At 73.9% G+C, this 55648-nt stretch carries 56 protein-coding genes, 1 pseudogene and 1 riboswitch (1 of these 58 only partly in view); of the genes and pseudogenes, 27 read left to right on the top strand and 30 right to left on the bottom strand.

The genetic code is table 11. The annotated features are described in order from the left end of the window. Positions 1-318 precede the first annotated feature (318 nt). The 3 genes from ACWH4W_RS26045 to ACWH4W_RS26055 all read left to right on the top strand — a co-directional run bounded on the left by ACWH4W_RS26045 (position 319) and on the right by ACWH4W_RS26055 (position 3331). Positions 319-783 (top strand): Crp/Fnr family transcriptional regulator, encoded by a 465-nt coding sequence (locus ACWH4W_RS26045; protein ID WP_106415263.1) that lies wholly within the window; start codon positions 319-321, stop codon positions 781-783. 150 nt (positions 784-933) lie between these two features. Next, positions 934-1947 carry a DUF8017 domain-containing protein gene (locus ACWH4W_RS26050; protein WP_473078283.1) on the top strand — a complete coding sequence of 338 codons (1014 nt, stop codon included), beginning with the start codon at positions 934-936 and terminating at the stop codon, positions 1945-1947. Positions 1948-2020: 73 nt separating this feature from the next. Then, positions 2021-3331, top strand: a complete 1311-nt coding sequence (locus ACWH4W_RS26055; RefSeq protein ID WP_473078284.1) for an MFS transporter — start codon at positions 2021-2023, stop codon at positions 3329-3331. Positions 3332-3679: 348 nt separating this feature from the next. Here the strand turns inward: ACWH4W_RS26055 and ACWH4W_RS26060 are convergent, their stop codons facing one another. From ACWH4W_RS26060 to ACWH4W_RS26070, 3 genes are all read right to left on the bottom strand, one after another. Next, the gene (locus tag ACWH4W_RS26060) at positions 3680-4525 is read right to left on the bottom strand and encodes a spermidine synthase (protein ID WP_473078285.1); all 846 of its coding nucleotides are present in this window, start codon (positions 4523-4525) and stop codon (positions 3680-3682) included. Between the two features lie 85 nt (positions 4526-4610). Beyond that, positions 4611-5780 (bottom strand): elongation factor Tu, encoded by a 1170-nt coding sequence (gene tuf, locus ACWH4W_RS26065; protein ID WP_473078286.1) that lies wholly within the window; start codon positions 5778-5780, stop codon positions 4611-4613. Positions 5781-6127: 347 nt separating this feature from the next. Next, the gene (locus ACWH4W_RS26070; protein ID WP_473078287.1) at positions 6128-6856 is read right to left on the bottom strand and encodes a DNA alkylation repair protein; all 729 of its coding nucleotides are present in this window, start codon (positions 6854-6856) and stop codon (positions 6128-6130) included. Positions 6857-6905: 49 nt separating this feature from the next. Between ACWH4W_RS26070 and ACWH4W_RS26075 the strand changes: the two genes are divergently transcribed. The 3 genes from ACWH4W_RS26075 to ACWH4W_RS26085 all read left to right on the top strand — a co-directional run bounded on the left by ACWH4W_RS26075 (position 6906) and on the right by ACWH4W_RS26085 (position 9392). Then, positions 6906-7694: a TVP38/TMEM64 family protein gene (locus ACWH4W_RS26075; protein WP_473078288.1), complete on the top strand. Its 789-nt coding sequence runs from the start codon at positions 6906-6908 to the stop codon at positions 7692-7694. A 500-nt stretch (positions 7695-8194) separates the two neighbouring features. After that, positions 8195-9070 carry an undecaprenyl-diphosphate phosphatase gene (locus ACWH4W_RS26080; protein ID WP_106415255.1) on the top strand — a complete coding sequence of 292 codons (876 nt, stop codon included), beginning with the start codon at positions 8195-8197 and terminating at the stop codon, positions 9068-9070. A 142-nt stretch (positions 9071-9212) separates the two neighbouring features. After that, complete coding sequence (locus tag ACWH4W_RS26085; RefSeq protein ID WP_063823437.1) at positions 9213-9392, top strand: hypothetical protein; 180 nt, start codon at positions 9213-9215, stop codon at positions 9390-9392. Positions 9393-9417: 25 nt separating this feature from the next. Here ACWH4W_RS26085 and ACWH4W_RS26090 read toward each other — a convergent pair whose 3' ends face one another. After that, positions 9418-10158, bottom strand: coding sequence for an SDR family NAD(P)-dependent oxidoreductase (locus ACWH4W_RS26090; RefSeq protein ID WP_473078289.1), 741 nt, complete (start codon positions 10156-10158; stop codon positions 9418-9420). Between the two features lie 163 nt (positions 10159-10321). On the opposite strand from ACWH4W_RS26090, the gene lnt reads away from it, so the two are divergent. Beyond that, complete coding sequence (lnt, locus tag ACWH4W_RS26095; RefSeq protein ID WP_473078290.1) at positions 10322-11890, top strand: apolipoprotein N-acyltransferase; 1569 nt, start codon at positions 10322-10324, stop codon at positions 11888-11890. On the opposite strand, the gene ACWH4W_RS26100 is transcribed toward lnt, so the two are convergent. Beyond that, the gene (locus tag ACWH4W_RS26100) at positions 11814-12719 is read right to left on the bottom strand and encodes a Gfo/Idh/MocA family protein (protein WP_473078291.1); all 906 of its coding nucleotides are present in this window, start codon (positions 12717-12719) and stop codon (positions 11814-11816) included. The genes lnt and ACWH4W_RS26100 overlap by 77 nt on opposite strands. After that, positions 12716-13999 carry an FAD-dependent monooxygenase gene (locus tag ACWH4W_RS26105; RefSeq protein ID WP_473078292.1) on the bottom strand — a complete coding sequence of 428 codons (1284 nt, stop codon included), beginning with the start codon at positions 13997-13999 and terminating at the stop codon, positions 12716-12718. The genes ACWH4W_RS26100 and ACWH4W_RS26105 overlap by 4 nt, the downstream gene beginning before the upstream one ends. Before the next feature lie 89 nt (positions 14000-14088). On the opposite strand from ACWH4W_RS26105, the gene ACWH4W_RS26110 reads away from it, so the two are divergent. The 4 genes and pseudogenes from ACWH4W_RS26110 to ACWH4W_RS26125 all read left to right on the top strand — a co-directional run bounded on the left by ACWH4W_RS26110 (position 14089) and on the right by ACWH4W_RS26125 (position 16409). Beyond that, positions 14089-14706 (top strand): TetR/AcrR family transcriptional regulator, encoded by a 618-nt coding sequence (locus tag ACWH4W_RS26110; protein WP_473078293.1) that lies wholly within the window; start codon positions 14089-14091, stop codon positions 14704-14706. A 123-nt stretch (positions 14707-14829) separates the two neighbouring features. Continuing rightward, positions 14830-15228, top strand: coding sequence for a VOC family protein (locus ACWH4W_RS26115; RefSeq protein WP_473078294.1), 399 nt, complete (start codon positions 14830-14832; stop codon positions 15226-15228). Then, a pseudogene (locus tag ACWH4W_RS26120) lies at positions 15225-15786 on the top strand (DinB family protein). Before ACWH4W_RS26115 ends, ACWH4W_RS26120 begins: the two are co-directional and overlap by 4 nt. Before the next feature lie 113 nt (positions 15787-15899). After that, a complete protein-coding gene (locus ACWH4W_RS26125) occupies positions 15900-16409 on the top strand; it encodes a hypothetical protein (protein WP_473078295.1) in 510 nt (169 codons plus the stop codon). Positions 16410-16422: 13 nt separating this feature from the next. On the opposite strand, the gene ACWH4W_RS26130 is transcribed toward ACWH4W_RS26125, so the two are convergent. From ACWH4W_RS26130 to fabG, 5 genes are all read right to left on the bottom strand, one after another. Next, positions 16423-16932, bottom strand: coding sequence for a hypothetical protein (locus ACWH4W_RS26130; protein WP_473078296.1), 510 nt, complete (start codon positions 16930-16932; stop codon positions 16423-16425). Positions 16933-17064: 132 nt separating this feature from the next. Beyond that, complete coding sequence (ung, locus tag ACWH4W_RS26135; protein WP_473079265.1) at positions 17065-17748, bottom strand: uracil-DNA glycosylase; 684 nt, start codon at positions 17746-17748, stop codon at positions 17065-17067. Positions 17749-17840: 92 nt separating this feature from the next. Next, positions 17841-19427: an ABC transporter substrate-binding protein gene (locus ACWH4W_RS26140; protein WP_473078297.1), complete on the bottom strand. Its 1587-nt coding sequence runs from the start codon at positions 19425-19427 to the stop codon at positions 17841-17843. A gap of 241 nt (positions 19428-19668) precedes the next feature. Then, the gene (locus ACWH4W_RS26145; RefSeq protein WP_473078298.1) at positions 19669-20427 is read right to left on the bottom strand and encodes an SDR family oxidoreductase; all 759 of its coding nucleotides are present in this window, start codon (positions 20425-20427) and stop codon (positions 19669-19671) included. Between the two features lie 11 nt (positions 20428-20438). Then, complete coding sequence (gene fabG, locus ACWH4W_RS26150) at positions 20439-21200, bottom strand: 3-oxoacyl-ACP reductase FabG (protein ID WP_473078299.1); 762 nt, start codon at positions 21198-21200, stop codon at positions 20439-20441. Between the two features lie 254 nt (positions 21201-21454). On the opposite strand from fabG, the gene ACWH4W_RS26155 reads away from it, so the two are divergent. After that, entirely contained in the window at positions 21455-21997 is a 543-nt protein-coding gene (locus tag ACWH4W_RS26155; RefSeq protein ID WP_473078300.1) for an excalibur calcium-binding protein, read from the top strand. 108 nt (positions 21998-22105) lie between these two features. Here the strand turns inward: ACWH4W_RS26155 and ACWH4W_RS26160 are convergent, their stop codons facing one another. After that, positions 22106-22489 (bottom strand): DUF3037 domain-containing protein, encoded by a 384-nt coding sequence (locus tag ACWH4W_RS26160; RefSeq protein WP_473078301.1) that lies wholly within the window; start codon positions 22487-22489, stop codon positions 22106-22108. Then, positions 22486-23250, bottom strand: a complete 765-nt coding sequence (locus ACWH4W_RS26165) for a HipA family kinase (RefSeq protein ID WP_473078302.1) — start codon at positions 23248-23250, stop codon at positions 22486-22488. The genes ACWH4W_RS26160 and ACWH4W_RS26165 overlap by 4 nt, the downstream gene beginning before the upstream one ends. Before the next feature lie 200 nt (positions 23251-23450). Here ACWH4W_RS26165 and ACWH4W_RS26170 point away from each other — a divergent pair, with 200 nt between their 5' ends. Both ACWH4W_RS26170 and ACWH4W_RS26175 read left to right on the top strand, forming a co-directional pair. Next, complete coding sequence (locus ACWH4W_RS26170; RefSeq protein WP_473078303.1) at positions 23451-23942, top strand: Rieske (2Fe-2S) protein; 492 nt, start codon at positions 23451-23453, stop codon at positions 23940-23942. A 74-nt stretch (positions 23943-24016) separates the two neighbouring features. Next, complete coding sequence (locus ACWH4W_RS26175; RefSeq protein ID WP_473078304.1) at positions 24017-24487, top strand: pyridoxamine 5'-phosphate oxidase family protein; 471 nt, start codon at positions 24017-24019, stop codon at positions 24485-24487. On the opposite strand, the gene ACWH4W_RS26180 is transcribed toward ACWH4W_RS26175, so the two are convergent. Beyond that, a complete protein-coding gene (locus tag ACWH4W_RS26180; RefSeq protein WP_473078305.1) occupies positions 24462-25442 on the bottom strand; it encodes a LysR family transcriptional regulator in 981 nt (326 codons plus the stop codon). The genes ACWH4W_RS26175 and ACWH4W_RS26180 overlap by 26 nt on opposite strands. A 75-nt stretch (positions 25443-25517) precedes the next feature. On the opposite strand from ACWH4W_RS26180, the gene ACWH4W_RS26185 reads away from it, so the two are divergent. Continuing rightward, positions 25518-26468, top strand: a complete 951-nt coding sequence (locus ACWH4W_RS26185) for a DMT family transporter (protein WP_473078306.1) — start codon at positions 25518-25520, stop codon at positions 26466-26468. Between the two features lie 85 nt (positions 26469-26553). On the opposite strand, the gene ACWH4W_RS26190 is transcribed toward ACWH4W_RS26185, so the two are convergent. Continuing rightward, the gene (locus ACWH4W_RS26190) at positions 26554-27891 is read right to left on the bottom strand and encodes an aminotransferase class I/II-fold pyridoxal phosphate-dependent enzyme (protein WP_473078307.1); all 1338 of its coding nucleotides are present in this window, start codon (positions 27889-27891) and stop codon (positions 26554-26556) included. Positions 27892-27926: 35 nt separating this feature from the next. On the opposite strand from ACWH4W_RS26190, the gene ACWH4W_RS26195 reads away from it, so the two are divergent. Beyond that, a complete protein-coding gene (locus ACWH4W_RS26195; protein WP_473078308.1) occupies positions 27927-28613 on the top strand; it encodes a pyridoxamine 5'-phosphate oxidase family protein in 687 nt (228 codons plus the stop codon). A 651-nt stretch (positions 28614-29264) separates the two neighbouring features. On the opposite strand, the gene ACWH4W_RS26200 is transcribed toward ACWH4W_RS26195, so the two are convergent. The 3 genes from ACWH4W_RS26200 to ACWH4W_RS26210 all read right to left on the bottom strand — a co-directional run bounded on the left by ACWH4W_RS26200 (position 29265) and on the right by ACWH4W_RS26210 (position 32135). Then, positions 29265-30224, bottom strand: coding sequence for a DMT family transporter (locus tag ACWH4W_RS26200; protein WP_473078309.1), 960 nt, complete (start codon positions 30222-30224; stop codon positions 29265-29267). A 224-nt stretch (positions 30225-30448) separates the two neighbouring features. After that, positions 30449-31450 (bottom strand): EamA family transporter, encoded by a 1002-nt coding sequence (locus ACWH4W_RS26205; RefSeq protein WP_473078310.1) that lies wholly within the window; start codon positions 31448-31450, stop codon positions 30449-30451. 151 nt (positions 31451-31601) lie between these two features. Then, on the bottom strand, positions 31602-32135 hold the full coding sequence (locus tag ACWH4W_RS26210; RefSeq protein ID WP_473078311.1) for a peptidase: 534 nt from the start codon (positions 32133-32135) through the stop codon (positions 31602-31604). A gap of 190 nt (positions 32136-32325) precedes the next feature. Here ACWH4W_RS26210 and ACWH4W_RS26215 point away from each other — a divergent pair, with 190 nt between their 5' ends. Next, complete coding sequence (locus ACWH4W_RS26215; protein WP_473078312.1) at positions 32326-33543, top strand: IS30 family transposase; 1218 nt, start codon at positions 32326-32328, stop codon at positions 33541-33543. Between the two features lie 86 nt (positions 33544-33629). On the opposite strand, the gene ACWH4W_RS26220 is transcribed toward ACWH4W_RS26215, so the two are convergent. After that, entirely contained in the window at positions 33630-34265 is a 636-nt protein-coding gene (locus ACWH4W_RS26220) for a PadR family transcriptional regulator (RefSeq protein WP_473078313.1), read from the bottom strand. A gap of 107 nt (positions 34266-34372) precedes the next feature. Between ACWH4W_RS26220 and ACWH4W_RS26225 the strand changes: the two genes are divergently transcribed. Then, complete coding sequence (locus ACWH4W_RS26225; RefSeq protein ID WP_473078314.1) at positions 34373-35191, top strand: PhzF family phenazine biosynthesis protein; 819 nt, start codon at positions 34373-34375, stop codon at positions 35189-35191. Positions 35192-35251: 60 nt separating this feature from the next. Here the strand turns inward: ACWH4W_RS26225 and ACWH4W_RS26230 are convergent, their stop codons facing one another. Then, positions 35252-36055 (bottom strand): CPBP family intramembrane glutamic endopeptidase, encoded by an 804-nt coding sequence (locus tag ACWH4W_RS26230; RefSeq protein ID WP_473078315.1) that lies wholly within the window; start codon positions 36053-36055, stop codon positions 35252-35254. 79 nt (positions 36056-36134) lie between these two features. Then, positions 36135-37655 carry a glutamate-cysteine ligase family protein gene (locus ACWH4W_RS26235; RefSeq protein WP_473078316.1) on the bottom strand — a complete coding sequence of 507 codons (1521 nt, stop codon included), beginning with the start codon at positions 37653-37655 and terminating at the stop codon, positions 36135-36137. 562 nt (positions 37656-38217) lie between these two features. Here ACWH4W_RS26235 and ACWH4W_RS26240 point away from each other — a divergent pair. The 7 genes from ACWH4W_RS26240 (at position 38218) to ACWH4W_RS26270 (ending at position 43923) form a co-directional block, all read left to right on the top strand. Continuing rightward, positions 38218-38802 carry a hypothetical protein gene (locus ACWH4W_RS26240; RefSeq protein WP_473078317.1) on the top strand — a complete coding sequence of 195 codons (585 nt, stop codon included), beginning with the start codon at positions 38218-38220 and terminating at the stop codon, positions 38800-38802. A gap of 328 nt (positions 38803-39130) precedes the next feature. Further along, positions 39131-39331, top strand: coding sequence for a DUF5999 family protein (locus ACWH4W_RS26245; protein WP_473078318.1), 201 nt, complete (start codon positions 39131-39133; stop codon positions 39329-39331). Between the two features lie 227 nt (positions 39332-39558). Next, on the top strand, positions 39559-40587 hold the full coding sequence (locus ACWH4W_RS26250) for a LacI family DNA-binding transcriptional regulator (RefSeq protein ID WP_473078319.1): 1029 nt from the start codon (positions 39559-39561) through the stop codon (positions 40585-40587). Between the two features lie 42 nt (positions 40588-40629). Further along, positions 40630-41025 carry a TOBE domain-containing protein gene (locus tag ACWH4W_RS26255; RefSeq protein ID WP_473078320.1) on the top strand — a complete coding sequence of 132 codons (396 nt, stop codon included), beginning with the start codon at positions 40630-40632 and terminating at the stop codon, positions 41023-41025. A gap of 159 nt (positions 41026-41184) precedes the next feature. Beyond that, positions 41185-41964 (top strand): molybdate ABC transporter substrate-binding protein, encoded by a 780-nt coding sequence (gene modA, locus ACWH4W_RS26260; RefSeq protein ID WP_473078321.1) that lies wholly within the window; start codon positions 41185-41187, stop codon positions 41962-41964. Beyond that, entirely contained in the window at positions 41961-42791 is an 831-nt protein-coding gene (modB, locus tag ACWH4W_RS26265; protein ID WP_473078322.1) for a molybdate ABC transporter permease subunit, read from the top strand. Before modA ends, modB begins: the two co-directional genes overlap by 4 nt. Position 42792: 1 nt before the next feature. Next, a complete protein-coding gene (locus ACWH4W_RS26270) occupies positions 42793-43923 on the top strand; it encodes an ABC transporter ATP-binding protein (protein WP_473078323.1) in 1131 nt (376 codons plus the stop codon). A 53-nt stretch (positions 43924-43976) separates the two neighbouring features. Here the strand turns inward: ACWH4W_RS26270 and ACWH4W_RS26275 are convergent, their stop codons facing one another. Continuing rightward, positions 43977-44639 (bottom strand): DUF5701 family protein, encoded by a 663-nt coding sequence (locus tag ACWH4W_RS26275; protein WP_473078324.1) that lies wholly within the window; start codon positions 44637-44639, stop codon positions 43977-43979. 64 nt (positions 44640-44703) lie between these two features. Beyond that, complete coding sequence (locus ACWH4W_RS26280) at positions 44704-45372, bottom strand: CatB-related O-acetyltransferase (protein WP_473078325.1); 669 nt, start codon at positions 45370-45372, stop codon at positions 44704-44706. A 103-nt stretch (positions 45373-45475) separates the two neighbouring features. On the opposite strand from ACWH4W_RS26280, the gene ACWH4W_RS26285 reads away from it, so the two are divergent. Further along, positions 45476-46135 carry a TetR/AcrR family transcriptional regulator gene (locus ACWH4W_RS26285; protein ID WP_473078326.1) on the top strand — a complete coding sequence of 220 codons (660 nt, stop codon included), beginning with the start codon at positions 45476-45478 and terminating at the stop codon, positions 46133-46135. A 147-nt stretch (positions 46136-46282) separates the two neighbouring features. Here ACWH4W_RS26285 and gcvP read toward each other — a convergent pair whose 3' ends face one another. Next, positions 46283-49168, bottom strand: a complete 2886-nt coding sequence (gene gcvP, locus ACWH4W_RS26290) for an aminomethyl-transferring glycine dehydrogenase (protein ID WP_473078327.1) — start codon at positions 49166-49168, stop codon at positions 46283-46285. A 174-nt stretch (positions 49169-49342) separates the two neighbouring features. Next, positions 49343-49438: riboswitch (glycine riboswitch) on the bottom strand. 113 nt (positions 49439-49551) lie between these two features. On the opposite strand from gcvP, the gene ACWH4W_RS26295 reads away from it, so the two are divergent. Next, on the top strand, positions 49552-49926 hold the full coding sequence (locus tag ACWH4W_RS26295; protein ID WP_106415219.1) for a PRC-barrel domain-containing protein: 375 nt from the start codon (positions 49552-49554) through the stop codon (positions 49924-49926). Between the two features lie 802 nt (positions 49927-50728). On the opposite strand, the gene ACWH4W_RS26300 is transcribed toward ACWH4W_RS26295, so the two are convergent. From ACWH4W_RS26300 to ACWH4W_RS26325, 6 genes are all read right to left on the bottom strand, one after another. After that, a complete protein-coding gene (locus tag ACWH4W_RS26300; protein WP_473078328.1) occupies positions 50729-52120 on the bottom strand; it encodes a DNA polymerase IV in 1392 nt (463 codons plus the stop codon). A gap of 64 nt (positions 52121-52184) precedes the next feature. Further along, the gene (locus tag ACWH4W_RS26305; protein WP_473078329.1) at positions 52185-52868 is read right to left on the bottom strand and encodes a MerR family transcriptional regulator; all 684 of its coding nucleotides are present in this window, start codon (positions 52866-52868) and stop codon (positions 52185-52187) included. Positions 52869-53054: 186 nt separating this feature from the next. Beyond that, positions 53055-53528 carry a bifunctional nuclease family protein gene (locus tag ACWH4W_RS26310; protein ID WP_004934251.1) on the bottom strand — a complete coding sequence of 158 codons (474 nt, stop codon included), beginning with the start codon at positions 53526-53528 and terminating at the stop codon, positions 53055-53057. An 83-nt stretch (positions 53529-53611) separates the two neighbouring features. Next, complete coding sequence (ftsR, locus tag ACWH4W_RS26315) at positions 53612-54352, bottom strand: transcriptional regulator FtsR (RefSeq protein ID WP_473078330.1); 741 nt, start codon at positions 54350-54352, stop codon at positions 53612-53614. Positions 54353-54392: 40 nt separating this feature from the next. Then, on the bottom strand, positions 54393-55319 hold the full coding sequence (locus ACWH4W_RS26320; protein WP_473078331.1) for an FHA domain-containing protein: 927 nt from the start codon (positions 55317-55319) through the stop codon (positions 54393-54395). 61 nt (positions 55320-55380) lie between these two features. Beyond that, positions 55381-55648, bottom strand: partial view of a DUF881 domain-containing protein gene (locus ACWH4W_RS26325; RefSeq protein ID WP_473078332.1) — the end only. The gene runs 710 nt beyond the window's last position; 268 of the gene's 978 nt are visible here — the last part of the coding sequence; its start codon lies beyond the right edge, outside the window; its stop codon occupies positions 55381-55383.

The following is a 55648-nucleotide window of genomic DNA, read 5'->3' on the forward strand; positions in this document are numbered from 1 at the left end:
CCCGCGCCCCCTCCCGGGCCGCGTCACAGCCCCTCGTCCGGACGGGTCCCTCCTGGTCCCGGCCCCCGCCGCCCCCACCGGGGCCGTGTCGCCCCCCGGGCCGCCCGGCTCGTCCGAGCCGCCCGGTCCTTGTGAGGACGCGCAGTGGGCCCGGGGCACGGTCGGGAAGCCCCCGGGTGTGGGAGGCCCCGTCCGTTCAGGATCGGTAAGGGCCGTATGCCGTGCCGCTGGGGCCGGTCGGCCCATGGGAGCGGCGCGCGGACCGGAGCGACTCTGGAGGCAGCCAGTGGCCCACACGTCACGTCCGGGAGGCCCGCCATGTTCGCTCCCCCGTCCCCCAGCCTGCCGCGCGCCCTGCCCGCCGAGCACCGGGCACGGCTCATGGCCACCGCGCGCGAGGTGTCCTTCCCGCAGGGGACCCGACTGTTCGAGGAGGGCGCCCGGGCGGACCGGTTCTGGGTGATCCGGACCGGCACCGTGGAGCTGGACATGCGCGTGCCGGGCCGCCGGGCCGCCCTGATCGGACGCCTCGGGCACAACGAGCTGGTCGGCTGGTCGTGGCTGTTCACCCCGCACGTCTGGCACCTGGGCGCCGAGGCGGCCACCCCGGTGCGGGCGTACGAGTTCGACGCCGCGTCCGTCCTCGCCCTGTGCGCGGAGGACCCGGAGCTGGGCCGGGAGGTCACCCGCTGGGTGGGCGAGGTGGTGGCCCACCGGCTGCACTCCGCCCGGGTCCGGCTGCTCGACCTGTTCGGCCCGTACGGCGCCGGTGCGGCTGTGTGAGGGTGGCCGCCCGCGCCGTACGGGGCCCGCCGGTCCGCCCGTGGGACCGGTGGGCTCCCGTTCTTCCGCCCGGGCGCGCCCCGCGGTTGCTACGTCCTCGTCAAAGGGCAGTGACCGAATCGTGTCGGGGCGCGGCTAGGGTGGCTGCCCATGTGGCCAGGACAGCAGCCGCCCGGGGGCGAGCAGAACCCGCAGTCGAACAATCCGTACCAGCAGCCGGGGTACCAGCAGCCGAACCCGTACCAGCAGCCCGGCTACCCGCAGCCGAACCCGTACCAGCAGCAGCCGCAGTGGGGCGAGCCGTCCACGGTGGGCATGCCGCAGCCGGGGGACGGCGGCGGTGGCGGGAACAACCGCACCAAGCTGGTGGCGATCATCGCGGCGACGGCCGTGGTCGTGGCCGCGGGCGTGACGGGCTTCCTGGTGCTCGGCGGCGACAAGGACGACGAGGCCGACGGCGGGAAGAGCGCCAAGCCGAGCGCGACCGCGTCCGAGGACACCTCCGCCGGGCCGACCCCCTCACCCTCGGAGAACAACCCGCGCGGCGGCGAGGAGGAGAAGGCGACCATCCCCGGATGGCAGGTCGTCGTCAACACGCGCTTCGGCACCAAGTTCGACGTGCCGGCCGACTGGGAGATCGAGACGCCGGGCACCTCCGTCGGCTTCGAGTGGGAGGAGGAGGACGGTGAGCTGGGCCGCACCTCCGTCACCGCTCCCGCCTACCTGAAGTCCAAGTGGTGCACCGCCGACGAGAACAGGGACGGCCGCATGGAGGACACCGCCCTGGCCACCGCCGGCACCCGCGGTGAGAACGGCGCCAGGAACACCCAGGAGGCGGCCGAGACCCGTGTGCCATGGTGGATCTTCGGCGGGTACACGCAGCCCGACAAGAAGAGCGTGAAGCAGGACGAGCCGAAGCCCTACACGACGAAGTCCGGGATCACCGGACACGTGGTCACGGCCCACTCGGAGGGCACGCCCCAGAAGGGCAAGTGCGACAGCGAGGGCAAGGCGATCACGTTCGCGTTCAAGAACGGCGCGGGCGACTTCGTCACCTGGAACCTGTACGGCGCGGCGGGCGTGAAGGACGAGATCCCCGAGGCGACCGTCCAGAAGATCCTCAGCACGGTCCGTCTGACCGAGGAGGCGCCGGAGGAGGGGTGACGGTCCGGGCCCGCTCGTGAACGGGCCCGGAACCCGTTTGGCAAGTCGGCCCCCTCCCGGCGATAGTCACCGGGTGCCGACCACCGCCGACCGCCGCCGCCCCGCCTGGGCCGGCCGCAACTACACGCTGCTGACCGCCTCCGCCGTGGTGACCAACCTGGGCAGCCACGGCGCGCTGATCGCCGCCGCGTTCGCCGTGCTGGACGCGGGCGGCGACGGCGGGGACGTGGGTCTGGTGGCCGCCGCCCGCACCCTGCCGCTCGTGCTGTTCCTGCTGATCGGCGGGGCCGTCGCGGACCGGCTGCCGCGACACCGGGTGATGGTCGCGGCCAACGTCCTGAACTGCGTCTCGCAAGCCGCGTTCGCCGCGCTGGTCCTCGCGGGCGAGGCGCGGCTGTGGCAGATGATGCTGCTCAGCGCGCTCGGCGGCGCCGGGCAGGCGTTCTTCAACCCGGCCGCCGAGGGCATGCTGCTCTCCTCCGTCGACGGCGAGCAGGCGGGCCGCGCGTTCGCGATGTTCCGGATGGCGATGCACGGGGCGACGCTGGGCGGCGCCGCGCTCGGCGGGGCGATGGTGGCCGCGATCGGGCCGGGCTGGGTGCTGGCGGTGGACGCGGCGGCCTTCGCGGTCGCGGCGGTGCTGCGGGCGTTCCTCGACGTGCGGCACATCCCGCCGCGCGAGCCGGGCGGCGGGATGCTCGCCGACCTGCGGGACGGCTGGCGGGAGTTCACCGGCCGGCCGTGGCTGTGGGGCATCGTCGTGCAGTTCTCCCTCGCCAACGCGGTCGTCGGCGCGGCCGACGCGGTCTACGGTCCGCTCGTCGCCCGCGACCATCTGGGCGGGGCCGCGCCGTGGGGTGTCGCGCTGGCGTTCTTCGGCGGCGGCACGGTGACGGGAGCGCTGCTGATGACCCGCTGGCAGCCACGCCGTCTGCTGCTGGTGGGCACCCTGTGCGTGTTCCCGCTGGCGCTGCCGTCCGCCGCGCTCGCCGTGCCCGTCCCGGTGGCGGTGCTGTGCGCGGTGATGTTCCTGACCGGACTGTCCGTGGAGGTGTTCGGCGTCTCCTGGATGACCGCGCTGCACCAGGAGATACCCGAGGAGAAGCTGTCCCGGGTGTGCGCCTACGACTGGTTCGGCTCGGTCGCGCTGGTCCCGGCGGCGATGGCCCTCGCGGGCCCGGCGGAGTCGGCGTTCGGCCGCCCGGAGGCCCTCTGGGGCTGCGCCGCCCTGGTCGTGGTGGTCACGGCGGCGGTCCTCACGGTCCCGGACGTCCGGAACCTCCGCCGCCGCACCAAGCAGGTCACGGGCGCCGTGCGGGGCGCCGCCCGGGAGCAGGACGGGGCCGGTACTGCCGCCGGCCGGCTGCGGCCCGGCGGCGACTGATCGCGCAGTTCCCCGCGCCCCTGGAGGGGCCGATCCCGCCGTCGCCCACAGAACCAGGCCGCTGCGGCGCCCACGCGCGCCGGCCGGCTACGGCCCGGTGGGGGCAAGCACGCAGTTCCCCGCGCCCCTGAGAGTGCGGAACCACCGTCATCCTCCGATGGACGGCAATCGACGCGAACGCCCCGACGACGTCCCCAGAGCCGCGGGGACCCGCGCATGCGCCGCCCCTCAGGGGCGCGGGGAACTGCGCGGACAATCCCCACGGCGCCGCAGCCGACCGGCCACCACCACCCCCACAAGGGGCGCGGGGAACTGCGCGGGCAGCCCCCGCAGCGCCGCTCCCGCCCCTCAACCGATCGCGAACGCCCCTGAAGGCGGCAGCGGGGACGGGACCGCCGTGCCGTCGTGGACCGGGTCGGCGTCGCCCACGAAGCCACGCAGGGACGGCCCGTGTTCGACCCGCGCCGGAAAGGGATCCGCCGCGGTCGCCCGCGACAGAGCCGGAATGTCCCACACGCGGTCGGACGCCGCGAGCACCACGTTCCCGAACCGCCGCCCCCGCAGGACCGCCGGTTCGGCGATCAGCGCCGGCTCCGCGAACCGCGTCGCCACCGTCGCCAGTTGTGAGCGCAGGAAGGCGAACGGGGCCGCGTCCGCGAGGTTGGCGAGATAGATCCCGCCGGGCCGCAGCACCCGGGCGACCTCGTCGACGTAGCCGACGGTGGTGAGGTGCGCGGGCACCCGGGAACCGCCGAAGACGTCGGCGACCAGGACGTCCGCGCTGCCCTCGGGGGCCGCCTCCAGCCAGGCGCGGGCGTCCGCGGTGTGCACGATGACGCCGGCGCCGGGCGGGAGCGGCAGGTGTTCGGCGACCAGGCCGGCCAGCGCCCCGTCGGCCTCGACGACGTGCTGGCGGGAGCCGGGCCGGGTGGCGGCGAGGTAGCGGGGCAGGGTCATCGCGCCGCCGCCGAGGTGCACGGCGTCCAGGGGCGCGCCGGGTGCGCCGGCCACGTCGAGGAGGTGCCCGAGCCGCCGGGCGTACTCGAACTCCAGGTGGGTCGGCTCGTCCAGGTCGACGTAGGACTGGGGGGCGCCGTCGACGGTCAGCAGCCAGGCCCGTTCCCGGTCGACGTCGGGCATCAGCTTGGCGGTGCCGTGGTCGACGGCGCGGGACACGGGGAGGGGCTCGCTCACCGTCCCATTGTGCCGCCGCCCCCGCACCCGGCCGCCCGCCCCCCGGTGACGGGGTCGGGCGGCCGGTCACGTGCGCGTCAGGGACTCACGCGACCTCCGTCACCGTCCCGGCGCCGACCGTGCGCCCGCCCTCGCGGACGGCGAAGCCGAGGCCCGGCTCCAGCGGCACGTCGCGCCCCAGCTCCACGGTGACGGTCACCGTGTCCCCGGGCCGCGCCACCGCCGCCTCGCCGAGGTCGACGTTCCCGACGACGTCCGCGGTGCGGATGTAGAACTGCGGCCGGTACCCGGTCGACAGCGGTGTCGTACGGCCGCCCTCGCGGGCGGACAGCACGTACAGCCGCGCCGTGAACCGCCGGCTGGGCGTCACGCTGCCGGGCGCGGCCACCACGTGCCCGCGCCGTACCGCGTCGCGCGGCACCCCGCGCAGCAGCAGCGCCACGTTGTCCCCGGCCTGCGCCTCCTCCATCGGCTTGCCGAAGGTCTCCAGCCCGGTCACCACGGTCTCGGTCTCCGCGCCGAGCACCTGCACCCGGTCGCCGACCCGGACGGTGCCGCGCTCGACCGCGCCGGTGACGACGGTGCCCCGGCCGGTGATGGTGAGCACGTTCTCCACCGGCAGCAGGAACGGCGCGTCCAGATACCGCTCGGGCACGGGCACATAGGTGTCCACCGCGTCGAGCAGCGCCTCGACCGCCGCGGTCCAGCGCGGGTCGCCCTCGAGCGCCTTGAGTCCGGAGACCCGGACGACGGGCGCCGCGTCGCCGCCGTAGCCGTGCGCGGAGAGCAGCTCGCGGACCTCCAGCTCGACCAGGTCGGTCAGCTCCTCGTCCCCCGCGTCGGCCTTGTTGAGCGCGACGACGATGTGGTCGACGCCCACCTGCCGCGCGAGCAGGACGTGTTCGGCGGTCTGCGGCATGATCCCGTCCAGCGCGGAGACGACGAGGATCGCCCCGTCGAGCTGGGCGGCGCCGGTGACCATGTTCTTGACGTAGTCGGCGTGGCCGGGCATGTCGACGTGCGCGTAGTGCCGGGTGTCGGTCTCGTACTCGACGTGCGCGATGTTGATGGTGATGCCGCGGGCGGCCTCCTCGGGGGCGCGGTCGATGCGGTCGAACGGCACGAAGCCGGCGGAGCCGCGCTCGGCGAGGACCTTGGTGATGGCGGCGGTCAGGGTCGTCTTGCCGTGGTCGACATGGCCCATCGTGCCGATGTTGAGGTGCGGTTTGGTGCGGACGTACGCCGTCTTGGACATGGCGGTACCGGAAAGCCTTTCGGGTGATGACGCGTCAGGCCCCGGGCGCGGCGGATCGGCGCGCGGCCGGGGCGGGGACCCCGGGGAACCTGGCCGACCCTCCCCCTGCGGGGTCCGCCGGGTGATCCGGGGAGGGTCAGCTTCGGGCGCCGTCGACTGCGGCGAGGAGAGCGGGGACGGCAGCCTTCGGGGCATCCGCGACGGCGGATGCGGCGAGAAGGAAGGCGTACCGGAACATGCCGTCGATCCTTGCCGACGCGGCGCCCCGCGTCGAACGGTTTTCCGCGAAGCGGAAGTCCGCCCTACGGATCAGGGGTTCCCGGTGACAGGTCGTCACCGGCTCCCGGTCACGCGCCGATGTTCCTCAGGGCCTCCCTCACCGACAGCGGCGCGAACCGGCCGCCCTCGCGGGCCAGGAGGCCGCGCACCGCGTCCGGGTCGGTCCTGGCGTACTCGCGCAGGGCCCAGCCGATGGCCTTGCGGACGAAGAAGCCGGGGTGGCCGGACTGGCGCAGGCAGTACCCGAAGAGCCGCTCGGTGTCGGTGCGTTCCTTGTGGCGGAGCTGGTGGAGCAGCGCGGTGCGCACCAGCCACAGGTCGTCGTCGGCGCTCCACCGGTCCATCGCGGCGGCGAGCGCCGGGTCGGCGGCGACCAGCGCCCCGACGACGTGCGCGGCGAGCGGGTCGACGGTGTCCCACCAGGGCACGGTGGTGACGAGATGCCGGGTCACGGGCAGAAAGTCCGAGGAGCACCGCCGTACGTGCCGGCGCAGGTAGTCCACGGCGAAGTAGTGGTACTCCCGCTCGGGCAGCGCCCAGCAGCGCAGGGCGACGGCCGCGCAGTCGGCCTCGGCCGGGCGGGGCAGTCCCGCCTCGACGGTGCGGGACAGGGCGCGGCGCACCGGGGTCCTCAGGCCGAGGAAGGGCGCGACGTCCTTCATGTACGCCCGCATGGCGTCCGCCTGCCCGGGGTCGGCGGCGGACGGGTAGGCGGCGGTGAGCCGCTCCAGCACCGTGTCGGCGAGCGTGCTGTCCGGCGCCCGCGGCGGCGCCGGACCGTCTTCTGTGACGCCCATGAGACGAACACTACGGCGATCTCGCACAAATGTCGGTTAGTGTCACCGAATGCTCGATGCCACCAACCGCTCTGGGGGCACGGCCACGGCCCGTCCCCGGGCCGGCTCGTCCGACCTCGCGGTCGCCGTCCCCACGGCCGCTCCCGTTCTCGCGCCCTCGCCGGGTCCCGCCGGCCGTTGCGCGAGAGTCCTGCTGTCGCCGTGGTCACGGCTGTCCCTGCTGGTCGTCCTGCTCGCCTCGGCGGCGGCGGTCATGGTGGTGCTGGAGCCGCAGCAGCTGCTGACCGACGGTCTGCCGGTCCGGCTCGGCGGTGCCGCGGCCGTCGTCGCCTACGCGGTGGCGTACGGGGCGTGCACGGTGGCGTTCGTGCCGCGCCCGCTGCTGAACCTCGCCTCGGGGGCGCTGTTCGGCTCCCAGTTCGGGCTGGTCGCGGCGCTGGGCGGCACGGTGCTGGGTGCCGGGCTGGCGTTCTGCCTGGGGCGGGCGCTCGGCCAGAAGGCGCTGCGTCCGCTGTTGCGCGGGCGCTGGCTGAAGGCCGCGGACGACCAGCTCAGCCGGCACGGTTTCCGGTCGATGCTGGCGGCGCGGCTGTTCCCCGGCATCCCGTTCGCCGCCACCAACTACTGCGCCTCGGTCTCCCGGATGGGCCTGCTGCCGTTCCTGCTGGCGACGGCGCTCGGCTCGGTCCCGAACACCGCCGCCTACGTCGTGGCGGGCGCCCGCGCCTCCACCCCGACGTCCCCGGCCTTCCTGATCGCGCTGGCCTGCATCGCCGTGCCGGGCCTCGCGGGCGCGGCCGTGGCGTGGCGCAAGCGGCACCGGCTGCGCGCCCCATAGGACACCGGGCCGCCGCCGGGCCGGCGGAATGCCGGCGCCGCTCGACGGTCACCGCGTCGGCGGGACCGCCGGCCGCGCGCCTGGTCCGCGGGGCGCACCGCGCGCCGCGCTCCCGCAGGGCGCGGACCGGGGTGGCCGTCAGGCGGGCGCCGCTCGCGCCGAGCGGGCTGCCGTGGGCGAAGGCCGTCGCCGTACCCCCCTGCGCGAGGTGTGTCCCGGCGACGGCCGCTCCGGCCGGCTCGTGCGCACCGCCGGCGCGCCGCGCGACCTCCCGGCCACGCGCCCGCGCCGGCCGGCCGGCGCCGGGATCCGCACCCCGCACCCCCGGCCGCCCCGGCGTCACCCGTACGGACGCGGGCTGCCATCGGACCTTCGCCGGGGCTTCATCTCCGGGCGCTACAGTTCGCCGTCGGCGCGCCCGATGATCGACAGCACCGCACCCGGCGGTGGGGGTGTGCCCTTCGACCTTTCCGCGATCGGCACTTGGACTCCGCTGCCCCATGTCTTGGTTTGAATCCCTGATCCTCGGACTCGTCCAGGGTCTGACCGAGTTCCTGCCCGTCTCCTCCAGCGCGCACCTGCGGCTGACCGCGGCCTTCTCCGGCTGGGAGGACCCCGGCGCGGCCTTCACCGCGATCACCCAGATCGGCACGGAGACCGCGGTGCTGATCTACTTCCGCGAGGACATCGGACGCATCCTGTCCGCATGGACGCGCTCGCTGACCGACAAGGAGATGCGCCGGGACCAGGACGCCCGCATGGGCTGGCTGGTCATCGTCGGCTCCCTCCCGATCGGTGTGCTCGGGGTGACGCTCAAGGACCAGATCGAGGGGCCGTTCCGCGACCTGCGGCTAACGGCGGCGATGCTGATCGGCATGGGCATCGTGCTCGGCGTCGCCGACCGGCTGGCGGCGCGCGCGGAGAGCGGCGGCAGGCACCGGGTGGCCGCGCCCCGCAAGGAGCTGGGCGACCTGACCGTCAGGGACGGCCTGATCTACGGCGTGTGCCAGGCGATGGCCCTGATCCCGGGCGTCTCCCGCTCCGGAGCCACCATCAGCGGCGGCCTGTTCATGGGCTACCGGCGGGAGGCCGCGGCCCGCTACTCGTTCCTGCTCGCCATCCCGGCGGTGCTGGCGTCCGGCCTGTTCGAGCTGAAGGACGCGGCGGACGGCGGTCACGTCTCGTGGGGGCCGACGCTCTTCGCCACGGTGATCGCGTTCGTCACCGGGTACGCCGTGATCGCGTGGTTCATGAAGTTCATCTCGACCAAGAGCTTCATGCCGTTCGTCTGGTACCGGATCGCGCTCGGCGTGGTGATCATCGTCCTGGTCGCCGTCGGCGCGCTCAGTCCGCACGCGGCGGAGTCGGCGGGCTGAGCGTCCCGGGGACGCGGCGCGCGGGAGCGGTCCGGCCGCGGACCGTCCGCCCGGGACGTGACCGCGGCACGTGACCGAACCCATACGGGTCCGGTAGCCGTCCGGTAGCGCACCGTCAGTCCATGGCCCTAGGCTGGTCCGCATGTCCCCCGACTTAACGCCCCCTGGTTCCGTGCGGTCCGCCGCCGAGGTGAACGAGCAGATCCGCGCCCTGTGGCTGCGGGCGGGCGGCTCCCTGTCCGCCCAGGAGCGCGAGGAGTACGAGATGCTGGTCGTCGAGTGGGCGGCCGCGATCCGCGGCCGGGTCGTCGAAGCGGCCTGACCTCCCGCCCTCTCCGCGTCCCCGGTCAGCGTCCGCCCGCGACCCGCAGCACCGTCCCCGTGGTGTACGAGGCGTCCGGCGACATCAGCCAGGCGACCGCCGCCGCGATCTCCTCCGCCTGTCCCGCCCGCCGGAGCGGAATGCTCCCGGCCATCTCCCGGACGCGGTCCGGCGCCCCCATCGCCGCGTGCATCTCCGTGTCGATCAGGCCCGGAGCCACCGCGTTGACCCGCACGCCGGCCGGCCCGAGCTCCTTCGACAGTCCCACGGTCAGGGCGTCGACGGCGGCCTTGGTCGCCGCGTAGTGCACGTACTCGCCGGGGCTGCCCAGGGTGGCGGCGCCCGACGAGATGTTCACGATCACGCCCTCGCCGCGCGGCGTCATCAGCTGGGCGGCCCGCCGCGCGCACAGCAGCGTGCCGGTGACGTTGACGTCGACGACCCGCCGCAGGGTGTCCGTGCCGACCTCGGTGAAGGGGCCGAGCGGCCCGGTCACCGCCGCGTTGTTCACCAGCCCCGTCAGCGGCCCGAGTTCGCGCTCCGCCACCGCGAACAGCCGCTCCACGTCGGCCTCGACGGCGGTGTCCGCCCGCACGGTCACCGCCCGCGCCCCGGCGGCCCGTACGTCCTCGGCCACTTTCTCGGCGGCGTCGGCGTCCCGGACGTAGTTCACCGCCACGTCGTGCCCCTCCGCCGCCAGCCGCCGGCAGGTCGCGGCGCCGATGCCCCGGCTTCCGCCGGTGACCACCGTGACCAGACGCTTCATGAGTACCTCCGGGCGTGGAACGCGGGACGAGGATCCCCAGATTCGCATGACGCGCGCCCCGGTGTCGCCCGGGCGGGCGGTGTGATCGACTGAAACCGTCGTGCGGCGCGTCCGGCCGGGTCCGGCACGCACACTGGAGGCACCGCGGGGTAGGGAGGCGCCCATGAAGACCGTCGGCCACCACCTCGCCTCCCCGTGGCGCCGCTCGGCCGCCGCCGCGGCCGTGGGCGCCCTGCCCGTCCTGGCCTTCCCCGCCCCGAACCTGTGGTGGATCGCCTATGTCGCCCTGGTCCCCTGGCTGCTGCTGATCCGCACCGCGCCGACCGGGCGGCGGGCCGCCTTCGACGGCTGGTGGGGCGGGTTCGGGTTCATGCTGGCCATGCACCACTGGCTGCTGCCCAGCCTGCACGTGTTCACGTTCGTCCTCGCCGCGCTGCTGGGCGCGCTGTGGGCGCCGTGGGGGTGGCTGGTGCGCCGGACGCTGGGCGGGGCGCCGTCCGGGGGCCGGGTCGCGGCCGCGCTGCTGGTGGTGCCGTCGGGCTGGCTGACGATCGAACTGATCCGCTCCTGGCAGGGGCTCGGCGGGCCGTGGGGCGTGCTGGGCGCGAGCCAGTGGCGGGTGGAGGCCGCGCTGCGGCTGGCGTCGGTGGGCGGGGTGTGGCTGCCGAGCTTCCTGGTGGTGGCGCTGAACGTCGCCGTGACCGTGCTGGTCGCGGTGCGCCGGGCGCGGGTGCCGGCCGTGGCGGGACTGGTCGCCGTGGCCGCCGCCGGGTCCGCCGCGTGGGTGGGATCGCCGCGCCCTGACCCCACCGGGGAGCGGGCGCGGATCGCGGTCGTCCAGCCGGGGGTGGTGTCCGGACGGGACAGCGCCGACCGCCGCTTCGACCGCGAGGAGCGGCTCACCCGTCAACTCGTCGGTCAGGGCGTCGACCTGGTCGTCTGGGGGGAGAGCAGCGTCGGCTTCGACCTGGGCGACCGCCCCGACCTCGCCCGGCGGCTGGCCGCGCTGTCCCGCGGGACGGACGCGGAGATCCTGGTCAACGTGGACGCCCGGCGCTCGGACCAGCCCGGCATCTACAAGAGCTCGGTGCTGATCGGTCCGGACGGCCCGACCGGCGACCGGTACGACAAGATGCGGCTGGTGCCGTTCGGTGAGTACATCCCGGCCCGCTCGCTGCTGGGCTGGGCGACCTCCGTCGGAAAGGCGGCCGGCGAGGACCGGCGGCGGGGCTCCGAGCAGGTCGTCATGGACGTGGGGGACGGCCTGCGGATCGGCCCGATGGTGTGCTTCGAGTCGGCGTTCCCCGACATGGGCCGCCACCTCGCGCAGGACGGCGCCGGCGTCCTGCTCGCGCAGTCCGCCACGTCGACGTTCCAGCGGAGCTGGGCGCCCGGGCAGCACGCCTCGCTGGCCGCGCTGCGCGCCGCCGAGACCGGCCGCCCGATGGTGCACGCCACCCTGACCGGGGTGTCCGCCGTGTACGGCGCGGACGGCGGGCGCATCGGCCCGCGGCTCGGCACGGACGCCTCCGCCGCGCAGGTGTACGACGTGTCGCCGGCGCGGGGCACCACGCCGTACGTCCGCTTCGGCGACTGGCCCCCGCAGGCGGCGCTGCTCGTCCTCGCGGTCTACGGCGTGGTGGAGTCGGCGCGGTCTAGGCGAGCCGCTCGTCGACCGCTCGTACCACCCGTTCGCACAGCTCATGGGTCGCCAGTGCGTCACGGGCGCTGAGCACCTCGCCGGCGCGCACCGCGTCCAGGAAGGCGAGCGCCGCCTGCTCGATGCCGCGCTGCCGGGACACCGGCACCCAGTCGCCGCGCCGCCGTACGGTCGGTTGCCCCTTGTGGTCGATCACCTCGGCGAGGTTGACCACCTGGCGCTTGGAGTCCTGGCCGGAGACCTCGAGGATCTCCTCGGAGGAGCCGCTGAGCCGGTTCATCACGCCGAGGGCGGTGAAGCCGTCGCCGGCGAGCTGGAGCACCACGTGGTGCAGCAGCCCGTCCTCGGTGCGGGCGCGGACCGTCACGTCGTCGACCTGCCCGGGCACCAGGAAGCGCAGGGTGTCCACGACGTGGATGAAGTCGTCGAGGATCGTCCGGCGGGGCTCCTCCGGCAGCCCGGCCCGGTTCTTCTGCATGAGGATCAGCTCGCGCGGGTGGTCCGCGCACTGCGCGTAGCCGGGGGCGTGACGCCGGTTGAAGCCGACCGCGAGGCTGGTGCCGCGCTCCTCGGCGAGCGTCACCAGCCGCTCGGAGTGGGCGAGTTCGTAGGCGAGCGGCTTGTCGACGTACGTCGGCACGCCCGCCTCGAGCAGCCGGGTCACGATCCGCGGGTGGACGTCGGTCGGGGCGTGCACGAAGGCCGCGTCGAGGCCCGCGCCGATCAGCGCGTCGAGGTCGGCGTGGCGGTGCCCGGCCGGCAGGTGGAGGGCGTCGCCGACCCGTTCCAGCGTGGCCGGGGTGCGGGTCTGCAGGTGCAGCTCCACCCCGGGCTGGACGGCGAGCACCGGGAGGTACGCCTTCTGCGCGATGTCGCCGAGCCCGATGCAGCCGACCTTCACGGTGTGTTCTCCTCTGGTCCTTGCCTGACCTGGTCCGCTGCGAGCATACGGGGTGCCTTGGAGCCGTCCCCGTCCGCACCGGACGGCCCTCCCGGCGGCCGCCAGTCGGCGACGCCGTCGAACCCGCGCAGGAACAGCGACGGCGCCGCCCTGGACAGCGCGGCCAGCGCGGTGTCCCGTGCGGCCGTGCCGATGCGGCCGGTCGTCAGCACGTTGAGCCGGGCCACCCGCACCGCCCGGCGTGAGACGGCCGTGGTGCGCGGGAGGCGGGCGGCGGTGTAGCCGGGGAGGCCGTCGGCGACGGGGGCGTGCGCGGACCCGGGCATGCCCGGGCGGGGGAAGGCGAGGGTGACCGCGTCCTCGACGGCCTGGTTGCCGCCCTGGCCGAGGGTGGGCGGCATGGCGTGCGCGGCGTCGCCGACGAGCGCCACGCGGCCCCGGTGGAAGGCGGGCAGCGGCTCGGCGATGTGGTGGACGTCGTGCCGCAGGACGTCCTCGGGCCGGACGGCGGCCAGCACCTCGGGGACCGGGCTGTGCCAGTCGCCGTAGCGGCGCAGCAGTTCGGCCCGCTCGTCGTCCGGGGCCCGCTCCCCCGCGGGCGCGACGGCGGCGGCGTAGGCGTACACCCGGCCGTCCTTGAGGGGGTGGGTGCCCCAGATGCGGCCGCGGCCCCAGGTCTCGTGCGAGGGGAACGCGACGCCGGGCAGCGGGATCACGGCCCGCCAGGTGGTGAAGCCGCTGTAGACGGTGCCGGGGTGGCCGGGGAAGAGGGCGCCGCGCACGGCGGAGCGGATGCCGTCGGCGGCCACCACCAGGTCGGCCTCCAGTTCGCCTCCGGGTGTCTCCACGCGGGCCGGCCTGCGGGGGTCGCCCGGGACGCCGGGGTCGGTCAGCCGGGCGGGGGCGCCGGTGCGGACCGTGCCGGACGGGAGCCGTCCGGCGAGGTGGCCGACGAGGGTGGCGCGGTGCAGCAGGACGAGCGGGCCGCCGAAGCGTTCGGCCGCCGCGGCGGCGTCGGTGCGGGCCAGCCACCGGCCGCTCGGGGCGCGCAGCCCGCCGTCGCCCTGCCAGGCGGAGAGGGCGCGGATGTCGTCGCCCAGGCCGATGACGTCCAGTGCGCGGAGTGCGTTGGGGGACAGGGAGATCGCCGCGCCCACCGGCTCGAGGGAAGGGGCGCGCTCCAGGACGGTCACGTGCGTTCCGCGCAGGTGCAGGGCCGCGGCCGCCGTCAGTCCGCCGATCCCCCCGCCGATCACGATCACCCGTTCGACCGCTGCCATGGCTCCTCCTCGTGGCCGCTGACTACATCTGTAGTGGACCTTCGACTCCAACGTACTACATCCGTAGTGAGACGGGTAGGTTGACCTCCATGTCCGAACGCACCACCGTCGGCGCCCGCGCCGGCCTCGTCGCCGACACCGCCCTCGCCCTGCTCGCCGAGCGGGGCATGCGGGGCCTGACCCACCGGGCGGTGGACGAGGCGGCCGGGCTCCCCCAGGGCTCCACGTCCAACGTGGCGCGCACCCGGCAGGCGCTGCTGGAACTGGCGGTGCGCCGCCTCGCCGACCGGGAGGAGCGGGTGCTGGCCCTCCACGAGCTGCCCGACCCCCGCGGCGGCGCCGACGCCCTGCTGGACGCCCTGGCCCTGACCGTCCACCGCGCGCTGACGCACCACCACGAGCTGACCCTCGCCCGCTACGAACTCGCCCTGGAGGCCACCCGCCGCCCCGAACTCCGCGCCCACTTCGACGCGGCCGGCGCCCGCTTCCGCGACCGCCTCACCGCCCTCGTCACGGCGATGGGCTCCACGTCCCCGGCCCGCCACGCCCTGTCCCTGGCCGCCTGGGCCGACGGCCTCCTCTTCTCCTGCGTGGCGGGCTCCTACCACGCCCAGGTGCCGTCGGTGCCGGACATCCGCACCGACCTGCGGGAACTCCTCGACGGGATGCTGGGGACCGCGGGGCGCCGGCCGCAGCCGGAGGAGTGACCCCCGGTCTCACCGCGACGAGACCGGGCAGCAGCACCGCATGAAGCCCTCCCGCGTTCCACGTCGGCCGCGACCACGCTCGACGCGCCGGACGCCCGGGAGCCGGCGGGGTTCTGCCAGGCCTTGCTCGGGTGGCCGGTACGGACGCCCGGACCGGACCGGTTCGAGATCGGCCCGTCCGACGGCGGCGCCGGGCCGTCGTGCCGGACGGAGCCGCTCTTCACCCCTGCACGACGGCCGCCCGCACGGTCCGGGCAGCAGATGACGACGCACCTGGACATCGAGGGGGACGGTCTGTCGTCGGCGGCCGAACGTGCCGTCGCCCTGGGGGCGGCCGTGGCGGATCTCCAGCCGCGAGGACGACGCGCGGGTCCTCTACGGCCCGGTGGGCCACCCGTTCTGCCTCTTCGCGCGCACCGGCGCGAGCACCTGACCGTGACACCGGCGCCGCACCGCCCCGCGACCTGCCGCCGCAAAGCCCTTGGCGTGAGGCCGCGTCGACGGGAAAGGATGCGGACATGACGTCCCAGCACACGCCTTTCCAGCACACGCACTTCCAGCACACGACTTCCCAGCGCACCGAACCCGCGCCGGACGCCGATGAACGGGCCATGCATGCTCGAGGGGTGGCTCGACTACCACCGCGCGACGCTCGCCCAAAAGTGCGAGGGGCTGACGGACGAACAGGTGCGGACCGCCTCGGTGCCGCCGTCGGACCTGTCACTGATGGGGCTGGTGCGGCACATGGCGGAGGTGGAGCGCTCGTGGTTCCGCCGGGTGTTCGCCGGTGAGGAGGCGGGGCCGATCTACTACGGCGAGGCCGACCCGGACGGCGAGTTCCACCCCGGCGAGGCGGACACCTGGAAGGACGCCTACGAGACCTGGCAGGCGGAGATCGAGGCCGCCCGCCGCACCGCGTCCGGTCACACCCTGGACGACCTCTCCCGCGGGCGGCACCGTTCCCGTCCCGAGCCGTACTCCCTGCGCTGGATCTACACGCACATGATCGAGGAGTACGCCCGGCACAACGGCCACGCGGACCTGATCCGGCAGCGGATCGACGGCGCCACCGGCGAGTGACGTCACCCCCCGTGCCGGCGGGGCCCCCGAAGGTGGGCGGACATCACCCGTGCGGGGTAGACCCGCGCCTGTCCGTCCACCGCCCGGCGGGCGGAACCAGCAAAGTGGCGGGGGTGCAGCGAACGACGACCACAGCAACGCTTCTGGTGACCGTGGCGGTCGCCGCCCTCTCGGGCTGTGTGACGGTCCAGCGTCCCCTCGCGCCGGGCCCGGCGACCGCGCCGCCGCACGGCGCCGGGCACGACGCGGCGGGACACGGCGCCTCCCCGGCCGAGCAGGCGCCGGCGCGTGAGGCCCTGCGGAGGACCCCGGCCGACGCGCCCGAGGCGTCGCCGTCGGACCGGGCCACCCCGAAGGCGAAGCCCCCGGAACCGGACGCGCCGTCCGACGCGCGCGACGGGCAGGCGCACACGGGGCGGCCCCGGAGTCCCGAGCAGCCGCAGCCGCAGCCGCCCGGGCGCACCCCCGCGCCACGCCCGCCGGCCAAGCTGCCGGGCGGCGGGTCGCCGGACGGCGGCACGCCCGGCGGCGGCTCGGACATCTGCGCGCTGGGCAGGGAGTACGGGGGCTGGCCGGCGGACAGCCCGCAGGCGCGGATCTGCCAGGACGCCTACGGACGCTGAGCCGCACCGCGCCTCAAGGACGCCGCGGTGGGCCCGGTCCCCCGGGCGGTGTCCCGTCCTCGCCCAGCCGTGCCTCCAGCCGCCGGACGGCGTCCCGTACGCCTTGGCCGTAACGGTCGTCGGCGAGGGCGCGGGCAGCGCCCCGGGCCCGCTCCAGATGGGCGCGGGCCGCGTCGCGGCGGCCGAGGCGGGCGTAGTCGGCGGCCAGGTCGAGATGCAGCGACGGGTACAGCGCGCGCACCGCCGGAGCGTCGTCGTGGGGCGGGGTCCCGTCCGCCTCCTCGGCCGCCGTCAGCGCCCGCAGGTCCCAGGCCAGTTCGTCCTCGGGGTCGTCCTGGGTGTCGGCGAGGCAGCGGGCGAGCGTGCAGCGGTGCAGCGGGCCGCCGTGCTCGCCGATCTCGGCCCACAGGCCGAGGAAGCGGTGCCGGGCCTCCTCACGGTCCCCCGCGTGGTGCAGCATCGCCGCCTGGCCGATCCGGGTGAGCAGGGCGTCCGGCGCCGCCTGCTCCTGTCGCTCCGCCACCGCGCCCTCCGCACCCTCGCCCGCTGTCACCCCGACGCTAACCGCAGGAACGGACGATTCCGGACAGGCCGCCCCGCGACGTGCCGGGTGCGCAGGGCCGCGGCGCCCCTGCGCACCCGGCCGGCGGGCGGGTCAGCCCAGGTTCGGGAGGGTCCAGTCGATCGGCTGGTGCCCCTGCGCGGCCACCGCCTCGTTGATCCGGGAGAACGGCCGGGAACCGAAGAACTTCTTCGCGGACAGCGGCGAGGGGTGCGCCCCCTTCACCACCACGTGCCGGCTCTCGTCGATCAGCGGCAGCTTCTTCTGCGCGTAGTTGCCCCACAGCACGAAGACCGCCGGGTCGGGGCGGTCGGCCACCGCGCGGATCACCGCGTCGGTGAACCGCTCCCAGCCCTTCCCCTTGTGCGAGTTGGCCTCCCCCGCGCGGACCGTGAGCACCGCGTTGAGCAGCAGCACGCCCTGCCGGGCCCACGGCATCAGATAGCCGTTGTCCGGGACGGGCGTGCCCAGGTCGGCGTGCAGCTCCTTGTAGATGTTCCGCAGGGACGGCGGGATCCTCACCCCGGGCCGGACCGAGAAGCACAGCCCGTGCCCCTGGCCCTCGCCGTGGTACGGGTCCTGGCCGAGCACCAGCACCTTCACCTCGTCGTAGGGCGTGGCCTCCAGCGCCGCGAAGACCTCCTCGCGGGGCGGGTAGACGGGACCGCGCGCCCGCTCCTCCTCGACGAACTCGGTCAGCTCCTGGAAGTAGGGCTGCTGCAGCTCGTCACCCAGAACCCCGCGCCAGGACTCGGGCAGCATGGCGATGTCGGTCACGTCGATTCCCTTGCTCACGTGGTCGTTTCCCGGTCTCAGAACCTACCGGGGGCCACTGACAGCCGGCCCCGCGGCCGGCCGGGCCGGGTGCGCTACCAGCTGGTCTTCCGGGAGAGCTGCCACAGCATCATGATCGTGGACGGGTCCAGGGCGCGCTCGGCGCCCGAGATGTCCCGGCTCGCCGCCACGTACTGCCGGCCCTGCCACAGCGGGAGCAGCCGCACGTCGTCCACGAGGATCTCCTGGGCCTCCTCGAACTGCTTCACCACGTTGCCCCGGTCGCTCTCCCGGCGTGAGCTGGGCAGCAGGTCGTTGACGATCTTCTTGGCCGCGTACGGCGTGCCGAGCGCGTTCTGCTCGCCGACGAACGGGGCGATGAAGTTGTCCGCGTCCGGGAAGTCGGGGAACCAGCCACGGCCGAACACCGGGTACTCGCCCTTCTGGTAGCCCTCGACGTAGGTCTTCCAGGGGCGGCTCTTCAGCGTGACGTCGAACAGCTCCGACGCCTCCAGCTGCCGCTCCAGCTCCTTGAACTCCAGGGCGGTCTCGGAGCCGTAGCGGTCCGAGGTGTACCAGAGGGTGAGCGGCACCCGCTCGGTGATGCCGGCGTCCCGGAGGATCTTGCGGGCCTTGTCGGCGTCGGGCTCGCCGAAGTCGTCGAAGAAGCCGGTGGTGTGTCCGGTCAGGCCCTTGGGGACCATCGAGTACAGCGGGTCGACGGTGTCCTTGTAGACCTTGTGCGCGATCGCGGCGCGGTCGACGAGCTGCGCGATCGCGTGGCGCACCGCCTTCTTCCCGGCCCACGGGTCCTTCGGGTTGAACACCAGGTAGTTGATGTCGGTCCCGGTGCCGTCGATGAGCTGGATCTCCTCCTCCTTGGAGGTCCTGCCCTGCAGCTCGACGATGTCGCCCGCGGCCAGCCCGCGGTAGGTGAGGTCGATGCGCTTGTCGCGCAGCGCCTCGACCATCTCGCCCGAGTCCTGGTAGTAGCGGATGGTGACGGCGTCGTTCTTCCGCTCGGCGTACCCCTGGTAGTGGTCGTTGCGGACCAGCCGGGCCTCCTTGCCCTCCTCGTACGACTGGAGGGTGTACGGGCCCGATCCGACGACGCTCTTGTCCTTGCGGAGCGATCCCGCCGGGTAGGAGTCGGGGTCGACGATCGACATCGCGGGGGTGGCGAGCACGAACGGGAAGGTGGCGTCGGGCTTGTTGAGGTAGAAGACCACCTCGCGCTCGCTCGGCGCCTGGACCCTCTCGAGGCTGCCCAGCAGACCGGCCGGGCCGCCGTTGACGTTGATCTGGCGGATCCGGTCGATCGAGTGCTTGACCGCCTTGGCGTCCAGCTCGCCCCCGTCGGAGAACGTCAGGCCCTCGCGCAGCTCGCAGCGGAACACCTGGTTGGAGGTGTCGGAGAACTCGCAGCTCTTCGCCGCGTCCGGCTGCGGGGTCGTCGCGCCGATCGGGTAACTCAGCAGCGTCTGGTAGATGTTGCGGAACAGCTCCCAGGAGCTGTCCCAGGACGCGGCAGGATCCAGCGTGCTCGGCGAGCTGGTGGTTCCCACGACGATGGGGTCCTCGTCCTCCGGGCTGTCGGACGACAGGACGCCGCATCCGGTCACCAGGGACGATATGGACGCGATGGCCGCCACCCGCCGCAGGCATCGGTTCCGGTTGAACACGCGCACGCTCCTCGATCTGCCGTACCAAGGGTCGGCGAACGATACCGCAGTGACACGCCCGCCGACCCTGCCCTGGAAGGGGGTTGAGATCAACTGGCGGATGACTACGTTGTCACGCGTGTTCCGGCCTCACATCGCCGGCACGGGCGCCGTTTTCGTCAACGGCGCCCGTGCCGGACGGGGCGGTCGTGACCCGTGTGCACGCGTGGTGCGCACAGCGGACCGGCGCTGCGGGTACGGGTCAGCCGACGCCGGCGTTGAGGAAGATGCCGCCGTCGACGACCAGGGTCTGGCCGGTGACCCAGGCGGACTGGTCCGAGGTGAGGAACGCGGTCGCGCCGCCGATGTCGGACGGCACGCCGAGCCGGCCGAGCGGGTAGGACGCGGCGGCCTCCTCCTCCCGGCCCTCGTACAGCGCCTGGGCGAACTTGGTCTTCACCACCGCCGGGGCGATGGCGTTGACCCGCACCTTCGGCGCGAACTCGTGCGCCAGCTGCTGGGTGAGGTTGATCAGCGCGGCCTTGCTGACGCCGTAGGCGGCGATGAAGGGCGAGGGCGCGATGCCCGCGACGGAGGCGATGTTGACGATCGCCCCGCCGTTGTCCTTCTGCCAGGCGTGCCAGGTCTTCTGCGCGAAACCGAGCGCGGAGACCACGTTGGTCTCGAAGACCTTGCGCGCCACGTTCAGGTCGAGGTCGGCGATCGGCCCGAACACCGGGTTGGTGCCCGCGTTGTTGACCAGGTAGTCGACCCGGCCGAAGGCCTCCATCACGCGCTCGACGGCGAGTGCCTGGTGGGCCTCGTCGTGCGCCTTGCCGGCCACGTGGATCGCCCGGTCGGCGCCGAGCTTCTCGACGGCCTCCTTGAGGGCGTCCTCGTTGCGTCCGGTGATGCAGACCCGGTCGCCGCGCGCGACCAGGGCCTCGGCGACGCCGTAGCCGATGCCGCGGCTGGCGCCCGTGATCAGGGCGACCTTGCCGGTGGGTTCCACTGTCGTCATGTCCGGTTCCCCTAGTCGAGCGGTCCGCCGGCCACGTACAGCACCTGGCCGGAGACGAAGCCGGCCTCGTCCGCGGTGAAGAAGGCGATGGCGCCCGCGACGTCCTCGGGCTCGCCGACGCGGGCGACGGGGATCTGGGTGGCGGCGGCGGCCTTGAAGTCCTCGAAGCCCATGCCGACGCGGTCGGCGGTGGCCTTGGTCATCTCGGTGGCGATGAAGCCGGGGGCGACGGCGTTGGCGGTGACGCCGAACTTGCCGAGCTCCTTGGCGAGGGTCTTGGTGAAGCCCTGCAGACCGGCCTTGGCGGCGGAGTAGTTGACCTGGCCCCGGTTGCCGAGCGCGGAGGAGGACGACAGGTTGACGATGCGGCCGAAACCGGCGTCCACCATGTGCTTCTGGCAGGCCTTCGACATCAGGAAGGCACCGCGCAGGTGCACGTTCATGACGGTGTCCCAGTCGGAGACGCTCATCTTGAACAACAGGTTGTCGCGCAGCACGCCCGCGTTGTTGACCAGGATGGTCGGCGCGCCGAGCTCCTCGGCGACGCGCGCGACGGCCGCCTCGACCTGCGCCTCGTCGGAGACGTCACAGCCGACGGCGATCGCCTTGCCGCCGGCTGCGGTGATCTTCTCGACGGTGTCCTTGCAGGCGGCCTCGTCGAGGTCCAGCACGGCGACCGCGCGGCCCTCGGCGGCCAGTCGTACGGCGGTGGCGGCGCCGATGCCGCGCGCGGCGCCGGTGACGACCGCGACCCGCGCTTCAGTGGTGGACATACCTGCTTCTCCTCGCCTTGGGATGCGGCTCCTGCGGCCGGCTCGAATCGATGAGCGACCGCTTAGTACCTTCAGCAGACGTGACGCTAGAAGCCCTGGCACCCGGTGTCAACGGCGCACCGCGCGTGTGTGATCCATTCCCCGCGCCCGGCCGGGCCCGTCCGGCACCCGATCGGCCCAGCGCTGCGCGCCGCCGCGGCGGGCGGGACCTAGCGTCGAAGCGCGAACCCCCGCGGCCGGAAAGGAGGCGTTCGATGCGCCGTCGCACCGGTGCCCTAGGCACGCTGATCGCGCTCGCCGCGATCGTGCCGATGGCCGACCTCGCCCACGCCCAGGACCTGGACTGCGGCGACTTCACCTACCAGGAGGACGCGCAGACCTTCTTCGAGACGGACCGCAGCGATCCGCACCGGCTCGACGAGGACCCCGGCCCGGACGACGGCATCGCCTGCGAGGCCCTGCCGCGCCGCGGCCTGACCTCCTCCACCTTCCGCCCGGCCCCGTCCTCGCGCCCGGCGACCCCGACGACGGCGGCCCCGACGACGGCCGCTCCGACGTCTGCGGCCCCGCCCCGGACGCCGACCGCGACCGCCGCGGCGTCACCGACCCGCTCCCCGGGCCCGACCGCGACGCCCACGCGGACCTCCGCCGCCGCCACGCCGACCCGCGGCGTCCAGGGCGGTCTGGGCGGCTCCTCGGGCAACGGCCCGACCACCTGGGACGTGGGCATCGGCGCCACGTTCGTGACGGGCTCCCTGCTCGCCACCGGCTACGTCGTCCGGCGCCGCCGCGTCTGACGACGGCTCCCGGCCCGCGTCCACCCCGGCCCGCGTCCGGCGCACCCCGCATCCGCCCCGCCCCTCCCCGCGTCCGGCGCGGCGACCGCCCACCCGGCACCGCGTGCCCTAGCGGACCAGCAGGTCCAGCAACCGCTCCGTCTCCGCCTCCGGGTCGGCCGTGAGGCCGGTGTGGACCGGGCCCGGCTGGACGATCGTCGAGCGGGGGGCGACCAGCCAGCGGAAGCGGCGGCCCGCGTCGTCGTGGGCCGCCTGGCCCGCCGGGTCGCCGCCGGCGCAGACGTCCTCGACCGCGCGCAGCGCGGCCCGTACGCCGGGCACGTCGGCGGCGGGGTCGAGGGCCAGCAGCCGCGCCTCGTCGAGGTGGGTGCGGGCCCCGGCGTAGGACAGGGGCCGGCAGTACACCAGCACCCCCGCGTTGATGCGCTCGCCGCGTTCGATCCGCGGCACGACGTGCAGCAGGGCGTACTCGTAGACGTGCAGGTCGCTCACCGGTCCCCCTCGAGGCCCTCGATGCGGTGGTGGATCCCGTCGGCGCGGGCGAGCAGCGGGCGGGCGTAGGCGCGCCGGAGGTCGTCGGGGCTGTCGAAACCGGGTTCTCCGGCCAGCCAGACGTCGGGGATCTGGGCGGTGACCTCGGCCAGCAGGTCCTCGGTGACGCGCGGGGCGAGGTCCGCGGCCGCCGCGGCGACGTCCGGCGCGGCGCCGCGCAGGGCGTGGTCGGAGGCGTCGTAGGGGCGGGCGGCGGAGGTTTCGGCACCGGGCCAGTTGTGGTGCCAGATCATGGTCGCGCCGTGGTCGATGAGCCACAGTTCCCCGCGCAGGTGCAGCATGTTGGGGTTGCGCCAGGAGCGGTCGACGTTGTTGACCAGCGCGTCGAACCACACGATCCGGCCGGCCTCCTCGGAGCTCACCTCGAAGGCGAGCGGGTCGAAGCCGAGGGCGCCGGAGAGGAAGCGCGTCCCGAGGTTGGTGCCGCCGCTGGACTTCAGCAACTGCTGGACCTCCGGGTCGGGTTCGCCGAGCCCGAGCACCGGGTCGAGTTCCACGGTGACCAGGCGCGGCACCCGCAGCCCCAGCCGGCGGGCCAGTTCCCCGCAGACGACCTCGGCGACGAGCGTCTTGCGGCCCTGTCCGGCACCGGTGAACTTCAGCGCGTAGGTGCCGAGGTCGTCCGCCTCGATCAGTCCCGGGAGCGAGCCGCCCTCGCGCAGCGGCGCGATGAATCGGGTCGCGATGACTTCCTTGAGCATCGCCCCAGGCTACTGGCGTGTCGCCGCACGTAGGAGGCGGCCCGGTGGCGGCCGCAGGTGACCGACAGGCGAACGACAGCGCCGGCTTACGCCCCTCCGACCGCGCGTGGGCGAAGCTGTCGGCGCTGCTTGAACAGCGTGGGCCCGCTGACCGTACCTGTTCCCAGACCATGCTCCATCCCCGGAAGGGACACACCGGCATGACCGTATCGTTCCAGCCCGCATCGGGACCCGCCCGCCGTACCGTGGTGGCGGCCGCGGGGGCGGCCGGCCTCGCCGTGGCGCTGACCGCGTGCGGGGGTTCCGACGACGACGCGCCCGCCTCGGCGGGGTCCGGCGGCGCGGCGGACGACGCCGCGAACGGCGGCGGCACCGCCGACGGTTCCGGCGGGGACGCCGCCGGCGGCACGCCGCTCGCGTCGACCGCCGACATCCCCGAGGGCGGCGGCAAGGTGTTCGCCGACCAGCAGGTGGTGGTCGTCCAGCCGTCGGCGGGCGAGTTCAAGGCGTTCTCCGCGACCTGCACCCACCAGGGCTGCGCGGTGAAGAGCGTCTCCGACGGGCTCATCAACTGCCCCTGCCACAACAGCAACTTCTCCATCGCCGACGGCAGCGTGAGCAGCGGTCCGGCGACCAAGCCGCTGCCCGCGGTGCGGATCACCGTCGACGGCGACTCCATCACCCTCGCCTGAACCAACGCCGCCCGTGCACGATGGGGGAATTCCGTGCACGGGCACAAGCACAGCAGGACCGCAGGAGGGGCCGTATGACCGCCACGCAGCGCCGGGGTCGCAAGATCATGATGACGCCCGGGGAGCTGGACGACTTCCTCACCGAGCAGCGCACCTGCCGGGTCGCCACGGTGTCCGCCGACGGCATGCCGCACGTGAGCGCCCTGTGGTTCGTGTGGGACGGAGGCTCGATGTGGCTGTACTCCGTGGTGCGCAGCAGGCGGTTCGCGGATCTGCGGCGTGACCCGCGGGTGGCGGTCGCGGTCGACACGGGCGAGGAGTACGGCGAGCTGCGCGGCGCGGAGCTCGCCGGGCGGGTGGAGTTCGTGGGCGAGATCCCGCGCACCGGCGAGCTGCGGGCGGAACTGGACGTACCGGAGACGCTGTTCGCCCGGAAGTACTTCGGCCTGGACGAGATGCCGCACGACGGCCGGCACGCGTGGCTGCGGCTGACCCCGGAGAAGGCCGTGTCCTGGGACTTCAGGAAGCTGTCGCACCCGTCCTGACCGGCGCGGCATCCTCCGGGACGGTGGCCGGGGGGATGCCGTCCCCGGGGGCGTCCCCGAAGCGCTCCCCCGCCGCCCGCAGCGCCCGCACCGCCGCCCGGATCGACGGGCGGCGGTCGGCGTCGGCGCGCCAGACGACGAACACGTGCCGCCGGATGCGCTGCCGCAGCGGCACGGTCACCACCCCGCCGGGCAGCGGGTCGCGGCCCAGCAGCGGCGCGATGCACACCCCGAGCCCCGCCGCGACCAGGTTGAGCTGGGTGTGGCTCTCGGCGGCACGGTGGGCGACGATCGGTTCGACGCCCTTGGAGCGCAGGGTGAACATCAGCCACTCATGGCAGAACTCGCCCTCGCCCCAGGTGATCCACTCGTCCTCGGCCAGCTCGGCGAGGTCGATCTCCGCACGGCCCGCGAGCGGATGGCCGGCCGGCAGCGCGACGTCGGCCGGGTCGTCCAGCAGCAGGGCCTTGACCAGCCCGTCGGGCAGCGGCATCGGCTTGTTGTACCAGTCGAGCACCACCGCGAGGTCGAGGTCGCCGCGGACCACGCCCCGGATGCCGTTCTCGGGCTCCAGCTCCCGCGACCGCACCCGCAGGGCCGGGTGCCGTTCCCGCAGGCCGGCGAGCGCGAGCGGGAACAGTCCGCGGGCGGCGGTCGGGAAGGCGGAGATCCGCAGTTCGCCCGCGACCTGACCGCGCTGCGCCTCCAGGTCGGCCTGGGCCAGTTCCACCTGGGACAGGATGCGCGCGGCGTGTTCGGCGAGCAGCCGGCCCGCGTCCGTGAGCCGCACACCGCGCCCGTGCTTGGCGAGGAGCCGCTGGCCGACCTCGCGTTCCAGCTTGGCCATCTGCTGGGAGACGGCCGAGGTGGTGATGTGCAGCCCCTCCGCCGCGCCGCTGACCGAGCCGTGCCGGGCGAGGGCGTCGAGGGTGCGCAGGCGCTCCAGGTTCAACATGTAAGCGATGCTACGAGATACCGCGTGCGAATTCTCGATTGTGCTACGAGATGAGTCTGCTTCATCGTTACCGGCATGAGCAGCGTCACCGCGACCACCACCACCGCGCCGGATCCGGCCGGATCCGCCCCCGCACCCGCCCGTCCCCGCCTCGACTGGCGGCTGCGCTTCGCCGCCCTGTCCCTGATCTGGGGCTTCAGCTTCCTCCTCATCAAGGTGGGCACACAGGGCTACGCCCCGTTCCAGGTCACCCTGGGGCGGCTGGCGTTCGGCACGGCCGTGCTGGCGGTGGCCATGGCGGTGCGGCGGGAGGGGCTGCCGCGCGGCGCCCGCACCTGGGGGCATCTGGCGGTCGCCGGTTTCCTGCTGAACGCCCTGCCGTTCTCGCTGTTCGCCTTCGCGGAACTGACGATCCCGTCCACCCTGGCCGGCATCTGCAACGCGACCTCCCCGCTGTGGGGCATGGCGCTGTCCCTGGTGGCACTGCGCGAGGACCGGCCGACCCGGGTGCGGGTGGCCGGGCTGGCCCTGGGCTTCCTCGGGGTGCTGACCGTGCTGGGGGCGTGGCAGGGCTTCGAGGGCCTGGACGCGCGCGGCACGACCCTGGCCCTGATCGCCTCGCTGAGCTACCCCGTCGGCTGGATCTACGTGCGCCGCACCCTCGCCGGCAGCAGCCACTCCCACCTGTCGCTGACCGGCGGCCAACTGCTGCTCGCGACGGTGCAACTGGCCATCGTGACCCCGTTGTTCACGTCGGCTCCGTCGGGCCTGGCGGTCGGACCGCTGCTGGCGATCGCCGCGCTGGGCACGCTCGGCACGGGCCTGGCGGTCCTCGTCCAGTACGGCATCGTCGCGGAGGTCGGCCCGACCACCGGCCAGATGGTCACCTACTTCGTCCCGGTCATCGCCGCCGCGGCCGGCGTCCTGCTGCTGGGCGAGACGCTGACCTGGTCGACACCGGTCGGCGCGGCAGTGGTTCTGGCGGGCGCGGCGCTGACGCAGGTGAGACCGAGACGGCGGACGTGACGGGGCGGGGCCCCGTACCGACGGAGGCGGCACCGACCCAGGTCGAACCGAGACAGCCGGCACGGCGGGGCGGGGCCGTCGTCCCTCAGGCGTGGGTCCGCCGGTCCCCAGCACCGGGCCGCACGGCCGAGGCGATCGCCTCGGCCAGCGGTTCGATCTCCGCCTCCGTGAGCGTGGAGACGGTGACGCGGATGCCCGGCGGCGTGCTCATCCGGAAGCGCGCCCCGGGCGCCACCGCCCAGCCGGCGTGCAGCAGCCGGGCGACCGCCCCGGTCTCGTCGGGGACCGGCACCCACAGATTCATGCCGCTGCGCCCGTGCGCCGTGATCCCGCGCCGTCGCAGCGCCGAGGCCAGCGCGTCCCGGCGCCGCCCGTAGCGCGCCGCGACGGCCGCCGGGTCCACCGCGCCGTCGGCCCACAGCCGTGCCACCGCGCGCTGGACGGTCAGGCTGACCCAGCCGGGCCCGAGCCGCTGCCGGCCGCGCACCCGGTCGAGGGTGAGCGCGTCGCCGGTGAGGATCCCGAGGCGCAGATCGGGCCCGTACGCCTTGGCGGCCGAGCGGGAGAAGGCCCAGCGGTGCGTGGCGCCCGCGAGGGCGTGCAGCGGCAGGTCGACGATGTGATGCCCGTGGTCGTCCTCGATCAGCAGCGTCTCGGGGTGGTCGGCGAGCACCGCGCGCAGGGCCTGGGCGCGTGCGGCGGTCAGCGCGGCGCCGGTCGGGTTCTGTGCGCGGTCGGTGACGATCAGTGCCCGCGCCCCGCCCGCCAGCGCCCCGCGCACGTCGTCGGGCAGCGGTCCCTCGTCGTCGACGGCCACCGGCACGGTGCGCAGGCCGAGCGCGGGGACCAGGTCCAGCAGACTCCCCCACCCCGGGTCCTCCACCACCACCGCGTCCCCGGTCCGCAGATGGGCGGCGAGCACCCGCTCCACGGCGTCCAGCGCGCCCGAGGTGACGGCGAGCGGGCCGTCCGGCACCCCGTCGGCGTCCAGCCCGGCCCGCGCCAGCCGCTCCAGTCCGGGATCGACGGGGGCATGCCCGTACAGCACCGGCTCCCGGTCGCCCCGCGCCGCGGCGGCCGCGAAGGCACCGGCCAGCGCGGGCAGCAGCGCGGGGTCGGGATTGCCGTCGGACAGGTCGCGCACGCCCGGCGGGGCCTCCACCCGGATCAGTTCGCGGGCGGTGGTGGCCGGCTTGGGCCGCACCCGGCTCCCCCGCCGGCCCGCGGTCTCGATGACCCCGCGCTCGCGCAGGGTCCGGTACGCGGCGGCCACGGTGTTCGGGTTCACCCCGAGTCGCTCGGCCAACTCCCGCATGGGGGGCAGTAGTTCACCCGGCTGCAGGGTGCCCTCCGCCACCGCCCGCTCGATGCTCGCGGAAATGTCCGCTGCGCGCCGCCCACTGATCCGATACTCTCCTATCACAAATCTCATTATGCACTAGTACAATGGAGCTGGCCATGCAGGGGCCCCAGTCACCGCAGCGGCGACCCGACGCCGCCTACACGCCCACCGCGCGCACCGTCCCCACCCGCGCCGCCCAGCGCGCGGGGTACGACAAGGACGTGGTGCACGCGATACTCGACGAGGGTTACGTCTGCCACCTCGGCTTCGTCCGGGACGGCGCCCCGGTCGTCCTGCCCACGCTCTACGGCCGCGTCGGCGAGGTCCTCTACGTCCACGGCTCCACCGGCTCCCGCCCGCTGCGCACCGCCGCCCGGTCCGACGAGGGGCTCCCCGTGTGCCTCACGGTCACTCACGTCGACGGCCTGGTGCTGGCCCGCTCCGCCTTCCACCACTCGGTCAACTACCGCTCCGTGGTCGTGCACGGCACGGCGTACGACGTGACCGACCCGGAGGAGAAGCGGCGGGCGCTCGACGCCCTGGTCGACCACGTCGTGCCGGGCCGCGCCGCCGACTCCCGCCCGGCCGACAAGAAGGAACTGGCCGCCACGGCGGTGCTCCGCCTCCGCCTCGACGAGGTCTCCGCCAAGGCGCGCACCGGCGGTGTCAACGACGAACCCGAGGACCTGTCCCTGCCCCACTGGGCGGGCGTCCTCCCGGTCCGCACGGTCTACGGCACCCCCGAGCCGGACCCGGGCCTGGCCCCCGGCGCCGAGGTCCCCGGCTATCTGACGGCCTTGTGATGCCGCCCCCTTGGACGCACCGCGCGACGCCCCCTGGCGACGGTGGTCCGCCACCCGCGGCCTCGGCCGGCTCGCGGTCAAGGGCCCACCGGACGCACCGCCCCGCGTCCGGCCCCCGCCCTTCGCCCACGACGCCGACCGCGGCGAGGCGGTGACGCACCTCGCCCGCTCCGGCCGGCGACCGAGGCCGCTCCGGACCTCCTGCCGGGCGTGGCCGACGCCTACCCGTCCGTCCCGGCCCCCGGCAGGCCGAGCCCGGTTCCCCGGCCGGCCTCTGCGCCGCCGTGCGGGCGCGCTGCCGCGCCCGCCTCGTGGACGACCCGGCGGAGGGGACGGCATCGCTGAACCGCCGGGTCGGCCACGTCCAGCCGGAGGACGGCTCCGCACCGGGCGAGGCCCCGTACGGGAGACTCCTGTCCGGCGTCCGCGGCCTCCGGCTGGAAGCGACCGACGTCCGGGCCGAGTCCGCGGACGCGGGCAAGCGGTCGCAGACGGTCCGGGACCGCATGGCCGACGGCCTGTCGGAACGGGGTTCGCGCGGGACGCGGCAGCACGGGGACACGTCCTGCGGGCGGGGTCGCTGATGCGGCGGTGACACCCGGCGGCCACGGGCGGGACGCCGCCGGTCGACCGGCGGCGCCCTCGCTCACCTCAGGCCGGGACGGTGTCCCCCCGCGTTCCACGGGCGGCCCGCGCGTCCCGCGCCTCGCCGACCGCGAGGCCCGCCACCGACCCCAGCATCAGCAGGGTGCCGACCAGCGTCGCCGCCGTGAGGTGTTCGCCGAGGAGGACGACGGCCAGCACCGCCGCGCTGACCGGTTCGAGCAGCATGATCACGGACACGGTCGCCGACCGGACGACCGCGGCGCCCGCGAAGTAGAGGCCGTAGGCCAGCGCGGTCGGCACGGTCGCGACGTAGGCCAGCAGGAGCAGCAGGGTGCCGGGCGCGTCGGTGTGCGGCAGCAGCCCCTCGACCGCGGCGAACGGCAGAAGTACCAGGCTGGTGACGGCGAACGCACCGACGGTCGCACCGGACGAGTCGGTGCCGCCGTCCCGCCCCCACCAGCGGGTGAGCAGGGTCATCGCGGAGTAGCCGACGGCGGACAGCAGGGCGAGCAGCACCCCCACCGGGTCCACGGTCGCGCCCCCGCCGCCCAGGACGAGCACCACGAGTCCGACGAGCGCACCCGCGACGGACGCGAGGCCGCCGCGCCCCAGCCGCTCCCCCATGGTGAGCCGGGCGCCGACGGCGATCAGCACCGGGCCGGCGCCCAGGGTGACGACGGTGGCCACGGCGAGCCCCGTCGCGGAGACGGCGGCGAAGTACGCGGTCTGGAAGACCGCGAGCCCGATGCCGGTGGCCACGGCCCGCGCCACCCGGCGGCCCGGCGGCGCGGGGGCGGTGACGCGGGACCGCCCGAACAGCAGCCGCGCCGCGTACAGCACGGCGAGCCCGGCGGCGCAGCGCCAGAAGGACAGGGCGACGGGGCCCATGTCGCTGGTCCGGTAGACCAACGAGGCGGCGGCGCCCGCGGTGCCCCAGGCGGCGCCGGCGACGACGAGGTAGATCAGGCCGCGCCCGACGGGCAGGCCGGAGACGTTGTTCGACACGTGTTCTCTCTCCGCAGAGGCGCGCACCACGCGTCGGCGTGGGCGCGGACGTTCGGAAGGGAGCCCGGCTCAGGCCCGGCCGGGGCCGGGGAACCGGGGTCCGCTGACTTCGTCTGCGGGCAGCACCGCGACGCCCGGCACGCTGCCGGGCGCATGCGCCGGAGGACCCGCCTCAGGCGGCCGGCGGCGGGAGAACACGTGCGCGCGTATGCATGATCAGCACCTTAGGCGGTGGTTCCCGGCGTGGACAACTCCCGTTCGCGGCCGCCGCTCGCGACGGGTTCCTCGGAGGGCTTCGCCGGAGCGGAGGACTGGGCGATGAGGGCGCCGGTCAGCACGACCACGCCGCCGACGATCTGCGGCGCCGACAGGTGCTCGCCCAGCAGCACCCAGGCGAGGACGGTGGCGATGACCGCTTCCAGACAGGCCACGACACCGGCGACCTGCGGCGAGAGGCGGCGCACCGACAGCACCCCGGTGGCGTACGCGGCGACCGTGGCGATCAGGACGATCCAGCCCAGCAGCAGGAAGGCGGCGACGGGCGTGCCGTCCATCGCGGCGGTGCCGGTGAGCACGGACCGGTCCATGGACCAGGGCCGGGCGATGACGGTCAGCACGGCGGCGCCGATGAGCAGCCCGTACGCGATGACGCCGAGCGGGTCGGGGGCCTCCTCGCTGTCGCTGCCCTGGTCGGACAGGACGAAGTAGCCGACCTGGCAACAGGCGGCGCCGAGCGCGAGCGCGAGTCCGAGGGCGTCGAAGCCGAGCCCCGCCCACACCTCGACGACGCAGGCCAGCCCGCCCACGGCGAGCACCGCGCCGACGGCGGCGGCGCGGGTCACCGGCCGCCGTTGCACGAACCGCACCCAGCCGAGGACGAGCGCGGGCGCCAGGTACTCGACGAGCAGCGCGACGCCGACGGGGATGCGGGAGATCGCGGCGAAGTAGCAGGCCTGCACACCGGCCACGGCGAACAGCCCGAACCCGGCGAGCAGCGCGGGGCGGCGGCGCAGCAGTCCGCGGTGGCGGACGGCCAGCGGCAGCATGACGAGAGCCGCGCCCGCCACCCGCAGCCACACGACGTGCAGCGGGTCGAGTCCCGCCTCGATCAGCGGCTTGGCCGCCACGCCGGAGCCGCCGAAGGCCACGGCGGACACCAGCGCGAGGGTCAGCCCGGCGCCTCGGGCGCGTGAGCTGCGGGGAGGAGCTGTCGTAGACACCGCCACATGATGACAGCCTTCGACAGGACCGTCACCCCCCGAGGCACCTGTCGTCCCACGTCCTCCGCGGGCGCGCGGAACCGCACGGAGGGGGCCGGGGGGCGAAGCCCCCTCCCACGGAAGGGGAGGAGAAAAACCCGCCCCCGCGACCCACCGCTCAGCCCGCCGGACTCCGGTCCGCCTCACCCGTGAGGTCATGGGGATCCACCCCGGCCCGCCGCAGCACCTCGACAGCCCGCGCCTGCGGATCCGCGACGAGCGCGGCCAGCAGATCCGTCCCGCGGACCGCCCCGCCGCCCCGGCGAGCGGCCCGCTCGCGCGCCCGCTCCACACAGCCCGCCGCGAGCGGCGAAAACCCCGCCGCCCCCTCCACGACCGGCAGCCCGTCCGAGTCCTCGACGGCCCTCTGCCACCTCAGTCCGTAGCCGATGCTGCGCTGCACCAGATACCCGAGCAGCCGAGCCCCCGTGGGTCCCTCACCGAACGCGGCCCGCACCCCGGGGTCGGACTCGAGCAGGGAGTGCAGCAGATGCGCGGTGTCGATCTGCCGGTCGCCGTCCCGGACCACCCTGCGCCGGGCGCCGGCCACCACCGCCGCCAGCTCCGGGCCGAGCCCGGCGTCGTCGTCCGCGCCGCGCGCGGCCTGCGCCTGGGGCCACTGGGCCTGCTGCCGGGGGACACGGGTTCGCACACCTCCCACCCCATCAGTCCGGGCAGCCCGGCACATCCCCGGCGCGACGCATCTTGGCGTCCCACGGGAAGCGGACACGGCGTGGCGAAATCTCCTCCCTGGGAACGAGATCAGAACGCACACACCTAAGGGGCGCACGCCACCCCTTGGGTTCTAGGAGTCGTTGCAACACCCCAGTTCAAGGGGTGCGATGGACTTCGAGATCCGTAAGGACCGGACGAGGCCTCAGGGCAGGAAGAAGCTCACTCGGGAGCGGGAGGCATACTCCCGGCTCATGCAGCAGGGTGTGAGCAACCGGGAAGCGTGCCGGATTGTCGGGATCGACGTGCGGACCGGCCAGAAGTGGCGCAACGGACGTCACGCATACGGAAACCGGAAGGCGCTGCCACCGATCAACGCGGTGGCAGCGCCTTCCGGGCCGTCCCGCTACCTGCGCGAGGAAGACCGCATTCACATCGCCGACCGGCTGAGGGAGAAGGCGACTGTGCGGGCGATCGCCGCGGAGCTGGGCCGCAGCCCGTCCACCATCAGCCGGGAGATCCGCCGCAACCGCCACCCGGGCAGCAGTGCCTACCGGCCGCACGCCGCCCAGGCCCGCGCCGATGCCCGCCGGCCCCGGCCCAAGACCGGCAAGATCCGCCAGAACCCCGAGCTGCGGGACTTCATCCAGGACCACCTGGACATACGGTGGAGCCCGGAACAGATCTGCCAGGCTCTTCGGACCCAGTTCCCCCACCGGCCGGAGATGCACGTGGTCCACGAAACGGTCTACCAGGCCCTCTACGTCCAGGGCCGTGGAGAGCTCCGCCGTGAGCTGGCCCGCGCCCTGCGCACCGGACGTGCCCGGCGCACGCCCCGCCGCCAGGCCCAGCAGCGCCGGCCCAGGTTCGCCACCCCCATGGTCATGATCAGCGAGCGCCCGGCCGAAGCCGAAGACCGGGCCGTGCCCGGCCACTGGGAGGGTGATCTGATCATCGGCAAGGACGGCAAGTCGGCCATCGGCACCCTGGTCGAGCGCGCCACCCGCTACGTCATGCTGCTGCACCTGCCCGGCGACCATGGCGCGGAGAGCGTCCGGGACGCGCTGGTCACCACGGTCCAGACCCTGCCCAGCCACCTCCGACGGTCTCTGACCTGGGACCAGGGAACGGAGATGGGCGGCCATGGCGCGTTCACCGTCGCCACGGACGTCCCGGTCTACTTCTGCGACCCGGCCAGCCCCTGGCAACGCGGCTCGAACGAGAACACCAACGGCCTGCTCCGGCAGTACTTTCCCAAGGGCACCGACCTCTCGGTCCACACCCGCGAGCACCTCGACGCCGTGGCCGCCGAACTCAACGGCCGCCCACGCAAAACGCTCGGCTGGGAGACCCCAGCCGAGCGCCTGCATAAACTACTCGCGGCCTGATCAACACGACCACGTGTTGCGACGACCCCTGGAAACCGCCCCCAGCGCACGCCCCCAAACTCTCCCGCCGGCCGTCGGCCGTCGGTTCAGTGCTCATCCGCGAGGATCAGATACAGCTTCTTGCGGGCCTCGTCGACGACGGCGAGCGCCTTGGCACGCTGCTCCTTGCTCCCCGTCCTCCAGACCTGCCCGAAGGCCTCCATCAGGCCGAACCCGGCCTGCCGGACCTCGCTCAGCGCCTCCCAGTCCACCCCGCGCGAGGCCTCTTCCCAGGGCGCCTCCGGACCGTCCTCGGCGGCCGTGCGGCCGGCCTCGGTGAGGGAGAACAGCTTCTTGCCGCCCTCGGACTCGCCGATGATCAGGCCCTCGTCCTCCAGCAGCTGGAGCGTGGGGTAGACCGATCCGGGGCTGGGCTTCCACGCCCCGCCGCTGCGCTCGGCGATCTCCTGGATCATCTCGTAACCGTGCATCGGGCGGTCCTTCAGGAGAGCCAGGATCGACGCGCGGACGTCACCGCGCCGCGCCCTCCCCCTGGGCCCGCCGCGCCCTCGGCCGCCCCAGGGGCCGCCGTGGCCGAAGCCGGGACCGAAGAGCCCCCCGGGTCCGCCCGGACCACCGGGACCGAAGGGCCCGAAGGCCGCCCGCAGCCGTTCGGCACCGCCCCGCCCGCCCCGCGGGCCACCGTGTCCGTGCTCGTGACCGTAGGTACGCACCGCACCCATCCCATCCCGCCGTTGATCCATTGCGATATCTCAACGATATATCGGAACCAGCCGACCGACAAGGCCCTCGACCCCGGGGCCGCCCGCCCGCCCTCTACCGTCTGGGCATGCGGATCCGAATCGTCGATGCCTTCACCGACCGTCCCTTCAGCGGCAACCCGGCCGGGGTGCTGCTTCTCGACGCCTTCCCGGACGACTCCTGGCTGCAGGACGTCGCCCTGGAGGTCAACCACCCCGAGACGGCCTTCGCCCACCCGCTGCCCGAGGGCGGCGAGGCCGACTGGGCGCTGCGCTGGTTCACGCCGGTCACCGAGGTGTCCCTGTGCGGCCACGCCACGCTCGCCACCGCGCACGTCCTGCACACCACCGGCGCCCACAAGGGCCCGGTGCGGTTCGCCACGCGCAGCGGCGTGCTGGTCGCCGAGGAGGAGGAGGAGGAGGAGGACGGCTCCGTCACCCTGGACTTCCCCACCGCCCCGCTCACCGCCGTCGACGTGCCCGAGGGCGTCGCGGAGGCGCTCGGCGCGCCCGTCCTGGCCGCCTTCGACACCGGCCCGAACGTCGGCGACCTGCTGGTCGAACTGGCCGACGAGCGGACCGTGCGCGCCCTGCGGCCCGACCACAAGGCTCTGAAGACCTACTCCGAGCGCGGGATCATCGCCACCGCCCGCGCCGGGCACCCGGACGCGGCCCACGACTTCGTCTCGCGCTGCTTCTTCCCCAACGTCGGCATCGACGAGGACGCGGTCACCGGAAGCGCCCACACCGCGCTCGCCCCGTACTGGTCGCAGCGGCTCGGGCGTGCCGTCCTCACCGGGCTCCAGGCCTCACCGCGCTCCGGCCTCGTCCGCACCGAGGTGCGCGGCGCCCGCACCCTGCTCGGCGGCCGGGCGGTGACGGTCATCGAGGGCGACCTGCTGGTCTGACCCCCGGCACGACGAAAGGGGCGTACGACCGGCCGGCCCGTACGCCCCCCTCCGCCCGGCTCACGCCGTCGGCAGCCAGTCGACCTTGCCCGCGAGCAGCGCGTAGCCGACGAACGCGCCGATGTCGAGGAACGTGTGCGCGGCCACCAGTGGCCCGACGCGGCCCCAGCGGCGGTACAGGTAGACGAACACCACGCCCATGACCATGTTGCCGATGAAGCCGCCGATGCCCTGATAGAGGTGGTACGAGCCGCGCAGCAGCGCGCTGCCCGCCATCGAGGCGGTGGGCGACCAGCCGAGCTGGTCGAGCCGGCGCAGCAGATAGCCGACGACGACGACCTCCTCGAGGATCGAGTTCTGCGCGGCCGACAGGATCAGCACGGGGTACTTCCACCACACCTCGGGCAGCGCCTCCGGCACCACGGTGAGATTGAAGCCGAGCGCGCGCACGGCCAGGTAGAAGGCGATGCCGCTGCTGCCGATGACCGCCGCGATCACGGCGCCGCGGCCGAGGTCGGACCAGGGCCGGGCGCGGTCGAAGCCGAGGACGCGCAGCCCGGCGCCCTCCCGCAGCAGCAGGTGCGCGACCAGGGCCACCGGCACCAGCGCGGTGGTGATGCCGAACAGCTGCCAGGCGAGGTCCAGCCAGGGGCGGCCCGGCGCGGCCGAGGCGTTGAGGGTGGCCGCCTGGTCCTTCAGACCGCCCGGCCTGGTGACCGAGCCGATGAAACTGATCAGCGCGGACACGCCGCTCGCGCCGAGCGACAGCGCGAGGACGAGCAGTGTCTCGTCGCGCAGCGTCCGCCGCGAGAGCGTCCGCTCCCGATACGCATCGCCCCCCGGGCCCGCCGCCTCCGCCTGCACCCCTGCCTCCCCATCACCGATCGGTCCGATCAGTATGAAGGCAGGACCTGTGCGGCCGGCCGCGGGTCCGGGGCGGCGGTCAGGCCCTCGTCGGCACCGGTTCGGGCAGCCCGACCGGCCAGGTGTGCACGGGGTCGCCCTGCCGGGTCAGCTCGCGGTAGCGGCGGGTGGTGGCCGCCAGCGCCTCCTCCCGGCCGAGCCCGAGGTCCAGCGCCCGGTGGAACGTGGCGGTCTGCCAGGACGCGCCGTTCACCCGCCGTCGGCAGCGTTCCTCGATCACCCCGAGGTACCGGTCCCGGTCGGCGGGCTCGATCCCCCACGCGTCCAGCCCGGCCTCGGCGAGCGGCAGCAGCTCCTCCCGTACGAGGGTGACCGCGTCCACCTCGCCCAGGCCGCCGAGGCGTCCGCGCCGGGGCCAGGTGAAGCGGGCGTCGATGCCGTCCTTGCAGGCGGCGTCGAAGTTGGCGGCGGCGGCCTCGAAGGGCAGCCGGCTCCACACCGGGCGGGCGTCCTCGGCGAGGGCGCGGACGACGCCGTAGTAGAAGGCCGCGTTGGCCACCACGTCGGTCACGGTCGGTCCCGCGGGCAGCACGCGGTTCTCCACGCGCAGGTGGGGCACGCCGTCGGCGATGTCGTAGACGGGGCGGTTCCAGCGGTAGATGGTGCCGTTGTGCAGGACGAGTTCGGCGAGCGAGGGCACGCCGCCGCGGTCCAGCACCTCGAGCGGGTCCTCGTCCTCGCAGATGGGCAGCAGGGCCGGGAAGTAGCGCAGGTTCTCCTCGAAGAGGTCGAACGCCGACGTCACCCAGCGCTCCCCGAACCAGGTGCGCGGCCGCACACCCTGCGCCTGCAGCTCGGGCGGGCGGGTGTCGGTGGACTGCTGGAACAGCGGCGGCCGGGACTCGCGCCACAGCTCGCGGCCGAACAGGAAGGGCGAGTTGGCGCCGACCGCGATCTGCGCGGCGGCGACGGCCTGCGCCGCGTTCCACACGTCGGGGAACCGTTCCGGCGTGACCTGGAGGTGCAGCTGCACCGAGGTGCAGGCGGCCTCCGGGGCGATCGACTTCGACGTGCACCTGAGGTGCTCCACGCCGTCGATGTCGAGGGTGAAGTCCTCACCGCGCGCGGCCACGATCTGATCGTTGAGCAGCGCGTAGCGGTCGACGTCGGAGAGGTTGGAGGAGACGAGGTCGTCACGGTCGAGCGTCGGCAGAATACCGATCATCACGATACCCGCGTCCACCTCTTCGGCCTTGCGGTCGGCGTAGGCGAGCGAGGTCCGCAGTTCCTCGTCGAGCTGGTCGAAAACGCGCCCGCCCAGCCGGTGGGGGGCGATGTTCACTTCCAGGTTGAACATCGCGAGTTCCGTTTGGAAGTCACGGCTCGCGATGCGCTCGAGGACTTGCGCATTCAACATTTTCGGCATGCCGTCGGCGCCCGCGAGATTGAGCTCGATCTCCAGCCCCATCAGGTTCTTGGGGCGGTCGAACCGCTTCTCCGTCAGGAGTCGCTCCAGGCCCGTCAGGCACCTGTGGAGCTTCTCGCGGTAGCGCTGGCGATCGGACAGGTCGAACTGACCCGCCACGACCTTTTCCCCCATCGAAGCGTCCCTCCTCGGATGGCGTACCGAAGATCGGCCGCCGGGGTCCCGGTCCACAAGCAAGGATGCCCCGCGGATGCGATCGATAACGCCCCGGATCCGTGTGGCGCCCGCTACTCTGTCGAGGTGTCCAGTGGCACATTCACGAGGCAATACGCGGGAAGGCGCATCGACACGCGGTTGCGAACTCGTGAAAAACGCCGACCGGAATAGGCCGACCGTACGGCGGTCACGGCCCGAGGTCAGTGCGGTGAACCCTTTGGGAAATCGGCATCTTTTTCGCATATCGCCGACCTGAAATATCCTTGCTCGGGTCACCGGGAAGAGCTAGACGAAACATAGTCTCAACCCGTGTCGTATAAACTCCCTGCACAAGGCAGATCCAGGTTGGCGCCCACGGTCGAGTGATCCAGCCGTGAGACGGCGTGCGGCTCTCCTCACCCCCGTCTCCCGCTCAGACCCTCCGGCCCCTGCCTCTCTGACCTTCGCGAGCTGACAGCGCCGTCCGCACCGCACGCCCCGCCCTCGCGCCACTGTGCCTTCGAATGAGAGGCGACCCACCATGCCGCTGCACGTACCCCCGGCTCCCGCGCCCGCACTGCGTTCCGTCCTGACCGCGCTCTCGTCGCCGACCGCCGTGCGCGACGCCCGAACTCCCTCGCTGCTCCGCGCCCAGGGGCCCGTCTCACCCGAGCTCCCGCTGCCCGTGCACGTCCTCGACCGGGTCACCGCCGACGGCGAGACCTCGACGACGCTCGCCGGGTGGCGTTTCCTGATCCGTACCGGCGATCGCGCGGCGGCCGCCGCCGACACCGTGCTCACCGCCGACGGATGGGCCTTCTCCCGCTTCTTCGAAGGCCCGTACATCACGTCCACCGAACTCGCGCTGCGTCAGGCGGAGGCCATGGCCCAGCCGTACCAGCCCCGGCTGCTGTCGGTGCCCGGCCTGTACATGCTGGCGCTGTGGCTGCACGGCGACACGGAGGCCGACGGCGCCGCCGGCGTCCCGGCCGCCGACGACCTGCTGGTGCCGCTGGCCCCGGCCCCGCCCGGCATCGCGGCCCACCGGCCGCACCGGGTCACGGACCTGCTCCCGGTGCTGACCCACCGCGTGACGCCCACCCGGCTGCTCGGCTCCCCGGCCTGACCCGCCCCCTGCACGCACCCCGCCGCCCGCGCCCCGGACGGCGGGGTACGTGCGTCGGGCGACGGGGAGCGCGCGTACGGACTAGCCCCATCCGGCCACTACGAACCACCCGAAAGGACAGTGCAGTTGGGATGAACCGTCCGCGTGGGTGACGCGTCCTGAACCGGTGAGGAGCGGTGCCGCGAAATGCCTGCGGATCCTCGTCCGTGGGGCAACACTGGATCCCGACCGACTCATCACCACGGGGGCGGCCATGAACGACGATTCACGCCGCGCGACTGACACGACAGCCCACTCACAGGTCATCACGGAGCGAGAGAACCCACCCATGTGCCAGCACCAGCCACCGTGCCCCTCAGCCGACTCCGCCGACCGGGAATCCGCCCGTCTCGTGGCGCACCACCCGGAGCAGGGCTGGAGCCTGCTGTGCAACGGTGTCGTGCTCTTCGAGGACACCGGTGAACTCCTGCCCGACGGCAGGGTCATCGCCCCGCAGCGGTCCCGGGGCGCCACGCTGACGTCCGCCTGAGCAGGGCCGGGCGACACAGGGGCCGGACCGCGGGACGCCCCCGCGACCCGGCTCCGCAGCGTGTGCCCGGCTCCTCACCCGCCGCGGTCCCGCGGAAGGGCACGGTGACGGCCGCCCCGGAAGGCACAGGCGGCGGCCGCCGTGTGACCGGCGCCGCCTTTCCCCACGCGCCCGTTCTCCGGAAGACTTCCGGAGGTTTCGCGGGTTCCGTCTCGGAGGAGGGGCAAGTGGCAGCACAGGAGGCCGACGCCGGGAGCAGGGTCACGATCACCGAGATCGCCCGGCAGGCCGGGGTCTCCGTCCCGACCGTCTCCCGCGTGGTCAACGGCCGCTCCGACGTCTCCCCGCAGACCCGCGCCCGCGTCGAGGACCTGCTGCGCCGCCACGGCTACCGCCGCCGCCCCGCATCCCCGCCCTCCCGCGCCGCGCTGCTCGATCTGGTCTTCAACGACCTCGACAGCCCCTGGGCCGTGGAGATCATCCGCGGGGTCGAGGAAGAGGCCCACACCGCCGGGGTGGGCACCGTGGTGTCGGCGATCCACGGGCGTTCCGGCGACGCGCGCGAATGGATCCGCAACCTGCGGGCACGCGCCTCCGACGGCGTCATCCTCGTCACCTCCGCCCTGGAGTCCTCGCTGCACGAGGAACTGCGCATCCTGGGCGTCCCGCTGGTGGTCGTGGACCCGGACGGCTCCCCCGGCCTGGACGTCCCCACCATCGGCGCCGCCAACTGGTCCGGCGGCCTGGCGGCCACCCAGCATCTGCTGTCCCTCGGGCACCGCAGGATCGGCCTGATCGCCGGCCCGCCGCGGCTGCTCTGCTCCCGGGCCCGCCTGGACGGCTACCGCGCCGCGCTGGAGGGCGCGGGCGTCACCCCCGACGACACCCTGGTGACCCCGGGCGACTTCCGTCCCGAGTCCGGCTACGCGGGCTGTCACACCCTGCTGGACCTGCCGGAACCGCCCACGGCGATCTTCGCCGCCAGCGACCAGATGGCGCTCGGGGCGATCGAGGCGCTGCGCGTCCGGGGGCTGCGGGTGCCGCAGGACATGAGCGTGGCCGGCTTCGACGACCTCCCGGAGGTGCGCTGGTCGGCTCCGCCGCTCACCACGGTCCGTCAGCCGCTCGCCGACATGGGCGCCCTCGCCGTCCGTACGGTGCTCCGCCTCACCCGCGGCGAGCAGCCGGACTCGCCCCGTGTGGAGCTCGGCACCGACCTGGTGGTGCGCGCGAGCACGGCGCCGCCCGCGTCGTAGGCGGTACGCCCGCGCCGGCCGCCGCGCCCTATCGTGACCGGCATGCAGTCCTACACGATCGGCCAGGCAGCGCGGCTGCTCGGCATCAGCCCCGACACCGCACGACGCTGGGCGGACGCGGGACGCCTCACCACCCGACGCGACGACGCCGGACGACGAGTGATCGACGGCCGCGCCCTGGCGGCGTTCTCCGTCGAGCTGGCCAAGGCGGCCACGGCCGAGGAGGACGCCCCCTACACCTCGGCCCGCAACGCGTTCCCCGGCATCGTCACGGCGGTCAAGCTCGGTGACGTCGCGGCCCAGGTGGAGATCCAGGCCGGACCGCACCGCCTGGTCTCCCTGCTCACGCGGGAGGCGGTCGAGGAACTGGGCCTGGAGGTCGGCGTGGAGGCCACGGCCAGGGTGAAGTCGACGAACGTCCACATCGACCGCACCTGACACACAGCACCTACGGAGACTCACATGCGAACCCTGTCCGCGCTTGAGCCTTGCTCATGCGGCAAGGCAGGCACTCTTCACCTTGCAGATGCGTCACAATGAAGGAACGCGGGGTGAGCGTCCCCGCAGACGCCCGCCGCCGCGAGGGAGTGCACTCGGATGATCCGTTCCGTCCGCCGGACCGCCGGTGTCGCCGCCCTCGCCCTCCTCGCCGCCCCCGGGCTCAGCGCCTGCTCCTCGCCGGGGAACGGCGGCGGACGTCCGAGCGGCACCGTCACCGTCTTCGCCGCCGCCTCGTTGAAGGAGAGCTTCACGGCCCTGGGCGAGCGGTTCGAGGAGGAACACCCCGGCACCGAGGTGGTCTTCAACTTCAACGGCAGCGACTCCCTCGCCGCCGGGATCGTGGGCGGCGCCCCCGCCGACGTCTTCGCCGCCGCCAGCCCCGCCACGATGCGGCGCGTCACGGACGAGAAGCTCACGGCGGGCGACCCGGTCACCTTCGCGCGCAACCGCCCGGCCGTCGCCACCGCCCCCGGCAACCCGCACGGCATCGACTCCCTCGCCGACCTGGCCGCGCCCGGCCTGAAGGTCGTCCTCTGCGACAAGGCGGTGCCCTGCGGGGCCGCCGCCCAGAAGGCCCTCACGGCGGCCGGGGCCGAGGTCACGCCCGCCTCCTACGAGCAGGACGTGAAAGGCGCGCTGACCAAGGTGCGGCTGAAGGAGGCGGACGCCGCGGTCGTGTACCGCACGGATGTGAGGGCGGCCGGTGACACGGTGGACGGCGTGGACTTCCCGGAGGCCGCGCAGGCCGTCAACGACTACCCGATCGCCCGGCTGGAGGCCGCCCCGAACCCCGCGGCGGCCGAGGCCTTCGTCGCGCTCGTGACATCGCCGGACGGCCGGAAGGTGCTCGGCCGGACCGGATTCCTCGCGCCATGACCGCCGCCCGGGAAGCCGTCCGCACGGCGCGGCGGCCGCGCACCCCCGGCCGCGGTGTCCCGCTCGCCCTTCTCGCGCCCGCCCTGGCCGGCCTGGCGTTCCTCCTGGTGCCCCTGCTGGCCCTCGTCGCACGGGCACCCTGGCGTGACCTGCCCGAGCAGCTGACCGGCCCGGCGGTCTGGGACGCGCTGCGCCTGTCGCTGGTCTGCGCGACCACGGCGACCGCGCTCAGCCTGGTCGTCGGGGTGCCGCTGGCATGGCTGCTGGCCCGTACCGACTTCCCCGGGCGGAGTCTGGTCCGCGCCCTGGTGACGCTCCCGCTGGTGCTGCCGCCGGTGGTCGGCGGTGTCGCCCTGCTGCTGGCGCTGGGCCGCAACGGCGTCGTGGGGCGGTGGCTGGACGAGTGGTTCGGCGTCACCCTGCCGTTCACCACCGCCGGCGTCGTCCTCGCGGAGACCTTCGTCGCGCTGCCGTTCCTGGTGATCAGCGTCGAGGGCACGCTGCGGGCCGCCGACCCGCGGTTCGAGGAGGCGGCGGCCACCCTGGGCGCGTCCCGCTTCACCGCGTTCCGCCGGGTCACCCTGCCGCTGATCGCCCCCGGCGTCGCGGCCGGCGCCGTCCTGGCCTGGGCGAGGGCCCTCGGGGAGTTCGGCGCCACGATCACCTTCGCGGGGAACTTCCCCGGCCGCACCCAGACCATGCCGCTCGCCGTGTACCTCGCCCTGCAGAACGACCCGGCGGCGGCGATCGCCCTGAGCCTGGTCCTGCTGGCGGTGTCCGTCGCCGTGCTGGCCGCGCTGCGCGACCGATGGATGAGGACGGTCTGACATGGCGCCCGAGGAGATGCCGGAGCGTTCCGGGGGTCCCGCCGCCGAAGCCGCCCCCGCCGGGGCCCGCACCCCTGCCGGACGCGCCCCCGCCGACGGACTCGACGCCCGGCTGGTCGTGGACCGGGGCTCCTTCCGGCTGGACGTCTCGCTGCGCGCCGCGCCCGGGGACGTGATCGCGCTGCTCGGCCCGAACGGTGCCGGGAAGTCCACCGCGTTGCGCGCCCTGGCGGGCCTCGCCCCCCTCTCGGACGGCCACCTGAGGCTGGACGGCCGGGACCTGCGCGACGCGCCGCCCGAGGACCGTCCGGTGGGCGTCGTCTTCCAGGACTACCTGCTCTTCCCGCACCTGACCGCGCTCGACAACGTGGCCTTCGGGCCGCGCTGCCGGGGCGCCGGAAAGGCGCGGGCCCGGGCCCTGGCCGCCGAGTGGCTGGACCGCATGGGGCTGGCCGGCCACGCCGACGCCAAGCCCCGCCGGCTCTCCGGCGGCCAGGCACAGCGCGTGGCCCTGGCCCGCGCCCTGGCCACCCGCCCCCGGCTGCTGCTCCTGGACGAACCGCTGGCGGCACTGGACGCCCGGACGCGGCTCGAGGTCCGGACCGAGCTGCGGCGCCACCTGGCCGCCTTCGAGGCCGTGGCCGTCCTGGTGACGCACGATCCGCTGGACGCGATGGTGCTGGCCGACCGGCTCGTCGTCGTGGAGCAGGGACGGACCGTCCAGGAGGGCACGCCCACGGACATCGCCCGCCACCCGCGCACCGAGTACATCGCCCAGTTGGTCGGCCTGAACCTCTACCGCGGCCGGGCCGACGGCCACACGGTCCGGATCCCCGGAGGACCCGTCGTCACCACCAGCGAGGACCTGACCGGTCCCGTCTTCGTCGCGTTCCCGCCCGGCGCGGTCACGCTGCACGGGGAGCGCCCCGGCGGGACCAGCGCCCGCAACCTGTGGCGCTGCGAGGTCGCCGGCCTGGAGACCCACGGCGACCGGATCCGCGCCGAACTGACCGGTGAGCTCTCCCTGGCCGCCGACCTGACCACGGTGGCCGCCGCCGAACTCGACCTGCGCCCGGGCGCCCCGGTCTGGGCGGCCGTCAAGGCCACCCAGACCCACGCCTACCCGGCGTAGCCCCCGCCCGCGCGACGCGGTGACCGGTCGCCCGCGGGCGCGGGGGCGGGCCGTCAGGTCTCGCGGCCCGCCGCGGAGGCGAAGCCGAGCCAGGTGTGGCGGTTGCCCCACCAGCACCAGCCGACCTTCGGGGCGTCGCGCCGGTCCCGGCCGTCGCGGCCGGTGCCGTTGCTGATCCAGATCGCGGGCGTGCGGGCGTCGAACCTCCCGTTCGGCTTGCGCAGCCGGGAACCGATGGTCATGAAGCAGCGGTTGCGCTCCAGGGCCCCGGGCTGCTGGAGCACCCAGTGGATGCCCTCGCTGAGCAGCAGCGGGGTGCGGCCCTCCCCGGTGAGCGCGGGCAGGGCCTCCTCCGGGCTCCAGTCGGCCAGGTGATCACCCCGGTCGACACCCGCGACCGCGTAGAGGGGGGCGTCGGGCAGGTCGATCCCCTGGGGCGTGAAACGGTCGACGTCCGACATGTCCGTGACGACGAAGCCGGGCTTGCCGGCATGGCGCAGCAGCGGCGCGAGGACCGAGGCGGGAACACGGTCGGGGTGGAGGGCCAGCAGGGTGTCCCGGCCCGCCGCGGAGTGCCGTTCGGCGAAGGACCGGATCTCTCCGGCCGGTATCCCCGCCTGCGTGTGCAGGCCGAGCCGGATCAGGCGGTCGGCCTGGGCCGACAGCGGCGGCAGCGGGGCCGGCGGGCTGGGGGCGGTGGAGGGCGTGTCGGTCAATGCGTGCTCCTTGCCGGGGAGTCCTGGGCGGTAAGGGAGGCGGCGGAGGCGTTCGCCGGGGCGGTCAGGACGCGGCGGGGGCGTCGCCGCGGCTGCCCGTCTCACGGGCGGCGATCGCGCCGATCTCCGCGGGAGTGCCGGCCATGATCGTGCGCACGTGGCGGGTGATCACGTCGACGGGCCAGTCCCACCAGGCCGCTTCCAGCAGGAGCGCCACGTCCGCGTCGCTGTGGCGCCGCCGGATCGGACGGGCGGGGTTGCCGCCGACCACGGTGTACGGCGCCACGTCGGCCGTGACGACGGCTCCGGCGGCGATGACGGCGCCGTCGCCGATGCGCACGCCCGGCATGACGGTGGCCCCGTAGCCGAACCAGACGTCGTTGCCGACCACCGTGTCCCCGCGGCTGGGCATGGCGGTGACCAGATCGAGGGTCCGGTCGGTCCACTCCCCGCCGAACATGGTGAACGGGTAGGTGGACACTCCCATCGTCGGATGCCCCGCCCCGGCCATCAGGAAGCGGGTACCGGCGGCCACGGCGCAGAACCGGCCGATGATCAGCTTTTCCGGACCGTAGGCGTAGAGGACGTTGCGCCGCTCGAACTCCGTCGCCCCCTCGGGGTCGTCGTAGTAGGTGAACTCGCCCACCTCGATCGACGGGGAGGTGATCAGCGGCTTGAGGAACACGACGCGCTCGTGCTCCGGCAGCGGGTGCAGAACGGCGGGATCGGTCACGAGAGGCCCCCGTAGGACTGGTCGATTCTTACGTCAGTAGTAAAATTACCCTCTGCCCACAAAGAGCGTCAACAAAAAAATACCACCGTAGTAAGATTCGCCCATGAGCAGCCAACACGACAGCGCGTCGTCACGGTCCACGGGCGGCCTGCGCGAGGTCAAGAAGCAGGAGACCCGTCAGCACATCTCCGACCAGGCCACCCGTCTCTTCCTCCGACAGGGCTTCGACGCCACGACCATCGCGGAGATCGCCGACGCCGCACGCGTGTCGAAGAAGACGGTCACCAACTACTTCGCCCGCAAGGAGGACCTGGCCCTCGACCACCAGGACGCCTTCGTCGCGAGCCTGGCCTCGACGGTGGCCGCCCGGAGCCCCGGCGAGTCCGCCCTGGGCGCGCTGCGCCGCGCCTTCACCGAGGCACTCGCCGCCCACGATCCGGTGAGCGGCTTCACCGGCCCGGAGTTCGCCCGGATGGTGGCCGACAGCGCCACCCTCACCACCTGCGTGCGCGGCCTGCACGACCGCCGGGAGGAGGCACTGGCCGAGGCGCTCGCCACGGCCGAGAACGTGCCGGCCGACGACATCGTGGCCCGCACGGCCGCCGGCCTCCTGGGCGCGGTCCACCGTCTCCTGTTCCAGCGCATCCAGCAGCTCACCCTCGCCGGGCTGCCCGCCGAGGAGATCGAGGCGACGGTCGCGCCGGAGGCGACCCGCGCCTTCGACCTGCTGGAACCGTCGATCGGAACCCTCGGCACCGCCTGACGACCCCACGCCCCCCGTACTCCCCGGCCGGGCCCGCAGACGCGTGAGCGCCCGGCCGGGCATTCCCCGGCCGGGCCGCTCACGTGCCCCGACGGCACGGCTCCGCGTGCCGCGTCGGACACACGGGGCCGTGCTCCCAGGAGGGCGTCAGTCCTCGTACGCGTCCAGCGGCGGGCAGGAGCACACCAGGTTCCGGTCGCCGAAGGCCTGGTCGATGCGCCGCACCGGCGGCCAGTACTTGTCCGCGGCGTTCACGCCGACCGGGAAGACCGCCTCCTCGCGGCTGTACGCGTGCTCCCACTCCCCGCCGAGCGCGGCGGCGGTGTGCGGGGCGTTGCGCAGCGGGTTGTCCTCGGCGGGCCACGCGCCCGAGCCGACCTTCTCGATCTCCGCGCGGATGGCGATCATCGTCTCGCAGAACCGGTCCAGTTCGGCCAGGTCCTCGGACTCGGTCGGTTCGATCATCAGCGTCCCGGCCACCGGGAAGGACATCGTCGGCGCGTGGAAGCCGTAGTCGATCAGCCGCTTGGCCACGTCGTCCACGCTGACGCCGGTCGCCTTGGTCAGCGGACGCAGGTCGATGATGCACTCGTGCGCCACCAGCCCGCCGGGGCCGGTGTAGAGCACCGGGTAGTGCGGCTCCAGGCGCTTGGCGATGTAGTTGGCGCTGAGCACCGCCACCTGCGTGGCCCGCTTGAGGCCCTCGCCGCCCATGAGCCGGACGTACGCCCAGGAGATGGGCAGGATGCCCGCCGAGCCCCAGGGCGCCGCCGAGATCGGGCCGACCCCGGTCTCCGGCCCCGCCTCGGGCTGCATCGGGTGGTTCGGCAGGTACGGCGCCAGGTGCGCGCGGACGCCGACCGGGCCGACGCCGGGGCCGCCGCCGCCGTGCGGGATGCAGAACGTCTTGTGCAGGTTCAGGTGCGAGACGTCGCCGCCGAAGTGGCCCGGCTTGGCCAGGCCGACCAGGGCGTTGAGGTTGGCGCCGTCCACGTAGACCTGGCCGCCCGCCTCGTGCACCGCCGCGCAGATGTCGGCGACGTGCTCCTCGAACACGCCGTGCGTCGACGGGTAGGTGATCATCAGTACCGCCAGCTGGTCGCGGTACTGCTCGATCTTGGCGCGCAGGTCCTCGACGTCGACCTCGCCGTCGTCGGCGGTCTTGACGACGACGACCTTCATGCCGGCCATGACCGCGCTGGCCGCGTTGGTGCCGTGCGCGGAGGACGGGATGAGGCAGACCGTGCGCTGATCGTCGCCGTTGGCGCGGTGGTAGCCGCGGACGGCGAGCAGTCCGGCCAGCTCGCCCTGGGACCCGGCGTTGGGCTGGAGGGACACCTTGTCGTAGCCGGTGACCTCGGCGAGCCGCTCCTCCAGCTCACGGATGAGCGTGAGGTACCCGGCGGCCTGCTCGGCGGGCGCGAAGGGGTGCAGCTGTCCGAACTCGGGCCAGGTGACCGGCTCCATCTCGGTGGTCGCGTTGAGCTTCATGGTGCAGGAGCCCAGCGGGATCATGCCGCGGTCCAGCGCGTAGTCGCGGTCGGCGAGGCGGCGCAGGTAACGCAGCATGGCCGTCTCGGAGCGGTGCTGGTGGAAGACCGGGTGGGTCAGGAACTCGTCGGAGCGCAGCAGCGCGTCCGGAAGGGCGTCCCGCGCGGCGGCGTCCAGGGCCTCGACGTCGGCCTCGACGCCGAAGGCGCGCCACACGGCGGTGAGCTGGTCGCGGGTGGTGGTCTCGTCACAGGCGACGGAGACGGTGTCGGCGTCGACGAGACGCAGGTTCACACCGCGGTCGCGGGCGGCGGCGACGACCTCGGCGGCCCGCCCGGCGACCCGCACGGTGAGGGTGTCGAAGTAGGAGCCGTGGACGACCTCGGCGCCGCCGGAGCGCAGCCCCTCGGCGAGGATCGCGGCGTAGCGGTGGGTCCGGCGGGCGATGGTCCGCAGGCCGTCGGGGCCGTGGTGGACGGCGTACATGCCGGCCATGACGGCGAGCAGCACCTGCGCGGTGCAGATGTTGCTGGTGGCCTTCTCGCGGCGGATGTGCTGCTCGCGCGTCTGCAGCGCCAGACGGTACGCCTTGTCGCCGTCGGCGTCGACGGAGACGCCGACGAGGCGACCGGGCAGGCTTCGGGCCATCTTCTCCTGGACGGCCATGTAGCCGGCGTGCGGTCCGCCGAAGCCCATCGGGACGCCGAAGCGCTGCGTGGTGCCGACCGCGATGTCCGCGCCCAGCTCGCCGGGGGACTTCAGCAGGGTGAGGGCGAGCAGGTCGGCGGCGACGGTGACGAGCGCGCCCCGCTCGTGCGCCTGGTCGATGACCGGCTTGATGTCCCGGACGGCACCGGAGGCACCCGGGTACTGGATCAGGACGCCGTTGATCTCACGGCCGTCGAGCTCGGCGGGGATGCCGTCGGCCAGGTCGGCGACGACGACCTCCACGCCGGTCGGCTCGGCGCGGGTCTCGATCACGGCGATGGTCTGCGGCAGGGCGTCCGCGTCGACCAGGAACAGGCCCTTCTTGTTCTTCCCCATGCGCCGGGACAGCGCCATCGCCTCGGCGGCGGCCGTGCCCTCGTCGAGCAGGGAGGCGCCGGAGGTGGGCAGACCGGTGAGGTCGGCGACCATCGTCTGGAAGTTCAGCAGCGCCTCGAGCCGGCCCTGCGAGATCTCCGGCTGGTACGGCGTGTAGGCCGTGTACCAGGCGGGGTTCTCCATCACGTTGCGCAGGATGACGGGCGGGGTGAAGGTGCCGTAGTAGCCCAGGCCGATCATGGAGCCGAGCACCTGGTTGCGGCCGGCGAGGGCGCGCAGCTCGGCGAGCACCTCGGCCTCGCTCCGGGCGCCGGGCAGGTCCAGCGCGTCGGCGTTCTTGATCACGTCGGGCACGGCGGCGGCGGTCAGCTCGTCGAGCGAGCCGTAGCCCACCTGGGCCAGCATCTTCGCCCGGGCCTCGTGATCGGGGCCGATGTGGCGCTGCTCGAAGGGGATTCCCTGTTCGAGCTCGGAGAGCGGGGTACGGGGGGCAGTCATTGAGGAGGCCTCCTGGTCCGACGACCTTCGAGGGGCACCACGGCGCAGGTGCCCGGACGGCCTCCCCCTCTGTCATCTCAACCTGAGAGTTTCACCGGGACGCCGCGGGCGGTCCGGTTTTCACCGTCGGTGAGAGCGGAAGCCGTCGACACCCGCCCTGCTTTCCAGAGTGACCTCGTCCGTGCGGTACGTGTGCCTGAGAGATTCCGGGGAGGATTTGCTCCTTCGGCGCCTCCGGTGGTGCCTGGAGGACTCTCCCGCACGGGGTCAGCGGCCGTTGCCAGCGTACCAGCGGGGCCCCGACCCGTACTTTCGAGTGGCCGTTCCGCCGATTGTGCCTTTTTGTTGTGCTATCGCATGAGTTCGCGTCGAGTGGAGGGCCCGTGCAGACCGACATCGACCCGCGTCACCTCATCGGCCGCAAGGCGTACGACCGCAACGGCACCCGGATCGGCACGATCGACGAGGTCTACCTCGACGACGCCACCGGCGTGCCCGAATGGGCCGCGATACGCACCGGCCTGTTCAGCCGGGACGCCTTCGTGCCCCTGGAACCCAGCGAGCTGATCGACGGGGCGCTGCACGTGCCGTTCGAACGGTCCCTCATCAAGGACGCCCCCGACTTCGGCGTCGGCCGCCACCTGTCCCCGGAGCAGGAGCTCCAGCTCTACCACCACTACGGCCTGGACGTGGGCTCCCCTCCCCCGCTCCCCGACCGCGACTTCGGCAAGCTGGCGGGCCAGGAGGAACGCGGTTGACGCCACCGGGGGCGGCGGTCCCGTGAACCCTGTGCCGGGCCGGCCCGGAGCCCCGGCTCCCCTCACCCGGCCGGGCCACGGATGCGGCCGGAAGCACCGGGGCCGTGTGTGTCCGGCTCCCACGCCACCGCCACGAGCCGGGGCCCACCGCCCCGGCCGCGGGGCTCGCCGGGCCGCGCATCCTCAGGAAGCGCGGCCCCTGACCGCGAGCGGCACGGCGACTAGGCCCCCGCCTCGGTCACGCCCGGCGCTCCCTCGGGCCGGCGGCACCGGATGCACCCGGGCCGGGGCCACAGACGCCGGCAGCCGCCCCCCGACCGTCACGGCCCCCTCCATCCAAGCGCCCGGCGCACCGGACCCCGCTCCCTCGGGGGCACGACCCGGTGAACCGCGAACGTCACCGGCAACCGCGCCCCGTCCCCTCGGCCACGCGCGGCGGCCCTTCCACGAGCCGCAGCGGACCCGTCCAGCCCACGGGCCACGAATTGCCGTCTCCCGGCGACCGTCACCCATCCCGCACCCCAGCCGCCGGCCCCACCGTGACCGTCACGGCGACTGCGCCTCCGCCCCTTCCGCCAGCGGTGGTGGACTCGCCCAGCTCACGGACCGCACCTTGCCGCCTCCCCGCGACCGTCACCCATCCCGCACCCCAGCCGCCGGCCCCACCGTGACCGTCACGGCGACTGCGCCTCCGCCCCTTCCGCCAGCGGTGGTGGACTCGCCCAGCTCACGGACCGCACCTTGCCGCCTCCCCGCGACCGTCACCCATCCCGCACCCCAGCCGCCGGCCCCACCGTGACCGTCACGGCGACTGCGCCTCCGCCACCCCCGCCGCCTCGGCCACACCCGGTGGCCCCTCCACCAGCGGCAGCGGATCCGCCGGTTCCAATGCCGGATCGTCGCCCCGGAACGTCTTCACGCGGCCCGGCGCCGAGCCGGGTGTCTCGAAGCGGACGGTCACCCGGCCCAGCCCGCTGCCCTGCACCCACCCGTGCCCGTACTCCGCGTGCCGGACGTCGTGTCCGGCGGGCCAGTGCCGCTCGGCGGGGGTCTCCGGGCGCGTCTCGGGCGCGGCCTCGGGCTCCTCGCCCTCCGGTGCCTCCTCCCCCGCGCCCGTGGTGCCCGCCGCCTGGGCGAACAGGTCCTCCTGCGTGTAGTCGGCCAGCCCGCTGACCCCGACGCCGAGGAGCCGTACGCCGCCCGTGGTGTCCACCGAGTCCAGCAGCCGTGCCGCCGCCTCCCGGACGACCGCCGGGTCGTCGGTGGGGCCCCGCAGCGTTTCTGACCGGGTCAGCGTCGAGAAGTCGTACCGCCGCACCTTCAGGACGATGGTGCGTCCGGAGAGTCCCGCGCCGCGCAGCCGGCGCACGCAGCGGTCGGCGAGCCGCTTGACCTCCAGTCCGACCCGCACCCGGTCGTGGATGTCCACGTCGTAGGTGTCCTCGACGGACACCGACTTCGTCTCCCGCTCGGCGACGACGGGCCGGTCGTCGCGGGCCAGCGCCATCGCGTACAGCGTGTGCCCGTGGGCCTTGCCCAGCAGCCGCACCAGTTCGTCCTCGCCCGCCTCGGCGATCTCGCCGACCGTGTGGATGCCCGCCCGCCGCAGATGGTCACCGGTGGCGGGGCCCACGCCCGGCAGGACCCGCACCGGCATCGGTTCGAGCATCGCCCGCTCCGTCCCGGGCTCGATCACGACCAGCCCGTCCGGCTTCGCCTGCTCCGACGCGATCTTCGCCAACATCTTGGAGGCGGCGAGCCCCACCGAGCCGGTCAGCCCCGTGACCGCCCGGATGTCGGCGCGCAGCTTCGCGCCGGCCAGCCGCGCCGACCGCTCGTCCCACGCCGCGCCTCCGGCCTCCAGGTCCACGAAGGCCTCGTCGAGGCTGAGCGGCTCCACCAGGGGCGACAGGGCCCGCAGCAGCGCCATCACCTGGTCGCTGATCGAGCGGTACAGCGCGAACCGGGGCACCAGGTACGCGGCGTTCGGCGCGAGCCGGCGGGCCTGGGACATGGGCATCGCGGAACGGACGCCGAAGACGCGGGCCTCGTAGGAGGCGGTGGCGACCACGCCACGGGGTCCGAGCCCGCCCACGATCACGGCCTTGCCGCGCAGACTCGGTTTGGACGCCTGCTCCACCGAGGCGTAGAAGGCATCCATGTCGAGATGCAGGATCGTGGGAGCGGATCTCACGTCCCCGATGCTGCCCTACGCCACTGACAACGTGCTCGTCGGGTGGGCGCCGCGCGGCGCCGGCTCAGACCGCCCGGTTCCTGCGCCGGGCCAGCTCGTCCATCGGGTTGTGGCCGATCAGGGTCTCACCCGTGTCGACGCGCTCGCCGTGGAGCTGCGACAGCGCGCTCTCGACGTCGCGCCACACCACGCCCACGGCGATGCCGAAGACGCCCTGGCCGCCCTGGAGCAACGCGTGGACCTCGTCGGGCGAGGTGCACTCGTAGACCGTGGCGCCGTCGCTCATCAGCGTCATGCGTTCCAGGTCGCTGAAGCCCCGTTCACGCAGGTGCTGGACGGCGGTGCGGATGTTCTGCAGGGACACGCCCGTGTCCAGGAACCGCTTGACGATCTTCAGCACGACGACGTCGCGGAAGCTGTACAGCCGCTGCGTGCCGGACCCGTGGGCCGGGCGCACGCTCGGCTCGACCAGGCCCGTACGCGCCCAGTAGTCGAGCTGGCGGTAGGTGATGCCGGCCGCGGCGCACGCTGTGGGCCCGCGGTAGCCGATCTCCCCGGTCGCCATGGCCGCCGCCCCTCCGCCGCTCGGCACAGCCGTCGGCCGCTGCGGAGCGGGATCGATCGCACCACCACGCGCGGGATGGCCCCCGCCCGAGCGGAGCGGAGAGCTCTGGGGAGGATACGGCCCGCCCGCCCCGAAAACGCGTCCGGGGGCACCCCCAGCCGTACCGTCGCCGCTGCTTCTCACGCCGACCTCCGTCCTTGACCTGCCTCCTCGACGGTAGGCAGTCACCAAGGGTGCGTCAACGATCGCCACACTCGGCACGCCGAGTGATAATCACCCTAAGAGTGGTTTCCCGTGCCCCACCGCGGGGAAAGGCTAGCCGAATGCCCACGGCGCGGGCCGCGACCGCGGCGGGACCCCGGGGCCGGCTCACTGGTTGCTGGTCCCGAAGTCCTCGGGCGAGATCTGGTCGAGGAACTCGCGGAACTTCTCCACCTCGTCCTCCTGCTCGTCCGGAATGGCGATCCCGGCGTCGTCGAGCACCGTGTCGCTTCCGTAGATCGGGGTCCCCGTGCGCAGGGCGAGCGCTATGGCGTCGGACGGACGGGCGCTCACCTCGACCCCGCTGGCGAAGACCAGCTCGGCGTAGAACACACCTTCCCGCAGGTCGGTGATGCGCACTTCCGTGAGCTCCTGTCCCACGGCCTCCAGCACGTCCTTGAACAGGTCGTGGGTCAGCGGCCGTGCGGGCGCCATGCCCTGCTGGGCGAAGGCGATGGCCGTCGCCTCCCCGGGGCCGATCCAGATGGGGAGGTAGCGGTCGCCGCCCACTTCACGCAACAGCACGATCGGTTGGTTGGAGGGCATTTCGACCCGGACACCTACGACATCGAGCTCGTTCACACAGCAACCCTAGGCCGTGCCCGGGACGTTTGGGTAGTCGGGCCGGGATCAGGTGGCCGATCCGGCCGGGCTGTGCTGCCCTCTCAGGGCAGCCGCACCCCCAGCACCGACCCCACCAGCGCCGCGTGCAGCTTCGTCGTGAGGCCGGCCAGTTCCTTGGTGCGGTCCTCGGCGTGGGCCCTGGTCTGCGGGTTGCGGTGGCGCCGCAGCGGCGCGACGACCTGCTCCACCAGCCCGGCCTCCCGCTCGGCGGCCGCCTTCATGGCCCGCAGATGGCGCGGCTCGATCCCGTACCGCCCCAGTTCCGTGAGGAGACCGGCGACGGTGACCGCCTCCGCGTCGTACACGTCCTCACCCACCGCGGTGAGCAGTCCGTACGACTCCCACTCGGCGAGCCGCTGCTCGTCCACCCCGGCGGCGGCAAGCAGCTGGCTGCGCCCGATGCGGGCCGCCGTGGGCCTGTCCTGGGCGCACTCGGCGGGGTCCTCCCCGTCACCCGGACGGCTCAGCGCCGGCAACGGGCCGGCCTCGCCGCGCTCCATGGCCGCCAGGTGCTCCCGGATCACCTTGAGCGGCAGGTAGTGGTCGCGCTGCATGCGCAGCACATGGCCGAGACGCTCGACGTCCTCCGCGCTGAACTTGCGGTACCCCGACGGGGTGCGGCGCGGTTCGACGAGCCCTTCCGACTCCAGGAAGCGGATCTTGGAGATGGTGACCTCGGGGAACTCATCGCGCAGCACGTTCAGCACCGCACCGATGCTCAGCAGTCCGGTGTCCGTGGCGGCGGCGCCGTCGCCGGCACCGCCGCTCGGTGTTTGCTGCATGGACCCTTCCTGGAGCTCCCCGGGCCGTGCCCGGGGAGGGTCAGTAGCCCCGCTGGCTCGCGTAGAAGACCAGCCGGTACTTGCCGATCTGCACCTCGTCGCCGTTGGACAGGGCGACCTGGTCGATCCGCTCGCGGTTGACGTAGGTGCCGTTCAGGCTGCCGACGTCGGCGACGGTGAACGAGCCGTCCGGGCTGCGGCGGAACTCGACGTGACGGCGGGAGACCGTCACGTCGTCGAGGAAGATGTCGCTCTGCGGGTGACGCCCGGCCGTGGTCAGGTCGCCGTCCAGCAGGAAGCGGCTGCCCGAGTTCGGCCCGCGGCGCACGACCAGCAGGGCCGAGCCCACCGGCAGCGCGTCGACGGCCGCCTGCGCCTCCGGGGAGAGCGCGGGCAGCTGGGTCTGCCCCGTGGTCTCGGAGTCATAGGCCTCGAGACCGGAGATGGAGATCGTGGACGTCGTCTCGGAGGGACGCTCCGGGGTGACGCCCGGCTTCAGCGGCGCACCGCAGTGGGAACAGAAACGGCTGTTCTCCGCGTTGCGGTTGCCGCACCTCGAACACACCAGGGCCGACATGGACGGATCCTCCTGCCGCGGCTGCCCGCCGGGGGCGGGGGACGCGTACGGGTCGGAGTAGCCTCCGCCCGCACCTGGGCCCGACGGCTGTCCAGAACCTATGCCGCCCGACTGCGCAGGGTCGACGAAGGCCCCGCCGGCCTCGTCCCGGAACAGCGGACGCTGGTGTTCCGCACCGGGCTGTGCGCGGTGACGAGCGGTCGCGCTGTCGCCGTCCTCTCGCCGCGCGCGCTTGCCGAACAACTTCCCAAACAACTTCACGGGCGATTCCCCTTGACCGAAACAGACCCGCCCGTGGGGCAGGACGAACCCTGACTGAACACATTGGCCGACCCGGACATCCTCACAACGTCCGCCTCCGCCAGACAGTTTCCACCACGCACCACCCATTCGGTGCGCCGACCCCCCGCAACCTCATGCCCTGGCCGGACACCCCCCATGCACCCCCGGTTCACCGGGAGGACGACCGAGCGTAGTCAGGCCGCTCCGGCGCTCGCAAGGCGTCCACAACGATCTTGTCCGACCGCTCCACGGTAACGGTGGCCTGTTCTTTCTCAAGCGTCTGCACCACGCCTCCGGGGATGTTGAGCGCCGGTTCCAGGTCCTGCGGCTTGCCGATGACCTTGAAACGATACGGGGACTTGATCTTGTTCCCGTCCACGGAGACTCCGCCGTCCGCGTCCGACAGATACGTGCCGGCCACCACGCGCACCCCGTTC

This window comes from Streptomyces sp. DSM 120436 (assembly GCF_055778765.1).

Coding starts and splice junctions, on each gene's coding strand:
- ACWH4W_RS26045 (WP_106415263.1), top strand. CDS start 319: ATGTTCGCTCCCCCGTCCCCCAGCCTGCCGCGCGCCCTGCCCGCCGAG.
- ACWH4W_RS26050 (WP_473078283.1), top strand. CDS start 934: ATGTGGCCAGGACAGCAGCCGCCCGGGGGCGAGCAGAACCCGCAGTCG.
- tuf (WP_473078286.1), bottom strand. CDS start 5,780: ATGTCCAAGACGGCGTACGTCCGCACCAAACCGCACCTCAACATCGGC.
- ACWH4W_RS26070 (WP_473078287.1), bottom strand. CDS start 6,856: ATGGGCGTCACAGAAGACGGTCCGGCGCCGCCGCGGGCGCCGGACAGC.
- ACWH4W_RS26075 (WP_473078288.1), top strand. CDS start 6,906: ATGCTCGATGCCACCAACCGCTCTGGGGGCACGGCCACGGCCCGTCCC.
- ACWH4W_RS26080 (WP_106415255.1), top strand. CDS start 8,195: ATGTCTTGGTTTGAATCCCTGATCCTCGGACTCGTCCAGGGTCTGACC.
- ACWH4W_RS26085 (WP_063823437.1), top strand. CDS start 9,213: ATGTCCCCCGACTTAACGCCCCCTGGTTCCGTGCGGTCCGCCGCCGAG.
- ACWH4W_RS26090 (WP_473078289.1), bottom strand. CDS start 10,158: ATGAAGCGTCTGGTCACGGTGGTCACCGGCGGAAGCCGGGGCATCGGC.
- lnt (WP_473078290.1), top strand. CDS start 10,322: ATGAAGACCGTCGGCCACCACCTCGCCTCCCCGTGGCGCCGCTCGGCC.
- ACWH4W_RS26105 (WP_473078292.1), bottom strand. CDS start 13,999: ATGGCAGCGGTCGAACGGGTGATCGTGATCGGCGGGGGGATCGGCGGA.
- ACWH4W_RS26110 (WP_473078293.1), top strand. CDS start 14,089: ATGTCCGAACGCACCACCGTCGGCGCCCGCGCCGGCCTCGTCGCCGAC.
- ACWH4W_RS26145 (WP_473078298.1), bottom strand. CDS start 20,427: ATGACGACAGTGGAACCCACCGGCAAGGTCGCCCTGATCACGGGCGCC.
- fabG (WP_473078299.1), bottom strand. CDS start 21,200: ATGTCCACCACTGAAGCGCGGGTCGCGGTCGTCACCGGCGCCGCGCGC.
- ACWH4W_RS26155 (WP_473078300.1), top strand. CDS start 21,455: ATGCGCCGTCGCACCGGTGCCCTAGGCACGCTGATCGCGCTCGCCGCG.
- ACWH4W_RS26165 (WP_473078302.1), bottom strand. CDS start 23,250: ATGCTCAAGGAAGTCATCGCGACCCGATTCATCGCGCCGCTGCGCGAG.
- ACWH4W_RS26170 (WP_473078303.1), top strand. CDS start 23,451: ATGACCGTATCGTTCCAGCCCGCATCGGGACCCGCCCGCCGTACCGTG.
- ACWH4W_RS26175 (WP_473078304.1), top strand. CDS start 24,017: ATGACCGCCACGCAGCGCCGGGGTCGCAAGATCATGATGACGCCCGGG.
- ACWH4W_RS26180 (WP_473078305.1), bottom strand. CDS start 25,442: ATGTTGAACCTGGAGCGCCTGCGCACCCTCGACGCCCTCGCCCGGCAC.
- ACWH4W_RS26185 (WP_473078306.1), top strand. CDS start 25,518: ATGAGCAGCGTCACCGCGACCACCACCACCGCGCCGGATCCGGCCGGA.
- ACWH4W_RS26195 (WP_473078308.1), top strand. CDS start 27,927: ATGCAGGGGCCCCAGTCACCGCAGCGGCGACCCGACGCCGCCTACACG.
- ACWH4W_RS26215 (WP_473078312.1), top strand. CDS start 32,326: ATGGACTTCGAGATCCGTAAGGACCGGACGAGGCCTCAGGGCAGGAAG.
- ACWH4W_RS26220 (WP_473078313.1), bottom strand. CDS start 34,265: ATGGGTGCGGTGCGTACCTACGGTCACGAGCACGGACACGGTGGCCCG.
- ACWH4W_RS26225 (WP_473078314.1), top strand. CDS start 34,373: ATGCGGATCCGAATCGTCGATGCCTTCACCGACCGTCCCTTCAGCGGC.
- ACWH4W_RS26235 (WP_473078316.1), bottom strand. CDS start 37,655: ATGGGGGAAAAGGTCGTGGCGGGTCAGTTCGACCTGTCCGATCGCCAG.
- ACWH4W_RS26240 (WP_473078317.1), top strand. CDS start 38,218: ATGCCGCTGCACGTACCCCCGGCTCCCGCGCCCGCACTGCGTTCCGTC.
- ACWH4W_RS26245 (WP_473078318.1), top strand. CDS start 39,131: ATGTGCCAGCACCAGCCACCGTGCCCCTCAGCCGACTCCGCCGACCGG.
- ACWH4W_RS26255 (WP_473078320.1), top strand. CDS start 40,630: ATGCAGTCCTACACGATCGGCCAGGCAGCGCGGCTGCTCGGCATCAGC.
- modA (WP_473078321.1), top strand. CDS start 41,185: ATGATCCGTTCCGTCCGCCGGACCGCCGGTGTCGCCGCCCTCGCCCTC.
- modB (WP_473078322.1), top strand. CDS start 41,961: ATGACCGCCGCCCGGGAAGCCGTCCGCACGGCGCGGCGGCCGCGCACC.
- ACWH4W_RS26270 (WP_473078323.1), top strand. CDS start 42,793: ATGGCGCCCGAGGAGATGCCGGAGCGTTCCGGGGGTCCCGCCGCCGAA.
- ACWH4W_RS26285 (WP_473078326.1), top strand. CDS start 45,476: ATGAGCAGCCAACACGACAGCGCGTCGTCACGGTCCACGGGCGGCCTG.
- gcvP (WP_473078327.1), bottom strand. CDS start 49,168: ATGACTGCCCCCCGTACCCCGCTCTCCGAGCTCGAACAGGGAATCCCC.
- ftsR (WP_473078330.1), bottom strand. CDS start 54,352: ATGCAGCAAACACCGAGCGGCGGTGCCGGCGACGGCGCCGCCGCCACG.
- ACWH4W_RS26320 (WP_473078331.1), bottom strand. CDS start 55,319: ATGGGTGGTGCGTGGTGGAAACTGTCTGGCGGAGGCGGACGTTGTGAG.